This window comes from Paraclostridium tenue (assembly GCF_039521565.1).
Taxonomy (GTDB): domain Bacteria; phylum Bacillota; class Clostridia; order Peptostreptococcales; family Peptostreptococcaceae; genus Paraclostridium; species Paraclostridium tenue.
In genome coordinates this window covers 1-55,607 of sequence record NZ_BAAACP010000016.1, presented here as the reverse complement: position 1 = coordinate 55,607, position 55,607 = coordinate 1, and the positions used below count along the sequence as shown (strand labels likewise).

General features: G+C 25.8%; 55 protein-coding genes and 1 riboswitch. Of the genes, 14 read left to right on the top strand and 41 right to left on the bottom strand.

Features of this window, described 5'->3' with window-relative positions:
• The first annotated feature begins 190 nt into the window (after window positions 1–190).
• Window positions 191–1,492 carry a VTT domain-containing protein gene (locus tag ABFX13_RS11995; protein WP_346046319.1) on the top strand — a complete coding sequence of 434 codons (1,302 nt, stop codon included), beginning with the start codon at window positions 191–193 and terminating at the stop codon, window positions 1,490–1,492.
• Between the two features lie 125 nt (window positions 1,493–1,617).
• On the opposite strand, the gene ABFX13_RS11990 is transcribed toward ABFX13_RS11995, so the two are convergent.
• Window positions 1,618–2,355, bottom strand: a complete 738-nt coding sequence (locus ABFX13_RS11990; protein WP_346046317.1) for an NAD-dependent protein deacylase — start codon at window positions 2,353–2,355, stop codon at window positions 1,618–1,620.
• 203 nt (window positions 2,356–2,558) lie between these two features.
• Window positions 2,559–3,146, bottom strand: coding sequence for a histidine phosphatase family protein (locus tag ABFX13_RS11985; RefSeq protein ID WP_346046315.1), 588 nt, complete (start codon window positions 3,144–3,146; stop codon window positions 2,559–2,561).
• A gap of 271 nt (window positions 3,147–3,417) precedes the next feature.
• Here ABFX13_RS11985 and ABFX13_RS11980 point away from each other — a divergent pair, with 271 nt between their 5' ends.
• Complete coding sequence (locus ABFX13_RS11980) at window positions 3,418–4,368, top strand: hypothetical protein (RefSeq protein WP_346046313.1); 951 nt, start codon at window positions 3,418–3,420, stop codon at window positions 4,366–4,368.
• 185 nt (window positions 4,369–4,553) lie between these two features.
• Here the strand turns inward: ABFX13_RS11980 and ABFX13_RS11975 are convergent, their stop codons facing one another.
• Genes ABFX13_RS11975 through ABFX13_RS11945 form a run of 7 tightly spaced genes read right to left on the bottom strand, consistent with a single transcriptional unit; the run spans window position 4,554 to window position 10,975 of the window.
• Window positions 4,554–5,015, bottom strand: coding sequence for a HugZ family pyridoxamine 5'-phosphate oxidase (locus tag ABFX13_RS11975; RefSeq protein WP_346046311.1), 462 nt, complete (start codon window positions 5,013–5,015; stop codon window positions 4,554–4,556).
• 10 nt (window positions 5,016–5,025) lie between these two features.
• Window positions 5,026–6,237, bottom strand: a complete 1,212-nt coding sequence (locus tag ABFX13_RS11970) for a nitrogenase component 1 (RefSeq protein ID WP_346046309.1) — start codon at window positions 6,235–6,237, stop codon at window positions 5,026–5,028.
• Window positions 6,224–7,513, bottom strand: coding sequence for a nitrogenase component 1 (locus ABFX13_RS11965; RefSeq protein WP_346046307.1), 1,290 nt, complete (start codon window positions 7,511–7,513; stop codon window positions 6,224–6,226). The genes ABFX13_RS11970 and ABFX13_RS11965 overlap by 14 nt, the downstream gene beginning before the upstream one ends.
• A 13-nt stretch (window positions 7,514–7,526) precedes the next feature.
• The gene (locus ABFX13_RS11960) at window positions 7,527–8,312 is read right to left on the bottom strand and encodes an ABC transporter ATP-binding protein (protein ID WP_187005897.1); all 786 of its coding nucleotides are present in this window, start codon (window positions 8,310–8,312) and stop codon (window positions 7,527–7,529) included.
• A complete protein-coding gene (locus ABFX13_RS11955; protein ID WP_346046302.1) occupies window positions 8,312–9,295 on the bottom strand; it encodes a FecCD family ABC transporter permease in 984 nt (327 codons plus the stop codon). The genes ABFX13_RS11960 and ABFX13_RS11955 overlap by 1 nt, the downstream gene beginning before the upstream one ends.
• A 2-nt stretch (window positions 9,296–9,297) precedes the next feature.
• Window positions 9,298–10,188, bottom strand: a complete 891-nt coding sequence (locus tag ABFX13_RS11950; protein WP_346046301.1) for an ABC transporter substrate-binding protein — start codon at window positions 10,186–10,188, stop codon at window positions 9,298–9,300.
• A 43-nt stretch (window positions 10,189–10,231) separates the two neighbouring features.
• A complete protein-coding gene (locus ABFX13_RS11945; protein ID WP_346046300.1) occupies window positions 10,232–10,975 on the bottom strand; it encodes a nucleotide-binding protein in 744 nt (247 codons plus the stop codon).
• A gap of 156 nt (window positions 10,976–11,131) precedes the next feature.
• On the opposite strand from ABFX13_RS11945, the gene ABFX13_RS11940 reads away from it, so the two are divergent.
• Window positions 11,132–11,833, top strand: a complete 702-nt coding sequence (locus ABFX13_RS11940) for a helix-turn-helix transcriptional regulator (RefSeq protein WP_346046298.1) — start codon at window positions 11,132–11,134, stop codon at window positions 11,831–11,833.
• Between the two features lie 76 nt (window positions 11,834–11,909).
• Here ABFX13_RS11940 and ABFX13_RS11935 read toward each other — a convergent pair whose 3' ends face one another.
• The 4 genes from ABFX13_RS11935 to ABFX13_RS11920 form a co-directional block, all read right to left on the bottom strand.
• Entirely contained in the window at window positions 11,910–12,482 is a 573-nt protein-coding gene (locus ABFX13_RS11935; protein WP_346046296.1) for a GNAT family N-acetyltransferase, read from the bottom strand.
• A 41-nt stretch (window positions 12,483–12,523) separates the two neighbouring features.
• On the bottom strand, window positions 12,524–13,090 hold the full coding sequence (locus tag ABFX13_RS11930; RefSeq protein WP_346046294.1) for a GNAT family N-acetyltransferase: 567 nt from the start codon (window positions 13,088–13,090) through the stop codon (window positions 12,524–12,526).
• Between the two features lie 91 nt (window positions 13,091–13,181).
• Window positions 13,182–13,661, bottom strand: a complete 480-nt coding sequence (locus tag ABFX13_RS11925) for a DUF6773 family protein (protein WP_346046322.1) — start codon at window positions 13,659–13,661, stop codon at window positions 13,182–13,184.
• Window positions 13,662–13,679: 18 nt separating this feature from the next.
• Entirely contained in the window at window positions 13,680–13,874 is a 195-nt protein-coding gene (locus tag ABFX13_RS11920) for a helix-turn-helix transcriptional regulator (RefSeq protein WP_187005905.1), read from the bottom strand.
• Between the two features lie 222 nt (window positions 13,875–14,096).
• On the opposite strand from ABFX13_RS11920, the gene ABFX13_RS11915 reads away from it, so the two are divergent.
• The 4 genes from ABFX13_RS11915 (at window position 14,097) to ABFX13_RS11900 (ending at window position 18,503) form a co-directional block, all read left to right on the top strand.
• On the top strand, window positions 14,097–15,167 hold the full coding sequence (locus tag ABFX13_RS11915; protein WP_346046292.1) for an acyltransferase family protein: 1,071 nt from the start codon (window positions 14,097–14,099) through the stop codon (window positions 15,165–15,167).
• An 803-nt stretch (window positions 15,168–15,970) separates the two neighbouring features.
• Entirely contained in the window at window positions 15,971–16,423 is a 453-nt protein-coding gene (locus ABFX13_RS11910; RefSeq protein ID WP_346046290.1) for a hypothetical protein, read from the top strand.
• 246 nt (window positions 16,424–16,669) lie between these two features.
• On the top strand, window positions 16,670–17,116 hold the full coding sequence (locus tag ABFX13_RS11905) for a MarR family winged helix-turn-helix transcriptional regulator (RefSeq protein WP_346046288.1): 447 nt from the start codon (window positions 16,670–16,672) through the stop codon (window positions 17,114–17,116).
• A 25-nt stretch (window positions 17,117–17,141) separates the two neighbouring features.
• Entirely contained in the window at window positions 17,142–18,503 is a 1,362-nt protein-coding gene (locus ABFX13_RS11900; RefSeq protein ID WP_346046285.1) for an MATE family efflux transporter, read from the top strand.
• A gap of 100 nt (window positions 18,504–18,603) precedes the next feature.
• Here the strand turns inward: ABFX13_RS11900 and ABFX13_RS11895 are convergent, their stop codons facing one another.
• Together ABFX13_RS11895 and ABFX13_RS11890 are read right to left on the bottom strand one after the other, a co-directional pair.
• The gene (locus ABFX13_RS11895) at window positions 18,604–19,677 is read right to left on the bottom strand and encodes a DUF362 domain-containing protein (protein WP_346046280.1); all 1,074 of its coding nucleotides are present in this window, start codon (window positions 19,675–19,677) and stop codon (window positions 18,604–18,606) included.
• A gap of 98 nt (window positions 19,678–19,775) precedes the next feature.
• Window positions 19,776–20,204 (bottom strand): MarR family transcriptional regulator, encoded by a 429-nt coding sequence (locus ABFX13_RS11890; RefSeq protein WP_346046278.1) that lies wholly within the window; start codon window positions 20,202–20,204, stop codon window positions 19,776–19,778.
• A gap of 167 nt (window positions 20,205–20,371) precedes the next feature.
• On the opposite strand from ABFX13_RS11890, the gene ABFX13_RS11885 reads away from it, so the two are divergent.
• The 3 genes from ABFX13_RS11885 (at window position 20,372) to ABFX13_RS11875 (ending at window position 21,596) form a co-directional block, all read left to right on the top strand.
• Complete coding sequence (locus tag ABFX13_RS11885; RefSeq protein ID WP_346046276.1) at window positions 20,372–20,860, top strand: DUF2798 domain-containing protein; 489 nt, start codon at window positions 20,372–20,374, stop codon at window positions 20,858–20,860.
• Between the two features lie 162 nt (window positions 20,861–21,022).
• Window positions 21,023–21,193 (top strand): hypothetical protein, encoded by a 171-nt coding sequence (locus tag ABFX13_RS11880; protein ID WP_346046274.1) that lies wholly within the window; start codon window positions 21,023–21,025, stop codon window positions 21,191–21,193.
• A 190-nt stretch (window positions 21,194–21,383) separates the two neighbouring features.
• Window positions 21,384–21,596 carry a helix-turn-helix domain-containing protein gene (locus ABFX13_RS11875; protein ID WP_346046272.1) on the top strand — a complete coding sequence of 71 codons (213 nt, stop codon included), beginning with the start codon at window positions 21,384–21,386 and terminating at the stop codon, window positions 21,594–21,596.
• 69 nt (window positions 21,597–21,665) lie between these two features.
• On the opposite strand, the gene ABFX13_RS11870 is transcribed toward ABFX13_RS11875, so the two are convergent.
• The 6 genes from ABFX13_RS11870 to ABFX13_RS11845 all read right to left on the bottom strand — a co-directional run bounded on the left by ABFX13_RS11870 (window position 21,666) and on the right by ABFX13_RS11845 (window position 25,190).
• On the bottom strand, window positions 21,666–21,845 hold the full coding sequence (locus tag ABFX13_RS11870) for a hypothetical protein (protein WP_147543529.1): 180 nt from the start codon (window positions 21,843–21,845) through the stop codon (window positions 21,666–21,668).
• Window positions 21,846–22,061: 216 nt separating this feature from the next.
• Window positions 22,062–22,460, bottom strand: coding sequence for a flavodoxin domain-containing protein (locus tag ABFX13_RS11865; protein WP_346046269.1), 399 nt, complete (start codon window positions 22,458–22,460; stop codon window positions 22,062–22,064).
• A 213-nt stretch (window positions 22,461–22,673) separates the two neighbouring features.
• Window positions 22,674–23,498: an energy-coupling factor ABC transporter ATP-binding protein gene (locus tag ABFX13_RS11860; RefSeq protein ID WP_346046267.1), complete on the bottom strand. Its 825-nt coding sequence runs from the start codon at window positions 23,496–23,498 to the stop codon at window positions 22,674–22,676.
• Between the two features lie 9 nt (window positions 23,499–23,507).
• Window positions 23,508–24,188, bottom strand: a complete 681-nt coding sequence (gene cbiQ, locus ABFX13_RS11855) for a cobalt ECF transporter T component CbiQ (protein WP_346046265.1) — start codon at window positions 24,186–24,188, stop codon at window positions 23,508–23,510.
• Window positions 24,182–24,475 (bottom strand): energy-coupling factor ABC transporter substrate-binding protein, encoded by a 294-nt coding sequence (locus ABFX13_RS11850; RefSeq protein ID WP_346046263.1) that lies wholly within the window; start codon window positions 24,473–24,475, stop codon window positions 24,182–24,184. The genes cbiQ and ABFX13_RS11850 overlap by 7 nt, the downstream gene beginning before the upstream one ends.
• Window positions 24,453–25,190 (bottom strand): energy-coupling factor ABC transporter permease, encoded by a 738-nt coding sequence (locus ABFX13_RS11845; RefSeq protein WP_346046261.1) that lies wholly within the window; start codon window positions 25,188–25,190, stop codon window positions 24,453–24,455. Before ABFX13_RS11845 ends, ABFX13_RS11850 begins: the two co-directional genes overlap by 23 nt.
• Window positions 25,191–25,393: 203 nt before the next feature.
• Window positions 25,394–25,576, bottom strand: a riboswitch (cobalamin riboswitch).
• A 317-nt stretch (window positions 25,577–25,893) separates the two neighbouring features.
• Between ABFX13_RS11845 and ABFX13_RS11840 the strand changes: the two genes are divergently transcribed.
• The gene (locus tag ABFX13_RS11840; RefSeq protein ID WP_346046259.1) at window positions 25,894–27,360 is read left to right on the top strand and encodes a collagen-like domain-containing protein; all 1,467 of its coding nucleotides are present in this window, start codon (window positions 25,894–25,896) and stop codon (window positions 27,358–27,360) included.
• A gap of 77 nt (window positions 27,361–27,437) precedes the next feature.
• Here ABFX13_RS11840 and ABFX13_RS11835 read toward each other — a convergent pair whose 3' ends face one another.
• The 5 genes from ABFX13_RS11835 to ABFX13_RS11815 form a co-directional block, all read right to left on the bottom strand.
• Window positions 27,438–28,298 carry an ABC transporter ATP-binding protein gene (locus ABFX13_RS11835; RefSeq protein WP_346046257.1) on the bottom strand — a complete coding sequence of 287 codons (861 nt, stop codon included), beginning with the start codon at window positions 28,296–28,298 and terminating at the stop codon, window positions 27,438–27,440.
• Window positions 28,298–29,380, bottom strand: a complete 1,083-nt coding sequence (locus tag ABFX13_RS11830; protein WP_346046255.1) for a FecCD family ABC transporter permease — start codon at window positions 29,378–29,380, stop codon at window positions 28,298–28,300. The genes ABFX13_RS11835 and ABFX13_RS11830 overlap by 1 nt, the downstream gene beginning before the upstream one ends.
• Window positions 29,380–30,408: an ABC transporter substrate-binding protein gene (locus tag ABFX13_RS11825; RefSeq protein ID WP_346046253.1), complete on the bottom strand. Its 1,029-nt coding sequence runs from the start codon at window positions 30,406–30,408 to the stop codon at window positions 29,380–29,382. The genes ABFX13_RS11830 and ABFX13_RS11825 overlap by 1 nt, the downstream gene beginning before the upstream one ends.
• A 152-nt stretch (window positions 30,409–30,560) precedes the next feature.
• Window positions 30,561–30,809: a hypothetical protein gene (locus ABFX13_RS11820; protein ID WP_346046251.1), complete on the bottom strand. Its 249-nt coding sequence runs from the start codon at window positions 30,807–30,809 to the stop codon at window positions 30,561–30,563.
• A gap of 305 nt (window positions 30,810–31,114) precedes the next feature.
• Entirely contained in the window at window positions 31,115–32,146 is a 1,032-nt protein-coding gene (locus ABFX13_RS11815; protein ID WP_346046249.1) for a hypothetical protein, read from the bottom strand.
• Between the two features lie 175 nt (window positions 32,147–32,321).
• On the opposite strand from ABFX13_RS11815, the gene ABFX13_RS11810 reads away from it, so the two are divergent.
• Together ABFX13_RS11810 and ABFX13_RS11805 are read left to right on the top strand one after the other, a co-directional pair.
• The gene (locus tag ABFX13_RS11810; protein ID WP_346046247.1) at window positions 32,322–33,575 is read left to right on the top strand and encodes a hypothetical protein; all 1,254 of its coding nucleotides are present in this window, start codon (window positions 32,322–32,324) and stop codon (window positions 33,573–33,575) included.
• A gap of 191 nt (window positions 33,576–33,766) precedes the next feature.
• Window positions 33,767–35,377, top strand: a complete 1,611-nt coding sequence (locus ABFX13_RS11805; protein WP_346046245.1) for a hypothetical protein — start codon at window positions 33,767–33,769, stop codon at window positions 35,375–35,377.
• Between the two features lie 38 nt (window positions 35,378–35,415).
• Here the strand turns inward: ABFX13_RS11805 and nagZ are convergent, their stop codons facing one another.
• From nagZ to ABFX13_RS11790, 3 genes are read right to left on the bottom strand one after another with little or no spacing between them, the layout of a single operon-like run.
• On the bottom strand, window positions 35,416–37,185 hold the full coding sequence (gene nagZ / locus ABFX13_RS11800) for a beta-N-acetylhexosaminidase (RefSeq protein WP_346046243.1): 1,770 nt from the start codon (window positions 37,183–37,185) through the stop codon (window positions 35,416–35,418).
• Between the two features lie 26 nt (window positions 37,186–37,211).
• The gene (cspC, locus tag ABFX13_RS11795) at window positions 37,212–38,897 is read right to left on the bottom strand and encodes a bile acid germinant receptor pseudoprotease CspC (RefSeq protein WP_346046240.1); all 1,686 of its coding nucleotides are present in this window, start codon (window positions 38,895–38,897) and stop codon (window positions 37,212–37,214) included.
• A gap of 17 nt (window positions 38,898–38,914) precedes the next feature.
• A complete protein-coding gene (locus ABFX13_RS11790; protein WP_346046238.1) occupies window positions 38,915–41,350 on the bottom strand; it encodes a S8 family serine peptidase in 2,436 nt (811 codons plus the stop codon).
• Between the two features lie 274 nt (window positions 41,351–41,624).
• Between ABFX13_RS11790 and ABFX13_RS11785 the strand changes: the two genes are divergently transcribed.
• A complete protein-coding gene (locus ABFX13_RS11785) occupies window positions 41,625–43,535 on the top strand; it encodes an FUSC family protein (RefSeq protein ID WP_346046237.1) in 1,911 nt (636 codons plus the stop codon).
• Between the two features lie 56 nt (window positions 43,536–43,591).
• Here ABFX13_RS11785 and ABFX13_RS11780 read toward each other — a convergent pair whose 3' ends face one another.
• The 12 genes from ABFX13_RS11780 to ABFX13_RS11725 form a co-directional block, all read right to left on the bottom strand.
• Window positions 43,592–44,464, bottom strand: coding sequence for a uroporphyrinogen decarboxylase family protein (locus tag ABFX13_RS11780; protein ID WP_346046234.1), 873 nt, complete (start codon window positions 44,462–44,464; stop codon window positions 43,592–43,594).
• Between the two features lie 11 nt (window positions 44,465–44,475).
• Entirely contained in the window at window positions 44,476–45,390 is a 915-nt protein-coding gene (locus ABFX13_RS11775) for a CobW family GTP-binding protein (RefSeq protein ID WP_346046232.1), read from the bottom strand.
• An 11-nt stretch (window positions 45,391–45,401) separates the two neighbouring features.
• Window positions 45,402–47,198, bottom strand: a complete 1,797-nt coding sequence (locus ABFX13_RS11770; protein WP_346046230.1) for an ASKHA domain-containing protein — start codon at window positions 47,196–47,198, stop codon at window positions 45,402–45,404.
• An 11-nt stretch (window positions 47,199–47,209) separates the two neighbouring features.
• Window positions 47,210–48,229, bottom strand: a complete 1,020-nt coding sequence (locus ABFX13_RS11765) for a methylcobamide:CoM methyltransferase MtbA (RefSeq protein WP_346046228.1) — start codon at window positions 48,227–48,229, stop codon at window positions 47,210–47,212.
• Between the two features lies 1 nt (window position 48,230).
• Window positions 48,231–48,908, bottom strand: a complete 678-nt coding sequence (locus tag ABFX13_RS11760; protein WP_346046226.1) for a corrinoid protein — start codon at window positions 48,906–48,908, stop codon at window positions 48,231–48,233.
• A gap of 13 nt (window positions 48,909–48,921) precedes the next feature.
• Window positions 48,922–49,995 carry a uroporphyrinogen decarboxylase family protein gene (locus tag ABFX13_RS11755; protein WP_346046224.1) on the bottom strand — a complete coding sequence of 358 codons (1,074 nt, stop codon included), beginning with the start codon at window positions 49,993–49,995 and terminating at the stop codon, window positions 48,922–48,924.
• 360 nt (window positions 49,996–50,355) lie between these two features.
• Window positions 50,356–51,039 (bottom strand): hypothetical protein, encoded by a 684-nt coding sequence (locus tag ABFX13_RS11750; protein ID WP_346046222.1) that lies wholly within the window; start codon window positions 51,037–51,039, stop codon window positions 50,356–50,358.
• 118 nt (window positions 51,040–51,157) lie between these two features.
• A complete protein-coding gene (locus ABFX13_RS11745; RefSeq protein ID WP_346046220.1) occupies window positions 51,158–51,526 on the bottom strand; it encodes a VOC family protein in 369 nt (122 codons plus the stop codon).
• A gap of 99 nt (window positions 51,527–51,625) precedes the next feature.
• A complete protein-coding gene (locus ABFX13_RS11740) occupies window positions 51,626–52,351 on the bottom strand; it encodes a DUF4184 family protein (RefSeq protein ID WP_346046218.1) in 726 nt (241 codons plus the stop codon).
• 131 nt (window positions 52,352–52,482) lie between these two features.
• Window positions 52,483–53,355, bottom strand: a complete 873-nt coding sequence (locus ABFX13_RS11735) for a cation diffusion facilitator family transporter (RefSeq protein WP_346046216.1) — start codon at window positions 53,353–53,355, stop codon at window positions 52,483–52,485.
• Between the two features lie 173 nt (window positions 53,356–53,528).
• Window positions 53,529–54,692, bottom strand: a complete 1,164-nt coding sequence (locus tag ABFX13_RS11730) for a class I SAM-dependent methyltransferase (RefSeq protein WP_346046213.1) — start codon at window positions 54,690–54,692, stop codon at window positions 53,529–53,531.
• 221 nt (window positions 54,693–54,913) lie between these two features.
• Window positions 54,914–55,607, bottom strand: a 694-nt coding sequence (locus ABFX13_RS11725; protein ID WP_346046207.1) for a SpaA isopeptide-forming pilin-related protein, incomplete at its 5' end; no start/stop codon positions are given.

Sequence of the window (55,607 nt, the reverse complement as noted above, 5' to 3'; positions counted from 1 at the left end):
AATTTAAAAAAGCTAACTCCTGTACAATACAGAAATCAGCTTTTATCAGTTTTTTAATAACTCTCTTTTTCTAGTGTCCTTGACAAAGGGTCCACTTTATTTCACTATACCCTCTTTTATACTTTAATATAAGGGTATAACCTACTATATACGACAAATAACCAAAGATTTATATTAAGGAGTAATAAACATGCATAGCTTAACACAACTATTAAATGATTATGGATATATTATTATTTTTGTAGCATTATACTTAGAATTGATGGCACTCCCTTTGCCAGGTGAATTACTAATGAGTTACTGTGGGTTTTTAGCTTTTCAAGGAAAATTAAATTATCCAACAAGCATATTATTTGCAAGCGTTGGAACAATATGTGGGATTACTACTTCATATTTAATAGGAAAGTTTTTAGATATAGAGCTTGTAACCAAATATGGAAAATACGTTCATATACACTCAAAACATATTAAAAAAGCAACTAATTGGTTTGATAAATATGGCAATAAATTATTAATAATTGCTTTTTTCATACCTGGTCTTAGACACATTACAGGTTATGTATCTGGAATAACAAACTTAAAATATAAAAAATTTGCATTACATGCATATTTAGGAGCTTTAATATGGACTTTAACATTTATATCTCTAGGTAAAGCTTTGGGTCATAACTATAAATTGCTTCATACATATGCATCAAAATATTTAGTTTTAGGAGTAATCATTATAGGGATTATAGCTACTATTGTATATTTATATAAAAAGTACAATATCAATATAAGTGAATTTATCTATAAGAAAATAAGTAGTATTTTCATACTTTATAATTCTCTTGGTAAATTAAAATTGATATTAATTCTTGTAGCAATTGGATATACATACCTTCTTGTAAAAGGATTTGAACTAATAAACAATTTTATGAACCATAAACTAGATTTATTTGATAAAGTTACAACAATAATTATTAAAGCTATTTTTTCAAAAGAGATAATTAAAAATATAGATATATTTAAATTTATTTCTTTTATAGACATAGGTATTTTTACAATAGTATTTTTAATAGTTTGGATATTATTTAAGAGAGAAAATAAATATAAAAATATAGGTTTTGTGCTTATAACTGTATTAGGTGGTACAGTTATAATAGAGTTAATAAATAAAACTTTTGAATTTAATAACTTAAATGTTACAATCCGTGAGTTTATTAAGTATAGTTTCCCTAGTGAAGATATATTTTTTATATCAACATTAGTTGGAACAATATTGTACTTTATAATTAAATACAACAAAAGATTAATTATTAAAAATATATCTGTATTTATTTCTATATTAATTTGTTTAGCTATGGGAATATTTGATATTTCTTTAAACATCCAAAATCCAAGTGGTGTAATAGCTGGTTATTTATTTGCAACACTATGGGTAATATTTAATATAGTTGTTTTACAGCTATCTATTGAAATTCCAAAAATAGAATCTATGAAAAGTATGTGAAAAAGTCAAAAAATTTAGATTTGCTAAAGAGAAGGTATTAAATATTCAGCTAATAAAAAGATGGCTAATTTAGTCATCTTTTTATTGCTATAATAGTGTATAAATTTAACACTATTTAAAATAATTTAGTCTAAGATAGCTTCCTTAAGCACTTCGCCTATTGATTCATTTATTACTAAAGTATTACTTTTATTAATATTTATGTCATCTCTATTTATTACAACAATATTTTTACCTTTAAAGTAATTAATAAATCCAGCAGCAGGATAAACAACTAATGAAGTACCACCGATTATCAATAAATCAGCACTACTTATAGCCGATACAGCCTTCTTAATAACCTTATCATCTAAAGCTTCTTCGTACAAAACTACATCTGGTTTTACAATAGAACCACATTCTTCACAATGAGGTATAGTTCCCTCTAAATTAAGCATACCATCTAAGTCATAAAATTTCCCACAGTTTTCGCAGTAATTTCTATGAACAGATCCATGTAATTCAAAAACATTTTTACTTCCTGCCATTTGATGAAGTCCATCTATGTTTTGAGTAATTGTAGCTTTTAATTTCCCTCTTTTTTCAAGCTCTGCAAGTGCTATATGTGCATTGTTAGGTTTTGCATCTTTGTATATAAGCTTGTCTTTATAAAAACTAAAAAATTCCTCGGGATACTTTACATAAAAAGAATGAGAAACTAATTGTTCAGGTGTAAATTTTTTGTTTATTTTTTCATTGAACAATCCATTAGAACTTCTAAAGTCTGGAATACCTGATTCTGTAGAAGTTCCTGCTCCACCGAAGAAAACAATATTGTTGCTTTCATTAATTATTTTAACTAGTTCTTCTATTTTAGAATTCATGTTATCATCTCCAAAATTATTATTTCTATTTTTATATTATCTCATAAATATACAAAAAATTAAATCTATCTAAAATAGAAGATAATTACGGATTTTTCAAGCAGAAAATTGTTTATATTTAAATTATGAGTTTTCGATTTAATATCTCAAATGAGATATTAAAATAACAATTCTTTATTATTTGTAAATCTAACAGCTTTTTTTCAATTATTACTTAACTCACTTTCATTACTATCTAAAATATACTTTATATTTAAAACTTTATTTCCATCAAACTCCATACATACAACAAATGGCATTATATCCTTAATTTTAGTAAATGATAAGTAATCAAAATTATCATCATAATAATTAATTATGGTGCTTAATGCAGTTCCATGTGTTCCTATAACTATATTTTTATTACTATTTTCATTAAGTATTTTATACAATGCTTTTATATTTCTATCTTGTACCTCTTTTAAACTTTCTCCACCATTTAATTTATATTCAAAATTATCCCACTGATTTTTTGAAAAACTATTAAAATCCTCTATCCAAACATTACTTATTTTTCTTTCTCTAAAATCATTTATTATCTCTATTTCCATATTAAGTGTTTGTGAAAGTTCTTTTATTGTATCTATAGCTCTTTTGTATGGACTTGAATATATTCTATTTATATTTTTTCCCTCTAAAAATTCACAAATCTTTTTACTACTAATAACCCCTTCCTTTGTCAAAGGTCTAGTTAAATCATCATGTACCGAAAAGTCTGGTTTAGCATGTCTAACAAAATATATTCTATTCATTTTATCCCCTCCATTCTTTAAAAATACCATATTAATATTAAATTTTTATAAAAAACACCTCGAAAATAGTTAATTAAAGTTAATTTTTATAAATTTATTAAAAAATAAATTTCAATTAACTTATTCATAATTAAAGGTTTTAAAGTTAATATGAAGAAATATACAAACAACCAATAAATGAATATTTTTAAATAAACTTTATAACATATCAAAAATCATCTCACATTTAAAATGCGATTAAAACAATTAAAAATATATGGAGGCTAAATTAATGAGTTTAAAACTTATAAAAAAAACTACAGGTAAAAAATTAATATGCACAACTATAGGCGTATTAACACTTGGGGCATTATCCCCTTTTATATATCCAAATACTACATCCTATGCACTTACAACTGAAAGTATATCTTTAAATAATTATAAATTAAGTGAATTTCAAAATACTTTTTTTGATTTAATTGAATTTATGGATAATAATATATCTATAGAAAAACTTAGAAGTAAAATTAAAAATTTAGAATTAGTAAAAACTGAAGAATTAGACTTTAATAATATGGTTGATATATATGAGAAAAATAATGAACAGATAAAAGTTTATTACAATAAAATAAATGGAAAAAAATCTTATTATGCTCAAAATATTGAATACAAAATTAATATTAAAAATCCTAATATAAATTCAATTACATTATCTAACTTAAATATTTCCTCTAATAAACAAGCTGTTTCATTAGAAATTACTACTGAGTCAACTAACGATTTAGACAAAATCTCTAAAATACTTAAATTAGACCAATCTAATGGTAATGCATATACAATTTATTTAAATTTACTTAAAACAATTGAATCTAAAGATAACTTTACAATTAATGATTTGGTTAAATTTAATTCAGGTTTTAAAAAATTAGAAAATCCATATGATACGGATAGAGCTACATTTGAAATAAAAATTAATGACTATGAATCTATTACTGTAGTATTTAATAAAGATGAAAAAATAAATAACATTTATCTAAGTGATAGCAAAAATAGAAAAACTGTTCATGACATTATAACTACAAAAACTAAAGATGCAAAAGATACAGGTTGGGATATTCAAGATTATTATAAACAAGAGTACAATTTAACTTATGGTAAAACAGGTCATATCATAAATACAGATAGTGAAAATCTTGAAGATATGAAGAAACTATTTATAGATTTTTTAAATGAATATAATTAAATTTTTCTAAAAAAATCATTATTAATCATAAAGAGGATATCGCATTTCGCGATACCCTCTTTTTTATTCCACCTGGCGAAGGAGTTATAAGTATGATTATAGCAACCTGACGAAACGTTAAAGCCTATGCCTTATCAGGCTTTACAGTGAAGGAAGGTGCTATAATCATACTGCTACCCAAAGCCCTACTTATGACCCATTCCCATAACTTGGTTTAGCTCAAACTCACCATCATTAACTAAAATATCAAAAGCTTGCCCAAAGCCTTTAACAAGTCTTCCTTTTTTTATATCTAACTTAAAAATATCAAAATCTAAATTCTTTAAAACCATCATCATCGAAGATCCATGAACCTTCTCAAACTCTTCAAAAATATTTTCAACATCTTCTTTTAAAATACTTGCTTCGCAATTAAAACTTACTCTTTGTCTTGCAAATACAGTCTTACATTCACTTTCATCTTCTATAACCATAACTGAACAATTCTTGTTATCAATTAAATTATAATAATGATTTGCTGCTTTACTTATATAAATATATATTTCCTTATCCTTCATAACAAAAGGAGCATAACTTATTTCTGGTTGATTATCTTTACTTAATGAACTTATCATTAAACTCTTTTGTGTATTTAATAAATTTTGCATATTATCTCTCCTAAGCTTTTATATTTAAAATCTTTTCCATCATATATAAACATCCTCTAAACCCAACAAAAGGAGTATATGGATATATATTTATCTTTTCTAAATTTGGATTACTAACTTGTAAATCTAGTTTTGAATTATGAACCATATCCAAACTTGGTCCATCACCTAAAAGCATTAACAATTCTTTATCTTTTAAATACTTCATTCTTTCTAATTCTGAAGTACTTATTAAAATATCTTCATCTTCACAATTAGTTTTATAAAGGATTTCTTTTCTATCAATATTAAATCCTAATTCACTTAACATATCACTAATTCCTATAACTGTGTCATAATCACCAAACACAGCACAGTCTTTAGTTTCTTCATAGAAATAAAACTTTCTTTTTATTCCAAACATATTTTTCTTAACAAAATTTATTTCTTCATTGTACTTTTCTTCATTTAATTCATATCCATCAATTTGTTTAACAGCTTCTATAAATTTAATAGTATTTTTTAATCCATATATATTCTTATACACATAAGGAATGTTATATTTTTCTTTCATATACTCAGCAGCTTTTAAAGCTTCTTTTCTAATTACTATATTTAATGATGCTTTTAAAGCTTCTTCAATTTCTTCTATACTTGTATTAGCTGTAAAAGTTGTATTTAATTCTTTATCAAATAAATCTTTCATAATTCTTTCTATCTCTTTTGTATCAGATAAGTAATTATACTTATCAATATTAGATCCTAATATATTATATTTATTTATATCCTTAGAATTTTCCTTTACAATTTCACTAACTAACATCTCTAATGCATACTCTACCCCTACATTGTAATCATCTTTTAATCCACCTGTAGTTATTGGTATTAACTTTGCATTTGTTGAATTTTTTAAAGTTTCACATACACTTATTATGTCAGCTCCAATAATTGATGATATAGATGATGCCATAACAAATATGTATTTAGGTGAAATATTTTCATCAATTTCTAATATTGCTTTTTCAAGTCTTTCATATTTTCCAAAAGTAACATCACTTTGGTTCATATGAGTAGAATAAATTTTTGCTTCATCTTCCCCATTTAAACTTCCTATACCTTCTACTGCATAATGAGTTGTTCCAGCTGGTCCAAACTCTATAACACAAGCATCTTTTATAGAAGATAATGTCCAAATTATACCCATTCTATCATTTGCCACAGGAAAATACTTATAAACTTCCATGCATCATCCCTCCCCTATTGCTGTTTTTCATTTCAAATAATTTTATTAAATCTTTCATCATACCTATTGGTAGCTCATATCCAATTTTTTGTGCATGTGAATCAAGAGTTATTTGCATAAGCCCTTTTTCTTTAAGTAGCATAGGATTTTCATGGCCTATATATAAATCAGCTCCAATAGTATCATATAAATGTCTAAGTGGAGCAATATTAGCTATCCTACTTATATATGGGTTATAACCTTTTTTAATTAAGTTTTCTTTAAAGACTTTATCTTGTTCATATAATTCTCTAACTTGAATAAATAAAGGAATTGTTCCTAAATCACTTAAAAAGTCTACAGTTTCAAAAGCCATCATTGGAGTATTTCCATATATTAGCTTCTTATCTTTTAATATTTCGCTTAAACTTAAGAAAAGTTCATCATACATTTTTCTTTCTTCAGTTAGCTTTTCATTTAAATTTATACCTAATATTTCACCTAGTTTTTCATAGTTTTTAAATATTATTTCTTTGTTCATGTGTTTATCAAAGTATATATAATCTATACCAAATTTTTGTTTCATATACTTAGCCAAATCTAGTGCTATCATATCTGTTACAATATTTAGCTTTGCACTTGAAGCATTTTTTATATCCTCTATATCACACTTAGATGGTATAACAGTATTTATTTTTATATTGTTATCTTTAAGTATTTTTACAAGTTCAGTTTTTTCAACTTCTGCTTGTCTATGACCTAATATGTTTACCCCTTCTTGAGTTTCTGATTTACTCATAGCAATACCTAAAGATTTTAAAGCTCTAGTCATTCCTGGTATATGTGAATTACATTTAAAATGCTCTGTGTTTACTACAAATATTGGTATATCAACTTCTTCACTTAAGCTATATTCAATCGATGAATAATCTTCTCCTATAAGTTCTGGAACACAAGTTGTAACTATCATTATTGCATCTGGATTTTCTATTTCTATGATTTGTTTTATAGCTTTTTCAACTTTTTTCTGAGCTCCAAATACTACATCTTTTTCTTTAAGTGATATTGAATATACACTATCTTTTCCTTTTTGTCTGTGATATGCAAAGTTTTTAGTATAATATGTACACTCGCTAGTTCCAACAACTACTAGTGGCATATTTTTTATATAACTGGCTGTAAGTGCTACCCCAAATAATGGACAATGTGTCCCAGGAAATATCGCATGTGATAAAGACTTTATATCTTTATCATCATTTATTTCATCTAATTTATTTAAAACGTCTAAACTATACATATTTGTTCCTTTCTTAGGCTATCTTTATAGTTTGAATTGGATGTATTCTTGGTTTATTAGAAATTGGATCATTATCTATATCACAATCTATGTTATATACCTTTTTAATAGTTTCTTTATTTATTATCTCTTTTGGACATCCATCAGAGACAATCTCCCCACTTTTCATAATAACTAGCCTATCACTATATTTACTTGCTTGATTTAATTCATGAAGTACCATAACTATTGTTATGTTAAGCTTTTCGTTTATTTCTCTTACTAATTCCATAAGTTCTAATTGATAAGATATATCTAAATAAGTAGTTGGCTCATCTAATAAAAGAACATCTGGTTTTTGACAAAGAGCTTGAGCAATATATGCCCTTTGTCTTTCTCCTCCTGATAATGAACTTATAGGAGTGTTTTTATATCTTGTTAATCCTGTATTTTCTATTGCCCAATTAACTAATTCTTCATCAGATTTACTTTTACTTTCATACCACTTTTTATGAGGTATTCTTCCAAAGTAAACTAATTCTTCAACAGTTAAATCTCCAGGTGCATCATTATGCTGAGATAATAAACACACCTTTTGAGATATAGTTTTACTTTTTAAACTTTTTATATTTTCATTTTGTATATATATATCACCACTTATTGGTTTTATCATCCTAGATAAACTTTTAAGTAGTGTAGATTTTCCACATCCATTAGGTCCTATTATAGACACTACTTCACCTTTTTTAATGCTTAAACTTAAGTTATCAATTATTACTCTTTCTTCATATCCAACTTTTAAATTTTCACAGCTAATCATTAAAAGTTACCTCTCTTTCTTAATAAATATAAAAAGAATGGTCCTCCAACTATAGACATTATTACACCAACTGGTATTTCTACTGCTCCTCCTATAGTTCTTCCTAGAGTATCTGCAACTAAAAGTACCATACTTCCTAAAATAATACTAAAAGATATAGTAAATTTATGGTCACTTCCCATTATCATTCTTGATATGTGTGGTACTATAAGCCCTACAAAGCTTATCACTCCAACTACTGCTGTTGAAGTTGCCGCTAAAAACACTGCAACTACCGATATTAACAGTCTTGTTAAATTGACATTAAATCCTAGGTTTGTAGCTGCATCATCACCTAGTTGCAATACATTTGCACTTCTTATAAGAAGTAGTGATACTATAAGTCCTATTACTGAATATATAAATAACATTTCAACATCTGCCCAAGTTTTAGTAGCCAAACTACCATTTAACCAAAGCATAGCACTTTGGATTCTGTCACTATACATAGTTGATAAATAAGAAATTACCCCACCTAATATAGTGTTTATAGCTACCCCTGCTAGAACTATCCTACCTGGTTTTAATCCATTTTTATAAGCCATTACAAATACCAACATACACGCTATAGCCCCTCCTATGAAAGCTGCTATTGGTAATATGTTTGTAAATTGTGGTGCAACTAGTAATATAATAATTGCTGCAACACTAGCTCCAGTGGAAACCCCAGTTATCCCAGGGTCTGCCAATGGATTTTTCATAACTGACTGAAGTAAAACTCCACTTACAGCTAAATTAGCTCCAACTAATACAGCCAGTATATTTCTTGGTAATCTCATTTTATAAACTATGGTAGTTACCATTTTATTATCATCATTAATAAGTGCACTAATAATCTCACCAAAGCTTAAGTTAACACTCCCAACAGTAGTTAGTAAAACTAAAAGGATAAGTAGCAATATTAATGATATTCCTATTGTTAAATACTTTTTATTAAGTTTCATAATTATTTACCGTAGAATGTTTCTCCAAGAGTTTTTATAGCTTCTTTAATTTGTAAGTTAGCAGATACATTAAATATACTTGGGTCTAAATCTATTACTTTGTTGTTTTTAACAGCATCTAATTCTTTATATGCTGGGTTTTTATCAAAAGCTGTATCAAAAGCTTTTTTAGTTTGTTCTATTTCTCCATGTGCAAATCTTAATATGTAATCAGGGTTTTGTTCTAATATTTGCTCTAAACTAAATTGTATATATGGAGATTTCACATTTGTATCTAAGTTACTAGTTATATTTTTAGCCCCAACAGTCTTAGCTAAATCCCCTAAGTAAGATGTTTCAGTAGCTAACATGAAGTTTTCTCCTCCACCAAATATTATCGCTACTGTAGGAGCTTCTCCTTTTTTATTTTTAACCGCTTCTTTTTCTACATCTTTTAATTCATTTATAAGTTTTGTAGCTTCTTCTGGTTGATTAATTTCAGTTCCCAATTTTTTTATACTATTTACAAAGTTTGTATATGTACTTGTATCAAAGAAGAATGTATTTAAATCATACTTTTTCATACTTTCTTCAACTTTTTCTTTAAACATATTATCCATAACGAACACATCTGGTTCTAATGATGCTACTATTTCTAAATCTGGACTCATTGCTTGCCCAACCTTTGGCAAATCTTTAAACTTTTCAGGTAAATCCATTTTAGTTGTAGGAATGCCTAAAACATTTGCATCTAATCTATCTAAAACTTGAGCCCCAGATACTGTTGCCGAAACAACACTAACTTTTTTATTATCTTTACTACTTTCTTTATCTTGACCTGTACTTGATGCTTGGCATCCCGTTAAAAATAATGCCGATACCATAAAAACTGATGCTAACTTTCTAAATTTCATAATATTTCCCCTCCGTAATTACTTTGTTTTATTTTATTTGCTTTTAACCAACTATCTTTTTAGCTAATTCTAAGTAAACATTTGCCATTTCACAATCTTTGTCTTTTTCTATAACTGTCTTTCCATCATTTTCTGAAATTTGAACCATTTTTTCTCTTGGTACATAATGGAATACTTCACTATCTATTTCATTTGCTAAATTCTCAACTAAATCTATTTCATTTTCAACGTTTTTAGCATTTAATATAAGACCTTTTAAAGATGCATATCCTCTGTTTTTAAATTGATTTACAGCAGTTGAAATGTTGCTTGCTGCATACATAGACATCATTTCTCCAGATGTTACTATATATACTTCTTTAGCGTATCCATTTCTTATAGGCATTGAAAATCCTCCGCATACAACATCTCCAAGTACATCATATATAACTATGTCTGGCTTATAATTTTCAAATGCATTTAATTCTTCTAACTTTTCAAAAGCTGCTATTATTCCTCTACCTGCACATCCAACTCCTGGTGTTGGTCCTCCTGCTTCTACACAAAGCACTCCATTATATCCTTCAAATACTATATCTTCTAACTTAACTTCATCGCCTTTTTTATCCATTACATCTAATACTGTAGGTATAAATTCACCTTTCATTAAGTTTTTAGTAGAATCTGCTTTAGGATCACATCCTATTTGCATTACCTTATATCCTAAATTCGATAAAGCTGCGGATAAATTTGATGTAGTAGTTGATTTTCCTATACCACCTTTTCCGTATATAGCTATTTTTCTCATTGACTTTCCCCTCAATTTCTTTCATAATATTATTATGTTTATTTTATTTGATATTAATTATCATTTACAATTACATTTTATAATCTATTGAAATTTATTTCTTTAACTATATTATTGAATTTTATAAATATATTCGTATTAAAAGGAGATTGATTAATGAAGGGTTTTGAAAATATATTATGTGATTTTTATGCTTGTGTAAAAATACCTATACAGCTTTTAGATAACAATTTGAAAGTAATAAACAGTAAGGGGTACTCTGATAATCTTTATAAACTATGTAAAAACTTAGGTGTATTAAATGATATAAGTCCAAATTTAACATCTAATATTAACCTTAAGTATATAAATAATATTTATTTTATAATAATGCCTATATTAAATAATCCTAATAAAAATGGATATTTTATAGTAGGTCCATTTAAAACTGAAAATGATTTTAAAGAATTTGATATTCCATATAAACCCCATTCATGCTTAGAATATATAACTTCAATGCTAGAGAACATGCTAAAAGATAAGCTTTCTAAAAAATCAAAATTTAGCACATATGTAAAAGATGCAATAGACTTTATACATAGAAACTATTATACAGATATAAAATTAGATACAGTTTGTGAGTATCTTAACTTGAATAAAAGTTATTTTTGCCATGTATTTAAAAAAGAAACTGGTTATACATTTTCTGATTTTTTAAATAGAATTAGAGTTGAAAAAAGTAAGGAGTATTTACTTGAAAATAATGATTCTATTTTAGATGTTGCATTATCAGTAGGTTATAATAATCATACTTATTATTCTTCTATATTTAAAAAGTATAATGGTATGACTCCTAAGGAATACAGGCATGCTATATAAAAGATAAGATTTATTTTTAAATAAAATTTTTATTTTAAAATATATTAAAGGCACATTAATATTAATGTGCCTTTTTCTATGAATTAATTTTATTTTCTAAAATTGATAATACATATGGAGATTTAAATTCTTTAGCTAATATATCCATATATAATTCATCATATTTATTACCACCAATAATTTTAGCTTCTCGTAATTTTCCAGCTTCTTTAAATCCAATTTTTTTATAACATCTTATTGCTTGTGTATTAAACGAATATACTCTAAGATATATGTTATTTAAATTTAGTAAGTTAAACCCAAAATCTAATAACAATTCTAATGCTTCTTTACCATATCCATTTCCCCAGTAATTTTTATCCCCTATAAATATTCCTACTTCTCCAGTACGATTAATATAATCTAATTTTGGAAATCCAACATTTCCAATAACTTCATCATTTTCTTTAAGTATTATAGCAAAATTAAATTGTTCTTTTGCTAATCTCTCTAATGCATTTTTTTCAGATTCTTCATCAATTAACATATTTGCAAAAGTCATCCCCAAACTAACTTCCATATCATTTATCCACTTTGTATACTTTGGATAATCATTTTTATCAATCGGAGATAAATAGGTTTTATTTCCTATTAGTTTTTTTAAATACATACTAACTCCCCCTTTTTATATCTCTTAATATACAATTATAATTAAAAGTCTTCTATAATATAATCTTCAGCAAGTAAGGCATACATAGAATAATCACAAATTCCTTGATTATTTATATCTGCTTTTCTCATTGTACCTTCATATTTCATTTTACATTTTTTCATTACTTTTCCTGAGTTTAAATTAAGGGGGTCATGTCTTGCTTCAATACGATTTGCTTTAACTTCAGTTATAAAATATTTAATTAACGCCTTTAGTGCTTCTGAAGTAATTCCTTGATTCCACCATTTCTTTCCTATACAATAACCAACCTGAACCATTCCTATTTCTTCATCTTGGCGTACAATACTTATACATCCAATAGGGTCATCCCCATTTGATTTTAATGTAATAGCCCATTGGTAAAAATTCTCATTTTCATATTCATCTATCCAGCTTTTTATAACATGCTTTGAAACTTCAATGCTATCAATTGGTTTCCAAGTTAAAAACTTTGTAACCTCTGAATCACTTGCCCAATTTTCATACATAGCCTTTGCATCTGATAATTCAAACTTTCTCAAAATTAAATTTTCAGTTTCTATTCTTTTTGTTCCTTTATGATTCATAGCATCCCCCTTGTATATTTCTTAATTAACAATCTATAAAAATCGCTTCCAATCTCTTATACAAAAGTATAAGCTTATTTTCTTTTCTATATTACACTAATTTTTTTTCATCGTCATCTTCTAGTTGTATTTCAATTTGAATTTGTTTTCTTTTATTTATAACATATAATATCTGAAGAACTACAAATGATACAACAGATGCACATACAAAAGTGACTAATGAAACAACTACTGAATTAACAATATCAGTTGTAAATATTTCTCTAAATTTTATATAGTTAAGAATAGTATTTACAATGGTTATTATAATTCCGCAAATAATGCTATTTATAATAACAACCCTTTGATTTACTTTATTAGAATCAAAAATATCATTTCCTACCATTATATTACGTACTATAACATACAAAGAAACAGTTATAAGTAGAATCATCTCAACTGCATATTGTGAAAATGGTGCATCAAAAATATATTGTTGAACTAAAACTGATAAAAACAAGCCTAAAGAAATTATTTGAAATGCATCATTTCCAATTTTTCTTTTTTGTGATAAAACTCTTTCATCTTGAATTTTCTTTTTTTTTCATTTTTATTCCTCCCAAAATAAATCATTTAATGTTTTTCCAAGTACTTTACATATTGCTATGCAAAGATTAAGTGTAGGATTGTAATCTCCTGATTCAATTAATCCAATAGTTTGCCTTGTCACACCTACAGCTTTTGCTAAATCCACTTGTTTCATATCACACTCAATACGAGCCATTTTCATTTTTTTATTTTTCATATATATCAATGACCTCCTTATATTACATAATGTATTATATACATTTCAAAATGTTAACTATATATTGCATTAATTGAAACTTTAATTTCAAACCTAATATTTTCAAATTCTAAATGCTCAATTTATTTTCAGTATGTATATTCTTCTATTAACAATGTGGAAAATATTAACGAAGTGTAGTATAGTAATAAATTGGAAAATTTAAAATATAGAGGAGAATATATGAGTAAACAAAAATTACCAGAACTACAAGTATTTAGTGGAATAGCTATTTTATGTGTAGTACTTATTCACAGCAATGCTTACTATCTTTCAAATGTTCTAAATTTACAGGCATATACAGATGCAAAATTTATAGTAAGGCTATTAGATAATTTTATACATGGTGGAGTTCAAATGTTTATATTTATAGCAGGATATAAATATGCATTAAACAACATCGATGAACAATATAAAAATTATGCTATAAAAAAATTAGAAAGTGTTATCAAGCCATTTCTAATAATCAGTATTATATTTTTTGTTAGAAATATTATTTTAAATCTAGAATATTTTAATAGTATTAGTATTATAGCTACATTTAAACTTTTAACTAAACAATTTATAAATATATTTATAGGTTACAATGTTGCTTATCATTTATGGTATATCCCAATGTATCTATTTATAGTGTTAACTTATCCAATCATATATAGATTATTTAAAAATGATAAGTTAAGAGTCTTAATTATAATTACGGTTATATATGCTCAAAGAAAGTTAGGTATAAATAATTTTAATTTTTTTAAGCATCCTTTTGATTTTGTATATTTTTATTTATTCTTTGAAATGGGAGTAATTTTTTGTAAATATGATATAAAAGATAAAATTAAAAAATGGAATGTTAAAATAATATGTATTTATATAGTAGCAGCTATTGTGTTAACAATTAATCCAATTCCTAAGTTATATGGATTGATACAAACTTATCTATTATGGCCATTTTGCGCAGTTGCATATTATTTATTAAGTTTAAAATTAGTAAATAATAAATTGCTTAAATATTTAGGTAAATATTCATTTTATATATTTTTACTACACGAGCCAATAATATGTACAAAGATGTCTTCTATATTAAAATCGACAGGAAATTATAATTCAATAATATATGTATTAATAAATGCAGTACTAACTATAATATGCACAATGATAGTATATAAAATAATTGAAAAAACTTTTTTAAAAAATATATTGTTTAATAAAGATAAAAAGTCTGTTCAACTAGCTGAAAAAGAATTTGAAATAAGTATTTAATCAATTGAAGTATAAAAAATAAATTTAAAAAAACATAATGATTATAAAAATGGTGTATCTAATGAACAAAAGTAATTTCAATAGATACACTCTTTTTATTCGTTACTATATATACTGTAAATTTAACTAATTCAATAGCTTTTGTTTAAGCTCTTTTACTTCATTTTTGGTATAAAAACTTACACCATGCAAATGTCATATAGATTAGTGTCGGAAATATTAGTAAGGCGTATACATAAGTTTTTCAGTTTCATTGTCTATAATTCTTGATTCATCTTTTTTATACTGTCGAGTTTTCAATAATTACACCTCTAATTATTTTTATTAATATATCAAAAATCTTGCTATTTAAAAAATATTTAAGGATTTTTAATAATAAATAACTATTTTATTCCCTTTTTAACTAATATTAATCCATATATATTGTATTCAATAAAGTTCTTAATTTAATATAAATATTAAAATTGAAGGAGGTTTTAAAATAAAAATTAACTGCAATAAAACTCCAACATTTGAAAAAATAATTTATCTAATAAGTTATTATAATAATAAAATACAAAAAGGAGATTGAATATGTTTGAAACTTTATATGTAATATCCATACTGTTATTTATTGTAATAGGATTAGGTTGGATCATTTATGATAACTTTAAAGACTTTTATATTGCATCTTATACAATTAAAAATAAATTTATCCGAATTTTTTTCACTATAATAACTGTAATTATTATGCTTTTTATTGTTGGTCTTCCATATAAAATTTAAAAGCAGATTTAAACAATTTATTGTAATAAGGAGAAAAAATGTATATTTATAGAGAGTTAAACACAAAAAACATAGAAATTTTTAGAGTAAATAGTAGTATATATGAAGAAACTATAGCTTATTTTGCAATAGTAGATTTTAGAAGACCAAGTATAATAAAAGATTATCCATATCTTATAGGTATAGAAGATGCAGATGACTTTGGGAGTGAAAACTTTATAAAAACATTAGTTATTTCTAATAATAAAATAAATTCTTCTAAAAAGGAAGAAATATTAAGTATTATAGAAGGTTTAATTGGATCTAAAGGTAGTTGTGATTGGAATTCAAATTTTGAATTGACATCTCTAGATTTAAATACTGTCGGTATAGAAAAAATATTTAAAGAAATAAAGGATATATTTCTAAATAAATTTAGCCACAAATTAGATATAGATAGCATCGAAAATTTAAATTTTAATTACTTGTTACAAGAAAATGATACTAATTAATTAAAATTACAAGCTTCCCTTTTTAGCCCATTAACACCTAATAATTTTTAAAATTTACTCAAATTACTAGGTATCTAATATTCTTATATATGGAATTATAACAGTATATAACAAAAAATTTAATTAATATTTTTTAATAGCAATATTATTGGGTAAAAAAAAGATTAGTTGACAAATCAATTAATCTTTTTTATATTAAAATAGTTGATTTATCAACTATTTTAATATACATTAGGAGTGGAGTCTATGATTAAAAGCAACACTGGTCATATTGGAAAATTTACCTCAAAGATATCTAGAAGATCTAGTATCTATATAAGCAGGTTAACAAATAAATATGGCATTAACAATACACAATTACTGTGTTTAGTAGTTCTATATCGAGGAGATGGAAAGACACAAGACTACTTATCAGAAGAATTAAGCCTAGATAAAGCTGGTGTAACAAGATGTATAAGAAAATTAGAAGAATTAGGCTATATAGTAAAAAGAAAAGTTGAATCTGACAAAAGAGTATATAATCTATTCTTAACAGATAAAGCAAAATCCTTAGAAAAAGAAGCCTTCACACTATTAAGTGAATGGGAAAAAAAACTAACAAAAGGCTTAGATGAATACGAAAAAGAAATAGCTTTAAAAGTATTAAAACAAGTTTCTTTAAATGCAGATGAAGCTTATAAAAACTTAAAGTAACATAAAGACATCAGGAGGTTTAACTATGAATGAAACACAAAATTTATTAGGTAGTGAACCAATTGGTAAACTACTTTTAAAATACTCTATACCTGCAATTATAAGTATGTTAGTAAATGCCTTATACAATGTAATTGATAGAATATTTATCGGAAACATGCCAGGTGCTGGTCCTTTAGCAATAGCTGGTGTAGGTGTAACTATGCCTATAACAACAATTTTATTAGCTTTTGGTATGCTTATAGGTATCGGTTCTACAACAGTTATATCAATTAAATTAGGACAAGGAAAAAAAGATGATGCAGATAAAATTTTAGCAAACTCAATTACTCTATCAGTAATTATAGGTTTAATTTTAACTATAATTGGGATATTATTTGCCAATAAAATCCTTTTAGCCTTTGGTGCTAGTGACAAATCTTTATATTATGCAAAATCATTTTGTAATATAATCTTACTAGGTTCTGTATTTAATATAATGGCATTTTCATTAAACGCAACTATAAGAGGAGATGGAAATCCAAGACTTTCTGCAATGATAATGATTATAGGTTGTATAGTAAATATAGTACTTGATTATATATTTATTTTTGTACTTAAAATTGGAATACAAGGAGCAGCATTAGCAACTGTAATAGCTCAAATTATAACAGCTATATTAGGATTAAATTATTATGTAAAAGGTAAGTCTAATTTAACGTTTAAAAAAGAAAACTTAAAGTTAGATAAAAATATTATAAAAGCAATATTTGGAATTGGGATTTCACCATTTTCTATGCAAATAGCAGCTAGTTTAGTTCAGGTTATAAGCAACAATGCTTTAAAAGTATATGGAGGAGATATAGGTATTGGAGCCATGGCTACTATATCATCAATATCTATGATATTTTTAATGCCTCTATTTGGTATAAACCAAGGTTCACAGCCTATAATAGGTTTTAACTACGGGAAAAAACAATATAATAGAGCTAAAAAGGCTTTTACCTTATCTTTAGCCTTTGGGATAATTTTATTAACTTTCGGATTTATATCTATCTGGATGTACCCACAATTTTACGTTATCCTGTTTAATAGTGATCCCAAATTAGTAGCAGTAACATCTAATGGTTTAAGAAAATACTGCTTAATGCTACCTTTATTACCTATAATAGTTTTAGGTACAAATTATCTACAATCAATTGGAAAAGCAAAACAAGCAATGTTTTTAAGTTTATTAAGACAAGTTTTAGTATTAATTCCAATGATATTAATTTTACCTAAATTTATGCAATTAAATGGAATTTGGTATTCACAAGCTATATCTGATGCAACATCAATTGTAATAGCATTTATAATGCTAATTATAGAGTTTAGATCATATGAAAAATTACCATCAGAAAAAAATTAAATATAAATTATAAAAAATCATAAGCCAAACTATATTTTTGAAATTTAAAACTTAAATATAGTTTGGCTTTAATTATATTATTTTTAAAATAATTTATTAGTTAAAGTTTAATTAATTCATAATCCATATTACCCATTCCCATCTCGTTGGCATACTCTATAACCCTAATTCCATTAACATTAGGATGTGCATGTTTAAACACATCATGCTTCATTTCTTCACAAACTAAATCATAGCAAGCCTTATCAAGAGCAACTGGGTCTTTAGATGCAAGAATACCAATATCATGAGCAATAGGTCTACCTGACCAAGGAACACAATCACAAAGCGGAGTAACATTCATAACAAAAGTAATAAATCCTATCTTATTCTTCTTATTAGCCACTGCTCCATAAGCATACTCAGCCATCTTCTCTACAAAAATATCAGCATCAGTTTCCCACTGTATAGTTACAGCTCTAGTTGGGCAAACTGTTGGACACTCTCCACATCCATAACAAACTTCATGATTTATCTTAGCTTTTTTATTTTCCATATTTATAGCTCCTACTGGACAGGATTTAGCACACTTACTACACCCTATACAAATCTCTTCATCAACCCCAGGTTTTGCATCAGAATGTTGCATTTGCTTACCAGGTGCAGATGCACATCCCATAGCCAAGTTTTTAAGTGCTCCACCAAATCCAGCCATTTCATGACCTTTAAAATGACTCATTACAATCATAGCTGAAGAATTATGTATCTCTCCCCCAATTTTAACGATATCAAAATGTTTTTTATCTATTTTAACATCTACAGAATTTCTACTATATAACCCATCTGCAATAATTATAGGTGCATTTACTACAGCATAAGCAAATCCATTTTCTATTGCTGTAGTTATATGGTCTATAGAATTTGTTCTACTTCCAGAATATAAAGTATTAGTATCAGTTAAAAATGGTTTACCACCGTACTCTTTAATTTTATCTACAATTTGTCTAACAGCTACAGGACTTATATATGTAGTATTTCCTTTTTCTCCAAAATGAAGTTTTATAGCTACCTGGTCATTATCATTTATTAAATCTTTAAATCCTGCTCTTTCAAATAACTTTTTTACACTGTTAGGTAGATTTTTACTTTGAGAATCTGAATATAAATCACAATAATATACTTTTGACTTTTCCATATAGTTACCCCCTAAGTTTTTCTATATATTTATATACTACTTGTACCTACTTAATTCATTCCTCTACTCTTAATTATTTATATATTTTTAAATATAAATTAAAACCATTTCTCCTTTAAACATGATTTTAATACTTTTAAATTTTCATCTCCAATAACTTCTTCAATTGATTTTTCTAATTGATTCTTTAAAACCAAAGTTTCTTCACAAAATTTTTCACCTTTTTCAGTTAACATAAGTGTTTTATCTCTTGAAGAACTATTAATATCTTCTAATTTTATATACCCTTTTAAAATTAAATTTTTAGTACATTTATGTGCCCCTTGCCTAGATATATCAATTATTCTAGCAAGTTGTGAAGCTGTCATGTTTTCTCTTTCAAGCAAAGCTATAATATAAGATTCTGTATCCGTAATATACTCTCCATCATTTTCTTCACTCCATTTATCTCTAACTATTTTACGTAGCTGAGCATGTTTTTCACTTAATAAATCTATTAAATTTAAATTCTCTAAATATACCTTCATCTTTTTCTCCTATATTTTATAAAAATATTATCTCTAATTAAAAATATTATAACTTATAAATTTAAAATTAACATTATGATTGTAAACTTAATTGACATTTTAATTAAAAAAACTTATAATAATTTTGTCAACTAAGTTTACAAAACTATTATAAGGAGATGAATGATTTGGGAAAAAATAAAGTAGAACATTTTATATTTATTTTAATGATATGTACATCAATGGTATTTATAATGAGTTGTTATAATATTGCATTAATGGAAGGTATATCTTTTAACGTTCTTAAACATGCTGTATTAGGATTTATACCTGCTTTTTTATTTGCATTAGTTGGAGATCTTTTTATAGTTGATCAAATTGTAAAGAAAATAGCTCCGAAAGTAATTAAACCTAATGATTCTATTAAAAAGAAAGCTATTTGTATGACCTTCTTTATGGGATGCGGTATGGTATTATGGATGTCATTTTATGGAACTGTTGTAAACGTAGGATTTAATAAATATTTACTTTCAGCTTACGGTGTAAATATAGTTAAAAATTTCATATTTGCAATACCTTTAAACTTATTAATCGTTTCACCATCTGTAAGAGCAATATTTTTAAAATTATTCCCACCAGAGAATTTAAATACAGAATCAAATAGTCTTAAAATTTAAATGCATTTTATAACAAAAAGAGTTAATTTGAACCATGTATTTATATTAAATTAACTCTTTTTCTTTCATATAAATATATTAAATCATTATAAAACTCATCAATTCATAAAAAAAGTTGTATAATATTTATATAGTCTAAATTTGCAATTTGGTGGTGATAAGATGATTAATCTTAGTAAAAACTTCAAAAAATATCTAATTATAATACCAATATATTTTATATATATTACAGTATTTGAGTTAATTATAGGTTGTAGCTTTGGGGATATATGGGATGATCTTTTACAAAAATTTGGTATATGCAAAGCAAATAATAAACATAAGTTAGTTTAATTTTACTTGTAAAATTAAACTAACTTATGTTTATCGTAAAACAATAAATAATTATTGACTTTTGACAATAAAAATTATATTCTATAATAGTCAAATATAAATGAAAAATCTAGTTTATAAATATTAGAAAGTAATATTCCTAAACTTATTCCAATAAATATATACACATTAGCTATACAAGGAGGTCAATATGGCTATTATAGTTAACCTAGATGTAGTTATGGCAAAGAGAAAGATGAGTTCAACTGAACTGTCTGAAAAACTTGGAATTACCATGGCCAATCTTTCAATTTTAAAGAAGAATAAAGCAAAAGCTGTTAGATTTACTACGTTAAATAGCTTATGTAAAATTTTAGAGTGCCAGCCAGGTGACATTTTAGAATACGTAGAAGACACAGAGTAATTAAATATATAAATTAAATTTTAAAATTATAATAAAAAACATGAGTTAAATTTTAACTCATGTTTTTTATTATAATGACCACTCACCATCTTTTATATATATTCTCTTTGTAACACAATTTCTATCCATTACAAGTAAACTTTCATCTTCTATACTATTACTTAAAAGCATAAGGTCATTATCTCTACAAAAATTTCTTGCAAGTTCAAGTGCATCTGATTCCATATTTAATTCTAATAATCTTCCCATATTTATGTCTCCTTATTATATCCCGTTAATATTAAATAAAAATCTATTTTTACTCTATTTATATAATAATATATTGAAAGTATTATATCTACAATTTAACTACTTATATAATACCCATTTTTAAAATTAAAAATCACTAACCATAATTATGGCTAGTGATTCATTAGAATATATATTTTATATAAGACATTATAGGCATTTATTAATATCTACAAGTTATGCTAATTTTTGATTTAATGTTTCTACAAAAGAATTCATTTCCTCAAAATATTCTTTACTAAAATGACCTTCAAAGCCTATTAAATTTTTAAACTCTTTAGGTAAACTTGTATCTATTTTATTTATTTGGTTATTATCTTTATTTATAGTGAAAAATCCTAATTTTTTAAATTGAAAATCTTCTATATTATTTTCTATAAATTTTTTAATTTCATTAGATATTTCTCCATTAACTAAGTTTATACCTATTAAGATATTATCATATTTATCTAAATAAAAAGATGAATTATATTTTGTATTTCTAACATCAACCTCTGAATCTAATTTTTCTGATAAAGACATTGCTAAATTTTTAGTTATTCCATTATTACTTCCATATGCTATTAAAGTGCACATTAACATTACCTCCATCATTATTTAGTGTGTATTATTTATTCAATTTCTTCCTTATATGTTATACTATATACTTTTTTTCTTTTTTATGCAACTGTTTTTATAAAAAAATCATATTTTTTAATAATATTCAGCATTTAGTATATACTATATATTAATTTTGTATAAAACAAAAAAAATTCTTAGAAAAAATCTAAGAATTTTTTAATCAAAATATTAAACATTTGCAGAACTATCATTTTTTAAGCTATTAAAATATTTATAAAGTTCTTCTTCTTTTTTAAATAAAGGTAAATTCATATTTTTATGAACTTTTACAAGCCAAGGAAGATTTAATCCAGCATTTACTATAGCTTTATCTTCTTTAAATACAGTTTTACAATCTCCTTCTATTACTACATTTCCTTTATTAAGCACATATATGTAATCACAAATTTCATATATCAAATCCATATCATGACTTGATATAGCTATTTTAATTCCTTTATTACATAAATCTTTTAATATTTTTACTATGGCCTTTGTACTTTCAGGATCAAGTCCTGCTGTTGGTTCATCTAAAAGAACTACTTTATTTTCCATAGCTATTACAGATGCTATTGCTATTCTCTTTTTCTGACCATAACTTAAAAAATGTACTGGCTTATTTATTAAAGCTAGGGCATTAACAAGCTCTAATGCTCTATGTACTTTTTTATCTACTTCTTTTTCATCCAAACCAATGTTTCTTAAAGAAAAAGCAACATCATCATATACTCTTGAATAAAATATTTGCTTATCAGGGTCTTGAAATACTATACCTACTTCTTTTCTTAAGTTATATAAATCTTTTTTCTTATAACTTAATTCTTTATTATTATAAAATATCTTTCCATCAGATGGCTTTAAAATACCCATTAAATTCATAAACAAAGTGGATTTTCCAGAACCATTTGCTCCAATTATTCCAATCATATTACCATTTGAGAAATCTAAACTTATATTATCTATTGCTTTATTTGATTTATCGTACTTGTATGCTAAATTACTTACCTTAAACATAGTTCTCTCCTATATATGAAATTTCCCATCATACAACTTTATATCTAAAGTCATACTCATCTCCTCGTATCTTTTCATCATTCTAAAAAACAAGACTTTTATAAGTAGTGCTGTTGAATTATACGAGTTTTTTAAATTTGTATACCCAAATTTTAATTGCTGTGATTTATATATATTTTTTACTTCTTCTAAGAAGATAAATATAAATCTATACATTAAAACCATAAGTTCTAATAATGTATCTGGAATATGTAACTTTTTAAATATAATTATTAACTGATTAAATGGAGTAGTAAGTATTAAAAAATAAATAGATATAACCGAGCTCATAGCTCTTAGTAATATATGTATAGAATTCTCAATTGCAAATTTAGTTGTCCCTATATAAAAACTAAATATTTTTATATTAAATATAAAATCTTTATCTTCAAAAGATATATTAACTAAATTAAGCAAGGTTCCTATAACTAAAAAATATATAGGTATCTTTAAACACTTTATGTACAATTTAATATCAACTCTTGCTAAAAACACAATTAACATGCTTATAAATAACATTATTAATAAATGTAGACTAATACTATTAGTAATTAAAGAAATTACCATAAAAATAAAAGTAACACCTACTTTAATCATTGGATCAACATTTGTTAGATTACTATTATAAGCACATTTATCAATTTCTAGCATTTACTTTTTTTGCCTTTTCTTGAACCTAAATAATATCCTATAAATCCAGCTCCTATTGCTGCTTGTGTAGAAAATAATAAACTTTCTATTTCTCCACTAGGTGGTTCGTATAAACTACTAAACCATGGTTTATAATCTGGGTTTATTTCAGAAATTAAACCTTCTGCTTCTCCATCAGCTCCCCCATACTCAGCTTTAGAATTTAACAGTAGAGGAGTTATTATAAGTATTATTGTTAAAGCAAGTAACATAAAGTTTTTAGTTTTAGTTTTCGAATTTGCACTCATCATCTTCAACTCCTTCTTCATTATTTTGTGTTATTAAATTATATACTAAAGTAGTTAATAATCCTTCTGCTATAGCTATAGGTATTTGAGTAGTGAAAAATACTCCTAAGAACTTAACTGCAGATCCAAATACTCCTCCTGCAGGATCAGGAAATGCTAGTGCTAATTGTATTGCTGTAACAGTATATGTAGCTAAATCACCTAATGCTGCTGCTAAAAATACACTCACACCAATACTTAAATTTCTTTTTCTACAAAACTTAAATATTAAATATGAAACTATAGGTCCAACTATTGCCATTGAAAAAGCATTAGCTCCTAATGTAGTAAGCCCACCATGTGCAAGCAATATTGCTTGGAATAATAATGCTATTGTTCCTATTACAGCCATAACCGCTGGTCCAAATAATATTGCTCCTAGTCCTACTCCAGTAGGGTGTGAACAACTACCTGTTAATGATGGTATTTTTAGTGCTGATAATACAAATACAAAAGCTCCTGCTAGTGCTAATAATACCTTTTTCTTTGGATCTTTTTTAACTATTTCATTAATTGCCTTTAATCCATATACGAAAAATGGAATAAATACTATTGTCCAAAGTATTGACCATTTTACTGGTAAAAATCCTTCCATAATATGCATAGCTCTTGCTGTAGTAGGGTTTAAGAGTACAATTAAAACACCTGCTACTAAAGATAGTGTTAAATAATTCATTTTAGTACCTCACTTTTTATTATAAATAATATAAATTTTTGTGATAAATTAATTTATAAATTTAAATATAGTTTTTAAGTTTATCAGGTACAAAAAAAATCCTAATTTTTGGATTAGGATTTAAATAACATCATAAATAATACCCAAGCCTATAAAAAGCTAAGATATTAATTTTTTAATTATTTTCCTTCATCCCGAAGAAACTAATTTAATTACTGTAGGCAGGTCTCCTGGCTTGGCTTCATTTTACTACTTTCCCTTCCCATAATATATATTACAGTGGTATTTGAAAGTTTCATCAACCTTACAGTAGCGGGGACTGCAGAGGATTTTAACCTCTTTCCCTTTTAATTTTATTTCTAAAAACCTACAATAGACATATTTAATTTATCACATATTTATTAATTCTATAAATATCTTTATATTCCTCTAATTTTTTTAATTTATAAAATTAACTAATACTACTTTATCATCTTATTAACAATTTTGCCAACAAAATTTTTTATTATATTAATTTGTATATTTCTAAAAATGTTTAACTTGTTAATTTATCAATATTTTTCCAATAAATTTTATAAATATAAAATATTAATTTATATTTCCTTATATTTATACAGCCTATGTAAAAATTAATCACATATTATTTTAGAAATTCATATATTAAAACTGTAACAAATATTAAATCATAAAAAGGTGAGATTTTATGGAGAAAAATACATTATCCAGAGGACCAACTGATAACAGATATAAAGAAAATTATTATAGTAATGAAAATTATAAATACAATTATTACGACAACCCAAAATATTATAATAACGGCTATAAATCAAAGGATTATGATAATTATTACAGCTCCGCATACGACAATGATTATTACCAATACAAACAAAATAATGATTACTATAACTATGATAATTACTATAGTAATTCATCTAAGTCTAATTATTATGGTAATAATTTACAAGGTCCTCAGGGTCCTCAAGGTATTACCGGTCCTACTGGACCTCAGGGTGAACAAGGCATTCCTGGCCCTACTGGTCCTCAAGGAGAACAGGGTATTCAAGGCCCTATAGGTGTTACTGGACCTCAAGGTGAACAAGGCATTCAAGGTATTCCTGGACCTCAAGGTCCTACTGGGTCTCAAGGTCCTCAAGGCATTCAAGGTATTCCTGGGTCTATTGGCCCTACTGGTCCTCAAGGTGAGCAAGGTATTCAAGGCGTTCCTGGCCCTATTGGTCCTACTGGTCCTCAAGGTTTACAAGGTGCTACTGGTCCCGAAGGCGCTACTGGACCTCAAGGTGAACAAGGTATTCAAGGCGTTCCTGGTCCTACTGGTCCTCAGGGTGAACAAGGTATTCAAGGTGTTACTGGCCCTATTGGCCCTACTGGTCCTCAAGGTGAACAAGGTATTCAAGGTGTTACCGGCCCTATTGGTGCTACTGGTCCTATAGGCGAGCAAGGCATTCAAGGTATTCAAGGTATTCCTGGCCCCCAAGGCATTCCTGGTCCTACTGGTCCTCAAGGTGAACAAGGCCCTATAGGCCCTCAGGGTATTACTGGCCCTCAAGGTATTCCTGGTCCTACTGGCCCTCAAGGTCCTCAAGGCTTGCAAGGTATTACTGGTCCTACTGGTCCTGCAATTGATATTAATACATTAACAGCAACATTAAATTCTAATCTTACTGATAGCATATTATATGCATTACAATCGATACAAGCTTCATCTTCTACTCAAAATGTATCTGTGTCTTCATTTAATACAACTAAATCAGGTACTATAAATAGTTTTATAGATGATGATGTAGTTTTACTAAGTTCAACAAATCCTGTAAATACAAATTATGTATCTTTATGTAAGATTTCACTTATAACATTTGATGTTGCACCAAATACTTCATCGTCTTTAATAAATTATAATTGTACATCACCAGATTATTGTTGTAATGCAGGTATTGTAAAAGCTTTAAGAACCATTATAGATTCAAGTACATTCCCAGTAAATAAAAATTTACGAATAGATATTGTAAATAGTACAAATTCATCCCTTAATATAGATACAGTATATGGAATATGCCGTGGAATAATTTGGGTTAAGTTCCAAACTGATGTAGAACAACATCGTTATGGAGCTATCCCATTAAATGCTATATTTTCGGTTAATCTTAGATAGTAACTAAAATTAAAAAATCTAGTTCATTAAATATAGTTAGTGAACTAGATTTTTTTAATTTATTTATATTTTTATTATCAAACTTGATATGAATGTTGATGAAAATGCTCATGCTCACCAGTAAATCCGTCTTCATGAACATGGTCATGTCCCACTCCATTTATATGGTAATGACTATGCATAAAAGATACTTGTAATTTATTATTTATAGGATTTACTCCAACATATGCATTAACCCCAAATATTTCTTTCAGCATATCTTCTGTTATAACTTCTTCAACTTTTCCACATTTTCTTATTTTTCCATCTTTCATAACTATTAAATAATCACAATACATAGATGCTATATTCATATCATGAATTGCTGATAAAGTCGTTATATTAAGACTTTTAACTAAATCCATAAGTTGTATCTGATAACCAATATCTAAGTGATTTGTTGGTTCATCTAATATTAAAAAATCCGTATCTTGAACTAACGCTCTTGCAATTAAAGTTCTTTGTTTTTCTCCCCCTGATAACTTTGAAAAACTTCTATCACTATAATCATCAAGGCCTACTCTTTTTAGCATATTATTAACCATATCTATATCCTTTTTAGAATAATCTTCAAAAACCGATTTATATGGATAACGCCCCATTTTAACTATTTGCTCTACTGTAAAGTCAAATTGTGAATTACTTTCTTGTGCTAATACTGCTATTTCTTTAGCACACTCTTTATCTTTCATAGTAGATAAATCTTTATTATCAAGTATTAACTTTCCACTATCTGGCTTATATAGTCTATATATATTTTTAAGTATAGTAGACTTCCCTGAACCATTAGGACCTATAATTCCAACAAATGAACCTTTTGGTATATCAAATGATATATCTTTTAATATATCTTTTTTATCTATACTAAACTTTAAATTTTTAACTTGTAATTTAAGCATTAATCTCTTCCTCCAAATGAGTAATTTTTCTTAGAAATTAAATATAAGAAGAATGGCCCACCTGCTAGTGCTGTTATTATTCCTATTGGTATTTCTATTGGAGGGAAAAGTCCCCTTGCTAAAACATCTGATAATATTAAAAATATAGCTCCTATTAGTGATGAAAGAACTATAAGTTTTTTATGATCGCTCCCAGCTATTGTTCTACAAATATGAGGAACTACTAATCCTATAAACCCTATAGCTCCAGTTATTGTAACCAATGTAGCTGTTAAAAGAGTAGAAAAAATTAAAATAATTGACTTTATAAGTTTTACATTTATTCCAAGGATTATAGCACTATCATCTCCAAGAAGTAGTATATCTAATGATTTTGACATTACGAAAGATACAATTATAACTAAAATTAAAACTATAAATGGAATTAATAAAACATCCCACTTAGCTCCACCCAAACTCCCTATAGTCCAAAACAATGCATTTTTTGCTTGATTTGAATTTTTTGCTGAATATATAAGCAAATTAGTAAGTGCTGAAAATATTGTTGATATCGCCATACCAGTAAGTACTAATCTTGTTGTAGATGTGGTTTTTCCCATTTGTGTACCTATCGCAAAAACTAATACTCCAGATACCATAGAACCAACAAATGCACCAGTAGTTATACTGTTTATTCCAAGACTTGCTACTCCACCTAAAACAATAGTAGCAACAGCACCACATGATGCACCTGATGAAATTCCAAGTATATACGGCTCTGCTATTGGATTTTTAGTTACACATTGCATAAGAACACCACATATAGCAAGTCCTGAACCACATATAGCTCCTAATAATACTCTTGGAAATCTTATTTCCCATATTATATTTTGGGTCATAACTTCACCTACACCACTAAACAATGCTCCATTTGTTAATTTATTTAAAAGAACTTTATAAACTTCTCCAGGCTCTATATATGTACTCCCTATAGCTATTGCTCCAACTACTGTACCTGCTAATAGTATAGTTAAAGCTATAACCCAAAATAAGAAACCTTTCTTTTTAGAAAGGCTTCTTGTCTTATTTACAGAAACTTCCACTATTTCTTATCTCCATAAAAATAGTTATGCATTTCTTCTATAACCATAGGGTTTCTAACTCCTGGAGATAAATCAGCTAGTTTAACCACATATATTTTATTATTTTTTATTGCAGGTACATCTTTAAGTGCTGGATGTGATTTTAAGAAATCAATTTTTTCCTTAACTGGACTTCCAGCTAAATAATCAGTTACTAATATAACTTCAGGATTTTTTGCTACTATACTTTCAAATGAAACATTTATGTATGGCTTGTCAGCTTCTTTTCCAAATACATTGTTCCCACCAGCTATATCAATTAAATTATTAGCAAGTCCAGATCCTACTACCATAGCATCCTTTTCCCCTGAATCATAAACCATCATTTTTACTTTATCTTCTTCTTTCATATCTCCAACTTTATCTTGTACAACTTTTATATCATTTTTCATTTTATCTACTACTTCTTTAGCTTTATCTTCTACTCCAAATATTTTCCCAAGTAAATTAAAATCTTCATAAACAGTTTCTACTGTTGCATCTGGTGCATAAGATTTAGCCATAAATGGTGCAACCCCATTTTTTACAAGTTCCTCTGGCGAACCTGTAGTTTGTTCATTTATAGATGAATCCCATCCACTAACAAAATCAGCTCCAGTAGCTACAAATGCTTCTTTAGATATAGAGTGACCTTCTCCTACTTTAAGTTCTGGTATTTTTTTGTAAGCTTCTTCATATTGAGGAAGTATTGGGTTGTCTAAAAGAGCTGTTCCAACCATTCTATCTCCTAAGTCAAGCGCTAATAGCATTTCAGTCATAAACTGAGATAATGTAACTGCTTTTTGCTTTGGAGCATCAACCTTTACATTTACATCCTTAGCCCCATCTGAGTAAACGTATTCCAAAGTTTCAAAATTACTTGACTCAACCTTTGCCTTTGCTTCTTTTCCTTCTTCTTTTTTATTATTTGAACACCCAACAACACTAAGTGTTAACCCTGCTATAGCCATTAATGCTACGAACTTTTTTAAACTTTTACTTTTTATCATTTTTATTCCCCCATATTTTTCCTATTTTTAGTTTACTATAATCTAAAAAAAAATTAAAGCCATGAAGTTATTTAAATAAAGATACAACAAAATATACCCTATAATTTAAAACCTTCATGGCTTTTATTTTCATTAATTATTTATTTTAATTTTTATTCGTGGCTATGTTCATGCTCTCCATTGTGATCATGCCCATGTTCATGAGTGTGATCATGTTCATGTGAATGAATGCCAGTAAACCCATCTTCATGATTGTGGTCATGACCTATTCCATTTACATGTTCATGCTCGTGCCCATGAGTGTGAGTATGCTCATGAGAACCACAACAGTTTTCTCCTTTACCACAACATCCATTAGTGTGTGGATTATGATGTAATCTAAAGTTTCTTTGTAAAAACATATCATTTCCCCCTGATAGTTCTATTAATTTTTCTATATTTCAAATATTTTCTCCCCCTACATACTTTTACTATATTCGATTTTTCTTTAGTAGTAAATATATCGTTAAATTTTCTGAAAATTTAGTTTTATACATAATTTTACACATTCTTTCATATTGTTTAATTTTTAGATTATATTTTATCTTTTATAAGTTTTTTCACATTCTTATTAATATCTTAAAATTATTAAATTTAATATATTAACTTTTAAAATATAAAAAAATAGCTTCTAAAAAATTTTTTAGAAAGCTATTTTTTCTATAATTTATAAACTATCTCTTATTTTATAATCTAACATATCTATATCTTCTTTATCAGTAAATATACTATTTACTATATAATCTCTTTCACCAATATTATTGGATTTATATATATATCTTTTAAAAAATTTATCTACTTGTTGATTATTCATTTTAGGCTTACTCCAAGTTGCACCTAAATCAAATGACTTACAAGTATATAAATTATTATATTCTCCCCATTGAATATAAAGTTCATTTTTATTATTAATCAAATGAGGAAATAAGCACATTAATTCTGTTTTTATAAGTGTTAATTCTAATATCTCAAATTTATTATAATCTAAAAATCCCTTTATATATTGACAATGGTATTTGCCTTCATTTTCTTCAGCAAAAACTATATTATAATATCCTCTCACATCTTTTATAACGGATAAGTATATTTTTCTTTTTTTAGAATTTGTAATTTGAAAAGGTTTAGACCATTCGTTAAAATTCTTATTAAATATTGACACAAATAATTCTTCAACCTCATCTACATTTTTAAAGTAAAATAAAATAGGTATATCTTTATCCCAAATCACTTCAAAGTTACTAATTATACTCATTGTATTATATGGTATATAATCAACTATATCTTTTTCAAAAAAATTTTCTCCTCTATTTATATGTATCAGATTACTTATAGTTGGATTTTGTTTATTTATTAGATAATAAAATATGTGACTCTCTTTTGAAAATTTCTTAATATATGGAAATTTTATTAAAAAATTTTTACAGTCATATTTAATTAAAGTATCCATATATACATCGTCTTCTATGTTTATATTAAGTAGCTTTCCTTTTTTATCATTTAATATTCCATATACATTATTATCTTTGTCTATATCCATATGAACATCTACAAAAGAATAATCTCCATTTATGATTTCTTTTTTATAAACTTCTTTTGTATCTGATTTAATATCTTCATATATTATATTATCATTTAACTTAAATATATTTAAATCTCCATTTAATTTTTTAATTAATATTTCTGTATCATTAAAAAACATCTTAAAATCCCTCCCTAAAATCCCTTATATTTATATTTATTTTTAATAATTTACTTTATTCACGTTTTAGACAAAATCTATTTATAACAAGTAACATATCTATGAATAAATCATATATTTAATTAAAGAGAAAAACAAAGATTTCTCTTAATAAATACAGGAAAGGATATATAACATGGAAGAAAATAAGACTACTAGAGTAAATAGAACTGTTAATTATTATTCTGATAGACCTGATTATGATCGTCATATGGAAAAACACAATTGCCATTGTGAAAGACCTCATTACGATCATTGCCCAGAAAAACCAGAATATGATCGCTATCCAGAAAGACCTGATTATGATCATTGCCCAGAAAGACCAGAATATGATCATCATCCAGTAAGACCTAATCATGATCATTATCCATCAAAACCAGATTATGATCATCATCCAGTAAGACCTAATTATGATCATTATCCTGTTAAACCAGAATACGATCATCATCCAGTAAGACCTAATTATGATCATTATCCTGTTAAACCAGATTATGATCATCATCCAGTAAGACCTAATCATGATTGTCATGATGAAAAACCTAAGCATGAATGTTGTGAAGATAAACCTAATTGCGACTTTTGTTCAGAAAGACCTAAACCAGGATGTTGTTGTCCTGATTTAAATTTAAAACCAAATGGATGTACAAAGTGCTGTGACCCTATAAAAGTTAAATGTCCAGATATCCATTGTGCAGTATGTACACCTATATTAGCCGATAGAATATGTGCATTTGCATGCACTGACCAAGCAATAACTAGCTTATTCGATGGTTTGCTATTTACGATAGATAATCCACCTATGGGCGGTTTCCCAGAAGGGGCAAGTGTATGTATAGAAAAAATTGCTGTACAATACACTTGTGCTGGATTCACTAATGCGGCACTACCTATAACTATATGTTCATTTACTGGAACAATTGGAAATAGAGGACCATTAGGATGCTCAACTACTGCTACTCCATTATTCAATAGTTATGAGGGTTCAATAACACCTAGATTCCTTTGTCATGATAATGGTACAAAAGCTACTTTTGGTCATACTGCATTAAATGCTAGCATTAATGGAATTCAATATATAGTTCAAGGTTTTATAGGCTGTACACCTTTCACAGCTAGAACTGATATATTAGTACCACGTCTTTATGCAGATATTAATTTATTTGGTAATATTTGCTTATCTAACATTAACAATGAATTAACTTTAAGAGCAAATTTTGATATTGATTTATTAGTTAAACAAATTATCCCAAGTACAGACGGTATACTAGCAGGTGGGCTTACATTCACAGCTCAAATACTTGATGTATTAAGAATTAATGAAAGACTTTTTGCTTTAACTCCAGATGAGTTAGTTGTATATTCATCACCGGATGGACTTAGCTTTAATTAAAAATAAGTTAAGTTTCTAGAATACTAAAGACTTTTAATTATGTCTGGTTATAAGAATGGGTTCATTTTAAAATAAATGAACCCTTTCTATTTTATACTCTTATAATTATCTATATTACTGATTGTAATAATCTATTCTTAATAAACATAAATATAAATATAATAATTATTTATTCTAGGAGGTTTATATATATGGATACTATACAACCTAATCCTACATCAATAATTGAAATCTTTAGTGTAGTAGAAGAATTAGTTTATGATGTATCAAATAAAAATGATGTTTTTATACCTATATCAATTACAACAGAAGATGGATTAAGTAATACAGTAGTAATTTCAAATTCAAATGAAAATAATTTTTCAATAAATAAAAATATTATACGTTATAAAAATAAAGCAATAAATTTAAATAAAATAGTAAAAATAAAAATACTTACAGAAAATATAAACTTTAAAAAATTTAAGGACTTATTATCAAAAAGATTAAGAAATTTTAATTCTTATAATTACAATGATCAAAATTCTTTTTCTAGAAAAAGAAAAGTACAAAACTTTAATACTTTTAATACTAACGATTTTAATAGAAATGATAATCTTCAAGATTATATAATGAAAAATATGGAAAATATTAAAACTATAAGTTATAATACATCTTCAGATAAATACATATCACAGTCTATATCAAAAGAAAATCTTTTAAACCCAAATACAAATTTATATATAAAAAGAAAAGAAACTTTAAATGATGTTAATTTAGACACAGATAAATTAGATGTTGTAAGTTCTATTGAAAAAAATACTCAAAATATATTAACTGAAATTGAAACAGAAGAAAAATTAGTACTTACTAATAATTCTGAAGAAGTAAAAGTTTCAAAACCTATAAATACTGAAGATATAAGTGTATTAACAGATTTAGAAATAAAAGATTTTAATATTTTAGCAAAACAAACACCTACACAAGCAATAAATAATATAAATCAAAATAAAGTAGATGCTATCACTAATATAACTCCTAACTATTTAGAAAACACAATATCAGGTATAGATATTCAAAGACAAATTATACCTCCTACAACTGTAGAAGTACTAGATTTAGCTCCTGTAAATAGATTTGTAAATAAACATGAATTAGAAGGAAAACTACTTAGACTTGATCCTACCGGTGAAAATTATATAGGTGTTTTTTTAGATGATGGAACTTTCGAGCCTTTAAAATTAACATTTAAAACATTTAATGTAATTCCTGAGGATACAATTAACGTAGTTGGAAATATATACAGATCAAATCTAAAAAAATCTTTAACACATATGGATATATCTAAAGATCCACTAATAGAATCTTTAGATGTAAGTTATAACAACAATCTAGTAAAATATCAATCAGAAAGCATGACACCTTTAAATGAACTTATAACTCAGCATAAATCTACAATTAAAAATATAACTAATGAAGTTGAAACTGCATCTGTAGTTTCCAAAAGTTCTTATGAAACTATTAACAGTATAAAAAATGTAGAACATAGTACTATAGAAAACATTAGTGATATAAAAATGAGTTCTGTTATTAATTCTACTGAACTTATAAAAAGTAATCACCAAGTTATAGAAGATGTTGATTTAAATAAAAATACTTCTAGTGTAGTTAAAGATATTAACTTAGATAATAATGATATAAACTCATTAATATCAGAAGATATTAATGGAGTTGTTGAATTTACTGGCAATGGAATAATGATTGTAAATGATGATTCAGATATATTAATTTACTCTATACCAAAAATAAACTCTGTTAATTAAATTTAAATCAATTAAATAAGGACCATATTAGATGGCCCTTATTTGTCTTTTTTGTTAAAATATTTTTCTTTTAAAGTTAATATTCTATATACACTTTCATCAATTCTATCTTCTGTTATCTTATTATTTTTTACAGCTAATTTTATTTCTTCTATAACAGATTTAGTAGTAGTTATATCGCTTCCAATTAATATGATATCACTTCCAGCATTAATAGATTTAACACTAGCTTCTTCTATAGATAAATTATTACTTATAGCCTTCATATGCATATCATCAGTTATAACTACTCCTTTAAAGTTCATTTTCTCTCTAAGTAATTTATTTATAATATTTTTAGATAAAGTAGCTGGATTTTTACTATCTATTTTCTCAACCAATATATGAGATACCATAATTACATCACAACCTTTACTTATTGCTTTTTTAAAAGGAATCAATTCAAGATTTTCAAGTTCTTTTAAACTTTTTCCCACAATTGGAAGATCATAGTGTGAATCTATATCCGTATCTCCATGTCCTGGGAAATGTTTAACTACAGGTATTACTCCTTCTTTTTTTAATCCATTCATGGTAGCTATTCCCATAGCTGAAACTATCTTTTCATTTGTTCCAAAAGCTCTATCCCCTATAACAGTATTTTTAGGATTGCTATATATATCAATTACAGGTGCAAAATCCATATTTATATTATGTTCTTTTAAAGTTTTCCCTAAATTCATACCGTTTTTATATGCATAATTAGTATCACCTTTATCCCCTATATCTTTTGCACTTTCAAACTTAGTTGTATCATTTGGAAGGCGACTTACTCTTCCACCTTCTTCATCTATTGATATAAATAAAGGTATTTTTTTATCTATATTATTTATATCTTTAGTTAATTTTTTCAATTGATTTGAATTTTCTATATTACGAGAAAAAAGTATAATTCCTCCTATATTTAAATCATTTACCAATATATTAATTTCTTCATTTAAAAATTTCCCATTAAAGCCTGCTATTATCATTTGACCTATTTTTTCTTCAAGACTCATTTTACTTATCTTATCTTTTATATTTGATACTACTCCTATTACTAAACTATTTTCTTTCATTTCAATAATCACTCTTTTTTCATCTTTTATTAAAGTGTATAAATCTTTATTAAAAAAATGCTTAGTGTCAATAACTTTCCATCCATCACTTTCTAACTTTTCTATATATAAAATAGTTTTTTTATAACTTTTATTTATATTTTTTATTCTATAACCAATACTAGCTTTAATATTATCATTGTTTAACTTATAATTTCGTTTTTCTGCATTAATTGGAACTTGTAATTCTTTTATTATACTACAAGATTTATATCCTTTATCTAATTTATATAAATTTGAAAAACCTAAATAATCTTGTATTATAGTTATAAATATAATTATTATTGAAAAAATTATTATAAAATATGAAATATAATTTTTGATATATTTAGTACTTAACTTTTTCTTATACAGTATAAAAATTAATATACAACTTATCATAGTTAATATAGGTGTAAATATATTACTTTCATTTTTAATTATAAAAAATACACTTCCCAATATAAACATATTTACCGATCTATCAAACAAATTTATATTCTTCTTTTTATTTTCTTTTGTAGTTAAAATTATTAAAACAGCTATTATACTCATAATTACCATTAGTAAATTTATTATATCTATATTTAAAAAATAAACTAATGCTGGTCTAATTATACCTATAAGTAGAAACATACAAATCCCAAATATAGTATTTATAGTATAAGATTTTTTCCCCTTTATGTAATTCACACAACCAATCCTTAATTTTTATTTTGTTACCTTAAATTTTTTGCAATCTGTTGCATAGTACTTCTAAAATTTAAAAGCCCATATCCCATATTCACATTAGGATATGTATATATATCTTTTTTGTCTGCCCCAATCATTAGATAGGTTTTTATAACTTCTGTAAATAATAAGTTTCTACTATAATAACTTTGAGTCCTTAAATATTCCATTAAAATAGCTGCAACCCCGCTAACAATAGAACTACTTATTCCAGTACCACTTGCCTTTATATACTCATTATTTTTATAAGGACCTATTATATCTACACCTGGTGCTACTATGTCTGGTTTTATAGGATTTTGATTTATAGTCCCTCTTGAAGATCGAATCCACATACTATCAATTTTATTATTATATCCACCTACCCCTATTACACTATCTGTTGCAGCAAACCAAGTAGTTGTAGAAAAGGAATTAGAATTTATAAATCTAGTTTCTTCATCTATTAAGTTCTTGTTAGGTAAAAATACATCATACTCACCAGTTATTATAAATTCAGGCGTTAACCTTAATGTCCATATACCAGGTTTTATGTCTGTTAAGTTTATAATTAATTCTTGAGTTCCTGATTTCATCCAAGGATATAAATATCTTATTTCATAATTAGTTCTTTCTATGTTAAATCTCCCTGTATATATCTCTTGATCTGGGGTATAAACAACAGTATAACTTAATTCTCCAGATGGAGATATAATAGACGCATTTATTTTGTCTGGTCCAATACAACTTACTACAATTTCTAAGTTTTTTTGCTCACCAACTTGAATTAATATATCTGAAACAGTATTCATATCATCTATTGTTCCTCTATAATGAGTATCTGTATTTCCTTCATTTCCTAACCCACTTACTATAATAGTACCTGGCCTTACTAATCTATCGAATGCTTCAAGCATACTAGTTAAAACTACAGCTTCACTTTTTCCTCCAATAGTTAAATTTATTACCATTCTTTTTTGAGTTCTTTCTGCAACTTCTATTGCATATTTTATACCTGCTAAAAAATCAGTTAGTTCATAACTAATCCTACCTTCTTTATATACTCCCTCATGTTCTCTTAGCTTTACTATTACAAGATCACTATCTAATGCTATACCTCTATATGAATTATTTAGTCTGCCAGTTCCTGCTACTATACCCGCTGCTATAGTTCCAGTTCCAATTGTATCTTGAGTCAAGCTATCATCATTTTCACTTATGTATCTATTAATTTCTTCACGAGTAAATTCGCTTCCAAATTTTAAATCTTTTGGTGGATTTCCTTTATCAGTTGTTTGATCCCATATAGATAGTATTTTTGTAGTATTATCACCTCTTATAAAGTCTGGGTGTAAATAATTTATTCCAGAATCAAGAATTGCAATAATTGTATCTTTGCCAGTAGGATTAATATATGGATTTTGTTCAATATAATTTACTCCAGAAACACTTCTTGGCCTTTCTCCTCCACTAGTATCTACTCCCATCTCTATAAGTGAACTCATAGGTATAGACCTTATCCAATCAAATACAGAATCCATATTATTAAAAGTAAGTTCATCAAAATTTTCATCTACATAAAGTGATGCTAAATTTTCATTTAATATAATGTAATTTATAAGATTTATCGTAGCTAAGTCAGCTTCTAACTCAGGTACATTACCGTTGTAAATTAATATATATGATTTTTCCATAAAACACCTCCTATAAATTATTTCAACTGGTCAAACATACCCCTTATATCTAATACACCATATCCATACCTTACATTTGGATATTCTATTTGATTGTTTCTAGTTGCTCCTGCTCTTATATATGTCCTTATTTTTTGAATAACAGCTTTATCTTTATAATTTCTATCAACTAACGTATATTGCATCATTAAAGCTACTGCTCCTGTAACAAAAGCTGATGCTACTCCACTTCCTGTAACTGTAGCATATCTATTACCTAAATAAGGTGCTATTATATTAACCCCTGGTGCTATTATATCTGGCTTTTCAAGCCTACCTGTAGCACCTACTATAGGTCCCCTAGATGAGTCTGGCCATAAACTATTTTCTATACTGTTATATGTACCTACACTTATAGTGTCTCTATATGTAGCTGGATAAGTTATTGTATATTCTGGGTTACTATCTCTAAATTTTGTTCCTTCATTTAAAAAATTTTTTATTGGTAAATATACATGATAAGTTCCATTTGTTATATACTCTCCTATAAGTCTAATTGTCCAAATTCCTGGTTTTGCATCTACTAATCTAATTACAGTTTGTTGTTGTCCTGAATACGCAAATGGATATGTAGTCCATATATTGTAGTATGTATTTTCAATATTAAATAACCCTTTAACAAAACTAAAATTTGACACAAGTGATTCTTTACTTTCTTCTCCAGATGGGGATATGACCACTATATTTGCTTTATCAGGCTTATTTATCCATATATCTATTTCTAATTCTTTTTCTTCTTGTGTTATCTCTAACAATACATCTTTAGCATCTCCAATAAATTCAATATTTCCTGTAGCATGCTCGTTTCCTCTTCCTTCATTCCCAGCTGCTATAACTGCGCATATTCCATATTCATAAAATAAGCTATCTACAAGTAAATCAGTTCCTCTGACTATTGAGTTGTTACTACCTAAGTTAACATTTTGTACCACAGGTTTTTCTTCTTGAATGCCTTTTGAATATATATATTTTGTTGCAGCTAATAATGTAGCACTGTTATAAAACCCATCAATTTTTTTTACTTTGACAATTACTAAGTCACTACCTTCTGCTACTCCTTTATATTGATCATTTAAATTCCCTAATCCTGCACATATTCCACTTAATGCAGTTCCTATACCTTCTTCATCAATTGATAAATTTGGATTATTTTCTGCTATAGCTTTATTAATATCTTCTCTAGTGTATTCTGTTCCTATATTAAATCCTTCTGGAGGATTTCCTTCTATTGTTTGATCCCATAAATATAATATTTTTGATGTTCCATCTGGATATATAAAATCTGGGTGTAAATAATCTATCCCAGAATTTGAAATTCCAATTATAACTCCTCTACCATCAATATTTATATTAGGGTTGTTTTTAAAAAAATTGGCTCCTATTTCTTCTAATGCCACATAACCATTTGTTGTATCTCTACTTATTGTTGTTAACTGTGCCATCTTTACATATCTTTGTATCCTAAATATGTTTTCAAGACCATATATCTGACCTAGTTCTTCTATTCTATTTTTATTTATATATAATATGCCAAAATTATCTGCTATTTTATAAAACTTAAATACGCTACCTAATTGTGCTAATTCTTCTTCAAAACCATCAAAGTAATCTATAACAAACAACGGCATAAAGTTTTCTGAATTAACTTCTTGATCTCCAAATTCTCTAGTACTTGTTCTTTTAAAATTTTTTAAGTTTTTTCCAAACATTAATACAGATAAATTTGAATTTTCTATTAGTGTATTTTCTATTGTTTTATCATCTAACTTTAAATATATATCTACATTTCCGTTTTCCACGTTAACTGGCTTAAATAATAATTCCCATTTTCCTAAGTCTATGCAATCATTTGAAGTAAACTTTATATTTATATTATTTTCTTTATTAAAGCAAACTTTAATTTTAGTGTTGTCTATAAAATATTCTTTTTCTATTAAGTTTTGAGATATATTTTGAATTTTTTTATTAGATGGGCTTATTATTTGAAAATCAACATTACCATTTATATTTTTAAATATATTAATTTCTAGAAAATTTTTACGTTCAAAAATTTTTAATTCTACTTTATCTTCACTATTATATTTTTTTAATTTTATACTTTTTTTAAGATACATATTATGTACATATTTATCAAATATAGACATATCCATATTATTTATTTCATCTATTTTATAATTTATATCTATCATTGTTGGTATATTTAAATCTTTAGATTTATCAAATATAAAATCTATATCTTTAATTAAGTTTAAGTCATTAAATTTATTAAAATTTTTATTTATATCTATTTTGATAAATATATTCTTATATTCATTTATTGAATTTTTTTCAAAGTAATTTAAATTTATATCCTTCGTATAATTTTTTATAATTTTTTTATCAGGATATTGCAATTCTACATACCTTTTTATCATATTTAATTCATCATTTGATTTTAAAATTATTATTTTATAATAATACTTTAAAATTTCTATAACTATATCTAGTCTTTGACTTAATACTAAAATATCATTATCATATTTAAAAATAACTTCACAATATATAAATATCCCTCCTTAATTACTCCCTCTAATACAACATTATATGTATATTTTTTTTGCGAATGATAAATTTTTCTATTATAAGTTTTAGTTTCTATATTAAGGGTAAATTTTTTATTATAGTGAACAAATTTGAGGTGGGTAAAAAATGAAAAACATAATATCTAAGACATTAGTTTTTATAGGAGCAATACCAACTGCTATATTTTTTAAATATATGTTTGGAACTGTAAATATGCTAGTTGGTATTACAGGTTTTATGGCAGCATTAACTTTGATGGAAAATGACTATACAGCAAATCCTATAAGAAATACTTTAAGGTTTATTTTTATAGAGTTATTTCTTGGATTGTCAGCTTTTATATCATCTTTTTCTGCTCCTCTAACCTTAATCTTCACATTCATAGTTGTATTTTTTATAGTATATATATTTACATTTGATACAAGTAAACCAATATATATGCCTTTTATATTCTGTTATTTATTTATGCTTTATATGCCAGTAAAGCAAATTGATATGCCAAATAGAATAGAAGCTTTAATACTTTCAGGTATACTTATAATGTTAGTTCAGATGTTAGTAAATAAAAATAAGTTTTGGAATAAGTCAAAATCCTCTATATGTAAAAATATTAATTTACTAATTGATGAAATAGACCTTTTATTAGAAAAAAAAGATATAAACTTATTAAAAGAAAGTAGCAAAAAATTAAGTAAACAGCTTCAAACTCTTTCTCAGAGCTTATACTCTAGAAAGGAAAAGACCTTTTTAATTTCTGATAAAAGTAGGCTTTATTTATGTATAGTTCAAACTCTTGAAGGTGCTAATATAATTTTAGAAAAGTCTATACAAGATATAGATAATTTAGGTAAGTATGATGATGTTTTAGTAAAATTAAAACTTCAGTTTAATAACATATTAAAATTTATGAATGAAGAAAAAAGTAATAAAGAACTTAAAAATCAACTTAATGAATTTATATATGAAGGAGATGACATTCATTATTCCCACTATATTTCCTATGAACTAAGACAAAATATGACTTTATTAAGAGATATGTTAGATAATTTAGAAAATGGGGGATTATCATATAGTGATAAAAAATATGGGATTAATGAAAAAATAAAAGAAAGAGAAATTATTAAAAGACGTTTTAATAGAAATTCTCTTAGATTTACTTTTGCATTTAGAATTGCCTTACTCGTTAGCTTTGGAGCTTTTATAGTAGATTATTTTGATTTATACAAGGGTAAATGGATGGTATTTACGCTTTCATCTGTTATACAACCTTATATAGAATCTAGTGAAACTAAAATGATAGATAGAATAAAAGGAAGCTTAATAGGTATATTATTATTTGAATTATTATTTCATCTTATACCAAGCATGGAAGTTAAAATGCTTATAGCATTTACTTGTGGATACATAGGTTTTTATTTTAAAGACTACGCTAAAAAAATGATATTTATGACTGTATTTGCACTAAGTATGGGGGCTACTAATAATGATTTTAATATATTATCTTTTGATAGATTAAAATTTATATTAATAGGTTGTATTATTGCATTTATAGCAAACAGAATAATATTCCCTTATAAAATAAAAGATGTAACTAAAAATCTAGTTAAAAAATCAGTCGAATTAAATAATAATTTAGCTACTATTTTAGAAAACTTAAATATAAATAATTTAGATATCCATAATTTAAGAGAAACAATTTTAACTAATAGACTTACAAATGATAAAATTAATATAAATAATAATACAATTTTATCTGATAGTATTGGAAATTTTTTAAATAGCGAGCGTATTATAATGAGTAATTTGCGTGTTTTTAAAAGTAGTATAAAAAATAATAGAATAAGAAATTTGGATATAGGCAATGTATGTAAGGAAATGCAAAAATATGTAAATGGTGATTTAAGTAAAGATTATGTGATAAAAAACTTTGATAACTTATCAGAAAGAGATGATAAACTAATCTTTATGAACATTTATGAAATATTTAGAAATATTGATAATGCAAAAAAATATGCTAATGAAATAGAATCACTTTAAAAAATTAAAAGCTGTAAATAAATTTGTTTACAACAAATTTATCTACAGCCTTTAATTTAGATATTACTTAAGTTGATTGAATAAATAATTGATTCTTTAACTTTACAAGGAGTTTTTTTCATACAATTGTTGCCTATGATTTTAACACCTTTAGTATCTAATAAATTACATATAGCTTGTCCATAAGTAATTTTATTATTATATTTAATTTTATTAAAATCATAAGCCCCAATGTTGTATAATGCAGTAGATGTCTTTCCACATAGGTGTATAATACAATCATCTAGTTTATTTGAAACTCTATTTATTATATTTAAAGTAGTTACACTAACTATATTCTCGTAAACCTTAGGCCCAACTATATTTACATCTCCCACTGGATCACTATAAGATATTATCTTAGCTCCATTTTCATATCCTTTAATTATATAATTAACGATATTGTCTTCTATTAATTTCATAAAATCATTAATTTGATTTTTGTTTTTTCTAATGCCTTTATAAAAATATTTTAAATCTATAAGTAAAGATATAATAGTAATAGGTCCACAAACATTTAAAGCAACTACTTCACCTTCATTGTTTAATATACTTACAGCTTCTAATACTTCGTTTATCCTTCCTTTATTAAAATCAATATTTTTAATATTAAATAATTCATCTAAACTATTATAAGCATAACTTTTTACTCTAGGAGTACTTTTCAAATCTCCTAAATTTATAATTCCTCCAAAAGCTTCTGCTTCGACAGTAGTGCAAAATGGAACTTTACATATACTATCATTTTTATATTTTTTTAAACCTTTAGATATATAAGCTATATCATATTTATTTGTATGAAAATCTGGAAACTTTATATCTAAAGCTTTAATTAAAGCTATGGGTATGTTTTCATTATCATTTTGGTTACAAATAAAATTCATTTCCATTTTAACGTCCTCTACTTAAATATCTTTAATAAGTCTTTCTTTTTTAAATTAGTACCTATTATAGTAAGCTTAGGATTTGTGTTTTTAACTCTTTGTTTTATAGTATATTGCTTATTTACATAGTTAAATTCCAATAAACAATCACCACTGTCTACAAACCCTTTGCATCTTATTATATTCCCAAACGTGTTTTCGCTTAAAATTTTAAATATATCTTCAATTTCCTCTACACTATATGATTTTATAGGGTTTATAGATATTGATTCAATTGATTTCATACTTTCAGTTATGTTTTTTCTATTTTTACAATCTAAGTTATCCGAAATTTCATCACTTAATAAATTTAATACTTCAAATAATTTAAAAAAAGATATATTACTCCAATTTTCATTTATTATATGAGCATTTTTATTAATATTCCTTAAAGATTTAATTATATTATCTAAATTATTTTTATCTATAAATTGACTTTTACTTATAATAATAATTTGAGCATTTTTTATTTGATCTTCAAAAAAATCTCCAAAATTATCTATATATTCAAAGTAATTTACTCCATCAACTACAGTAATTAAAGAATTTAAACTTAAAACTTCATTAAGCTTAGAATCATTTATCATAGTTATTATTTCACTTAATAAACCTACCCCTGTTGGCTCTATTATTATACGAGTAGGATTAAAATTATTTATAACTTCTAATAAAGTGTCTTTAAAATTTAGTTTTATGCTACAGCATATACATCCATTTTGAAGTTCAATTATATCAAATCCATCTTTTTGTATAATTTCTTTGTCAATCCCTATTTGTCCAAATTCATTTTCAATTACAACTACTCTTTCATCATTAATGGATTCTAGAAGATTTTTTATTAAAGTCGTTTTTCCTGAACCTAAAAACCCCGATATTATATCTACTTTTATCATATCATCACCCTTTAGAATTTTAAGCAGTTTGTAAATAATCTTTCGTAACCATCTTTTGTAGATAGTTCAAAATAATCTATATCACTTGCTATGTTATCCATACTCTCTCTAATATCTTTAGATAATAAACTCATTATAGCTCCTGTTTTTGAAGAATTCCCTATATATTTTATTTTTTCCTTTAGTTCTTTTGGTATTATACCAACACCTACTAAACTATCAATACTTAAGTGCTTTCCAAACTGACCAGCTATTATAACTTCATCTAAGTCAGTTATTTTAATACCTACTTTATCTGCTAATGCATAAATACCAGAAAGTATAGCTCCTTTTGCAAGCTGAACTTGTCTTATATCTTCTTGAGTAATAGCTATTTCTTTTGTATTTTTAGTTAATACAAATCTTCTTTTTTTATTTTCATCTATTATACATTCACTTAAATAACCTAGTTTATCATCTTCTAAAATCTTTTCTTTTTTAACTATTCTTCCTGTTTTTCCTATAAGATTTAATCTAACCAATTCACTTATAGCATCAACCATGCCACTTCCACAAATTCCACTTGGAATCTTATCTCCTATAACCTTTAGATTTATAGATTCTTCAATTTTTACATTTTCAATAGCTCCATCTCCAGCTCTCATACCACAACTTATATTCATACCTTCAAGGGCTGGTCCAGCTGCACAAGAACAAGAAACTAACTTTCCTTTTTTAGATAAAACCATCTCTCCATTAGTCCCTATATCTATAAATAATACATTTTTATTCACATTTTTCAAATCACAAACACATACTCCAGCTACAATATCAGCACCAATATAACTTGATACTCCTGGTAATAAATAAACCTTTCCAAAATTTGAAATCTTTATACCTAATGATTTTGCATCAATATTTTTACTTTTTACAAATACTGGCGCATATGGTGATTTTCCTATTGATATAGGATTAATATTTAAAAGTATATGCATCATTGTAGTATTTGCAGCTATTGAAACTTCGTATATATTTTCTCTATTTACGTTATTATTTTCACATAACTTTTCAATTAATTTATTAATGCACTCTATAATACTTTTATGTAGTATATCTAGTCCATTTTCCTTTGTTTTTATAAAGTTTATACGAGATAATACATCTAGACCATATTCCTTTTGTGGATTTATTTCACTTTCCGAGCTTACTTCAAATTGATTTTTTATATCAATTAAAGAGCAAACTACTGTTGTGGTGCCTATATCTACAGCTATTGAATATAATTTATCTTTAGTATCATCACATTCTAAACCTATTAACTTTTCTCCTAAACAAACCTTCGTAAATTTATTTTTTTCAAATAAGTTTGGAATATCTTTTAGTATTTCATAATTATCTTTTAAATCACAATTTATAGTGTTTATTAATATTTCTTCATAAGACAAATTATTTTCTAAAGTCGGTTTTTCTAAACCATATGTACTTTTATTGAGAATTGGATTTTTTTTAAATTCAGGCATATACCCATCTACCAATATTTTGTGATTAACACTTTTAGTATCTAAAAATTCTAAATATAAATCTCCCTTAGGATAAACTAAGCAACTGAGCCTTATATTTTTATCTATTTCTTCTTTAGTTAAAAATTTAAGTTCTTCCTTAGTTAAATCATTTATGTCTCCACTTAATATTTTAATTTTACATTTCCCGCAAAAACCTTTTCCACCACATGGACTTTCCATTCCCAAGTTATGACTTTGTATTATATCTAAAAGATTATTTCCTATTTCAAACTCATAGCTTTTGTCACCCGTGTATAAAAAACTCATAAGTTACCTCTTTATCTATTATAATTTTTTGCACATTCTAATAAAACTTTTATGTTATCAAGCTTAGTTCTAACTCCGATTCCACAAGCTGGAGATAATATATCTACTCCACTGTCTAAACAAGAATTACACATGGTCTCTAAACTAACTTTATCACTATTTTCAAGTGCAAATGTACTTACATTTCCCATAATAGCTTTGTTTGAAACATTTTCTTTAACCTGTTTAACATTTGTTATTGAATCAAAACTAATAGCATTACTATGTAGAGAATTTAATTCTTTATATATACTTTTTAATCTTCCACATATATGTATTATAGTTCCACCTTTAGCATAATTACTTAATTCGTCTATAATTTTATTTAAATAAAAAGCTGCAAACTCATTAAAATTTTTAGCACCTAATATTTCACCTGTTCCACTAGGGTCTGATATAGTTAATATATCTGCTCCAGCTTCAAGTTGAGCCTTACCAAAAGTTATAAGATTATCAGTTACAAAGTTCATTAACTTATGAACATCTTCTGGATTTTTTCTTATTTCTTTATAATAAACCATAGGTTCAAGTAAAGATGATGCTAAGCTAACAGGTCCTGTTAAATTTGCTATTATAGGTACATCTTTATCTTTTTCTTTTAATATTTTAATAGCATCTATAACTACTTTAGTTCTACCTTCATTTATATTTATTTTTTTTAACTTTTTATATTCTTTTGAAGAATTTATTGGATACTTAGTTACTCTGGGTTCTGTATTTTTTGTACCCATATAAACAGTAGCTCCCATGCCTTCAGCTTCTACAGTCATACAAAATGGAACTCCAAAATTTTCAAAAGCTTTATTTTTATACATACCATATGTTAAATCTGCCATCATATTTGGATTTGTATGTGCATCTGGCCATGATACATTTTCTATATCCATAACATCTTCAATTATCATATTCATCATTCCACCAGGACATATACACGGTGGTCTGTCTACTTTCTCCCCTTGTAAAACTTTATATAGTCTTTCTTTTGGATTCATTTTATACCACCTCTTTGTGAATACCTCTTTTTTTGTCTACTAAATCTTTTGCAAGTTTTACTGCTTTTGAAGCTTCATGTGCATATCCATCTGCTCCAATTTTATCTGCAAAACTTTGTGATATAGGCCCTCCACCTACCATTACAACTACATCATCACGCATATTTTCTTTTTTTAATAAATCTATAACTACTTGCATATTATCCATTGTAGTTGTCATAAGTGTAGACATACCTACTACATCAGCATTTACTTCTTTTGCTTTATTTATAAAATCAATTGGTGGTACATCTCTTCCTAAATCAAAAACTTCAAATCCTGATGTTTCTAACATTATTTTAAATAAGTTTTTCCCTATATCGTGTGTATCTCCTTCAACAACTCCCACTACTGCTCTATAGTGTTCTTGTGTTTGATGTTTTTTTAAATGTGGTTTTAATATATTTATTCCTTCATACATGGCATCTGAGCATAATAAAAGTTCTGGTATATAATACTCTTCTTCTTCATACAATTTACCTGCTTCTTCCATTCCTGAAGCTAACCCTTTAGATATCCCTTCATAAACATCAAATTTACCTTTTATATATTCATTTGCTATATCAACAACTTCTTCATCTTCCATTTCTAAAACACATCTTGCCAATTTATCTAATAAAATTTCTTTTGAATTTTCCATAACTAATTCCCCCTTATAAGTTATCTATATTAATTGGATATGACCCGAATATTCTTGCTGCATCCATAAGTGCTATAATATTTTTAGGGTCTGTTCCTATAGGAACATCACAACCAGTACTTAATATAAATCCACGCTTACTATCATGAGCTTTTTTTATACATTTTCTTGCTTCATTATATATATCTTCTATGCTTCCTCTCATTATTGTATCAACTGGATCAACATTCCCTATTAGGCAAACCTTATCTCCATAGGCATCTTTTAACTCTCCTATATCATCTATGTTATCTAAACTTAAATTGGATATCCCAGTATCAACCATATGCCCCCATACTTTTTTAGTTTTTCCACAAATATGAAGAGTAGTCCCACTTCCAGTTCTTTCAATTATCCTATCCATACATCTTTTTAAATATGGTTTTGCAAACTCTACAAAATTTTTCTCACTTATCATAGTAGAAGATGCATTAGGTTCTGCTATACCTGGAGCAAGTCCTATATCACAAGCTGCATCTATATAGTTTATAACACTTTGAGTAGCTATTTCTAAAAGTTCATGAGCCTTATCTTTATTTTTTGTTAAATCTCTTAAAAACTTGTCAGTGCCTCTTAAAAAAGATGCAGTTGTAAAAGGTCCTCCACAAGTAGTTCCAACACTTACCATAGGATTTAACTTGTCTTGAGTTATTTTAAGAGCTTCTAAAAAGTATCTAATTCTTCCATCTTTATATGGATCAATAGGTTTTAACTTAACTATCTCGCTATAGTCATTTATAGCAGGTTTGCTTATGTATGGTGTGTTATTTGTAGGAAAAGTAACTTCACTTCCCATAGCCTCTGGTATACCCTGAAGTCCTGGTCCAAATCCAACACTGTCAGGTCTAAATAAATTAAAACTTCCAACTGCTACATCAACAAGTGCATCAACTGAATGATTGTACTCATATATCGTATGTCCAAATATAGAAGAAACACTTTCACCTAAAAATGGAGAACATAAAATTCTATCCATAGGTTCACCTTTAGCAAAAGCTTCCATTCTTTCTTTTGGTGTCATTTGATCTTTAATTATTTTATACTCCATAACTCCACCTCTTTATTTATTAAATATTACATAATCATCTTACAATATATATAAATTTTCTACAAATCGATAATATCAATACCAAAAAGTTCCAATATTGATTTTATCAATATCTAAATAAAACCAAAGCTCTTAAAATAAGAAAAACTTATTTTTAGCATACTTATTTTTATTAATTATATATATTTATATTTAATATTTAATTTAGTCAATTTTATAGTTTAATTATTTTAATAAATAAAAAATACATTTTGACATTAATATCAAAATGTATTTTAATAATTTTATTCATTTAATTAAATATAAATTCTATACAGTTAAACATATCATTACATATATACTTATTAATAGTAATTTTATTTAATTTTTATTTAATATATAATTTAAATCTATTATCATATTTATTTTTAAGTTATTAGGATCTAAAGATATTCCCTCTAATGATACATCTTTAAAATTACTTTTATCTATTAATACATTTCCATCTTCAAATTTTACAGATATATCACTATCTTTAGAAAACCAATCTTTTATAAAACTATTTAATGCCATATCAACTATCCATTTATATAGTTTTAAATCTAATAATTTCACTTCTTTAACATTTAAAACTAAATCTTTATTTTTATTTAATGATGGAACGACTTCAACTTCTATAGGCGTAGTAATATTCTTAGTTACTTTATAATTTACTTTTGCTTTTAGTACATCCTTATTTATACTTATATTTACCTTGCTTATTTTATCATTCTTAGTTTCCTTTAAAAAATAATTTACTCCATTTAATATAGATTTTTGTGGAACTAAAAATTCACCTTTAACACCAACTGGATTATTTATTAACTCGATATTATTTGCTTTTATACCTGATACTGATTTTAAAAACTTTATTGTTTTATTTTCATTAATTTGACTTTCTTCTATTTTATTTATATTAGTATTTTGATTTTCAATATCTTTAGGCTTATTATTTATAAATCCTAAAAAGAAAAACAAAACTCCTATTATAATTAATGCTATTATAATTATTTTCTTTTTATTCATATATATTCTCCCTTAAACTATTAATTTTACTGTATTATAAATTTAATACCCTTTATAAATAAAAAATAAACTGCTTAAAGGTTTAACTTTAAACAGCTTATTTTTAGTCATATTCAATTTATCTTGGAGGTAATATTTCTATCCAATAATTATCAGGATCAGCTATAAAGTATATTCCCATATCTTTATTTTCAAAACATATACATCCCATTTCTTTATGTAAATTATATGCTCTATCAAAATCATCAACTCTTAAAGCTAAATGGAATTCATTATCTCCTAAATTATATGGTCTATCCCAATCTCTAAGCCAAGTTAATTCTAAAGTATGAGTAGTTACTCCATCTCCTAAATAAACTAATATAAAGCTTCCATCTTCTGCTTCATGTCTTCTTACTTCTTTAAGTCCTAATGCTTTTTCATAGAAATTTAAGCTTTTTTCTAAATCTAATACATTAAAGTTATTATGACAAAATGTGAATTTCATATCAATTCTCCTTATTTACAAATTATTATATTCTTAATTATATTAATAATAGATTATATCAATTGTATAATCAAGCGTTTACAAAAAGTTAGTATTATATTATTTAAAACTATATTTGTAAATTATAGATGATATTAAATATCCTATAAACAATCCATTTATAAAAGTAACTACGATTCTACCTATTCCAAAACTATTAAAAATCATATAACTAAAAATAATAGTTAAGATTTGAAAAATTATAGCTATTATATGATACCTAAATTTATTATTTATTTTATTTAAATTTTTATTACTTAATTTTCTTATGCTATATAAATATAAAATAAGTATAAAAAAACCTATAACTGTACTACTATGCTGAATTATTTTAAATATATGAATTTGTAACCCTAATATATCTATTTTATTTCTTAAAAAGTTTATATGTATTACAAAGTATCCTGTTTTATGGGTACATGCGTCCCATATTACATGAGTTAACATTCCTATTATACAGGAATAAGTAAAAACTATAGCTTCTTTAAAACTTTTTATATCGTTTGTGTAATTTAATAAATAAATATAATATTTTGATATAAATGTTGGCAAATTAATTATAAAAGCATCTTTTACAAATTTAAATATTAAGTAATTAAGTAAAAAGCATATAGGTAAATTTAATATTATAAAACCTATAAATGTATGACCTAAGTTACTACTTGGGTTAAATAATAAAAAATATATAAAATCTGGTGCCATTGATCCTAATATCAATCCAAATAAGTTTAAATATCTATTTTTAATAAATACCACTGCTGATGGGTGTGCTAATGTAAATGGCATAATTTTCTCCTTTAAGTTAAATTTCATACTTTCTAATTATACAATAATAATACATATAATTACTTACAAAAGTGTAATATAGAATTTTTTAAATAACCATAAGTTGCTTAAATCAACTTATGGTTATTATTTTAATTTTTATAAAATGGTTCTATATGAACTATAACTTGAATATTTTTATTGATATTTTCTCTTAATAAGTTTTCTATCCTATGTGCTAAGTCATGAGCTACATCAACAGTAATAGACGGATCTACCATTACATGCATATCCAAATATATATTATTTTTACTTCCTCTACTTCTTACATTATGAATGTCTTTTATTTCTTCTTCATTTTTAAGAATTTCTCTAATAATATCTACATCTATAACTGCACTATCAACTAAAACTTCAATTGAAGATTTAAATATTTCATAAGCTGAATGAAATATACAAATAGATACTCCAATAGAAACTATAGGATCTATAATAATAGGAACTCCAAACTTTATACCAACTAAAGCAAATATCACTCCAATAGAAACAAATATATCACTTCTTGTGTGAAGAGAATCTGAAATTAATATATAGCTATTTAATTTTTTTCCCTTCTTATACTCGTATGTTGATACAAATATATTTAAAATTAGTGTAATTAATAAAACTATTAAACTTTCATTAGTTATAACTAAAGTAACCGGATTTATAAATCTATTAGTAGCATTAAATACTATCTTTACACCCATAAATAAAAGCATTACTCCAATAAACATACCAGTTATAATCTCAAACTTATGATGTCCATAAGGATGTTTTTTATCAACAGGTTTAGATGCCAGTCTAACCCCAACTAAACCAACTACATTAGATGAAGCATCTGAAACAGAATGAAAACCATCAGCAATAATACTTGCACTATTTATAAAAAATCCAACAATAACTTTAAGAAAAGCTACTATTAAATTTGCAGATAAAATAACCCATAAGACTTTTTTTACTTCTTTATAATTGTCTTTTCTCATATTGACCTCCTAAATTAAAGCTATTAAGTCTATAAAAAAATCCATGAGAAAGTATAAAACTATCCCATGGATTAATCCACTGCTTATTAAAAGCCCAGTACATATAGTACCTGATAAATTTGTATATAATTTACTTTTACAATAATTTATATGCAAATTTTTCTAAATTGTTACTATATTAAATTATCATTTTTTAATAACTTAAGTAAAGTCGGCTCTAAGTTAAACTCATTTATAATATTATTAACTTCTTTAAGAGATTTTTCTCTTTTATCTTTAGAAACATTTCCTTTAGAAGCTCTTATTAAGATATTTTTAGGAGAATGGGCTATATCTATAAACTCAAGTAATTGAGTTTTGTATCCTATAGCTTCTAATAAATTTCCTCTAACTGCATCAGTCATAAGAGCTGAAACTCTTTCCTTTATAATCCCATATTTAGTAATTAATGAGAAATCTGAACTTTTTATTTGATTATTAAACTCATGTTGACAACAAGGCACAGAAAAAATCATTTTAGCATTCCACTTAATAGCATTATAAAGTGCATAATCAGTTGCAGTATCACATGCATGTAATGTTATAACCATATCTACCTTGTCAGTATATTTATATCCATTTATATCTCCAAGTTCAAAACTTAAGTTCTCATAGTTATATTTTTTAGCTATATCATTACATTTTTTAATAACATCTGCTTTTAAATCTAATCCTATCATTTTAACATTTATTTTCTTTATTTCAACAAAGTAATAATATAGTACAAACGTTAAGTAAGATTTACCACAACCAAAATCTAATATAGTAAGTTCTTTATAATCATTTTTCTTTATTTCATCATCTATGATTTCTATAAATCTATTAATTTGCTTATATTTATCATATTTAGAATTCACTATTTTACCTTCTTTTGTAAATACGCCCAAATCTATTAAAGGTTGTATTAACATGCCTTCTTTTAGTATATAATTTTTTTCTCTATTATGACTTTTATTTACTACATTTTTATTGTCACTTTTTTTCTTAGCTAAAAATATTTTTCCTTTTTTAGATATTTTTAAATCATAAGTATTGGTTTCAGACCAAGCACCTACTTGTTTATAATTACCATTTATAAATTCTAACATCTTTTCATTTAACATATTTTTTTCTATGTTTTCATGAAAAACTTGTTTATCTGTATATTTTTCTATTTGATAATATTCTTTTTTATTTTTTTCTTTTAAATATATATTTACTTTATTATATTCAACTTCTTTATTTAGTTTATTACTTATAACTACTTTAACAATGTTATCATTAGTTATTTCATTAATACTTTTCTTTAGTTCTTCCATAATGTCACACCTTATCATTTCTTTTTTAAGTTTCGTATATAACTATTACTATTATATATTACTATTCTTATAAGTTAAACTATTTTATATATATTTAATATTGCCAAATATATTAAGTGGTATTAGCTTGCTTTGTGTATTATTTTTATAAATAAATAGAGTATCAAAACTAGTTTGATACTCTATTTTCTTACTATTAATAAATGTTAATTTAATATTATTTACTTTCTTTTTCTTCTAATAGTATTTACTGCTAATCCTATTGATGAAGCTGCAAATAATCCTATGTATGGCAGCATACTACTGTCTGATGTTTTAGGATTGTTAGAATTATCAGTTTCATCTGAATTAATTTTATCACTTGATTCATTTTGATTAGTGTTTTCAATCTTCTCTGATTCACTTAACCCCTTTAAATCATCTTTGTCAGGCTTTTCTGTATTATCTAATTCACCTGGATCTTTCGGATCATCTTGACTAGGTTTTTTGGCCTTATCTGGTTCACTTGGATCAGTAATTTTATCTGGTTTTGTTTTTTCATTTTCACTAGTTTGTTTATAGATTTCTTCATTAGTTACAGTTTTTTCTATCACTTGATTATTTTTAGCTATTTCAAATGGATACATCTTGTTATCTATTGTGTATCCCTCTGGCGCTTTTGTTTCTTGATAATAGTAATTTCCATATGTTAAGTTATTGAATACTACTTTACCATCTTTACCTGTTACTGCCTTTGCTACTTCTTTTTTATTTGAATCAAATATTGTAAATTCTGTTCCTTCTAATACTTTCTTAGCATCCTTTGAATCTACCTTCGTTATTTCTATACTTCCAACTATCTTATCATTAGCTGAGGTTTTTTCTATTACTTGATTGTTTGTAGCTATTTCAAATGGATACATCTTGTTATCTATT

Excerpts from the sequence above, each read along its gene's own strand:
- ABFX13_RS11765 (WP_346046228.1), bottom strand. The coding sequence starts at position 48,229 with ATGAATCCAAAAGAAAGACTATATAAAGTTTTACAAGGGGAGAAAGTA.
- ABFX13_RS11965 (WP_346046307.1), bottom strand. The coding sequence starts at position 7,513 with ATGTATAGTTTAGACGTTTTAAATAAATTAGATGAAATAAATGATGAT.
- ABFX13_RS11875 (WP_346046272.1), top strand. The coding sequence starts at position 21,384 with ATGGCTATTATAGTTAACCTAGATGTAGTTATGGCAAAGAGAAAGATG.
- ABFX13_RS11940 (WP_346046298.1), top strand. The coding sequence starts at position 11,132 with ATGAAGGGTTTTGAAAATATATTATGTGATTTTTATGCTTGTGTAAAA.
- ABFX13_RS11945 (WP_346046300.1), bottom strand. The coding sequence starts at position 10,975 with ATGAGAAAAATAGCTATATACGGAAAAGGTGGTATAGGAAAATCAACT.
- ABFX13_RS11980 (WP_346046313.1), top strand. The coding sequence starts at position 3,418 with ATGAGTTTAAAACTTATAAAAAAAACTACAGGTAAAAAATTAATATGC.
- ABFX13_RS11770 (WP_346046230.1), bottom strand. The coding sequence starts at position 47,198 with ATGAGTTTTTTATACACGGGTGACAAAAGCTATGAGTTTGAAATAGGA.
- ABFX13_RS11985 (WP_346046315.1), bottom strand. The coding sequence starts at position 3,146 with ATGAATAGAATATATTTTGTTAGACATGCTAAACCAGACTTTTCGGTA.
- ABFX13_RS11820 (WP_346046251.1), bottom strand. The coding sequence starts at position 30,809 with ATGTTTTTACAAAGAAACTTTAGATTACATCATAATCCACACACTAAT.
- ABFX13_RS11835 (WP_346046257.1), bottom strand. The coding sequence starts at position 28,298 with ATGCTTAAATTACAAGTTAAAAATTTAAAGTTTAGTATAGATAAAAAA.
- ABFX13_RS11840 (WP_346046259.1), top strand. The coding sequence starts at position 25,894 with ATGGAGAAAAATACATTATCCAGAGGACCAACTGATAACAGATATAAA.
- ABFX13_RS11760 (WP_346046226.1), bottom strand. The coding sequence starts at position 48,908 with ATGGAAAATTCAAAAGAAATTTTATTAGATAAATTGGCAAGATGTGTT.
- ABFX13_RS11845 (WP_346046261.1), bottom strand. The coding sequence starts at position 25,190 with ATGAATTATTTAACACTATCTTTAGTAGCAGGTGTTTTAATTGTACTC.
- ABFX13_RS11750 (WP_346046222.1), bottom strand. The coding sequence starts at position 51,039 with ATGAATAAAAAGAAAATAATTATAATAGCATTAATTATAATAGGAGTT.
- ABFX13_RS11915 (WP_346046292.1), top strand. The coding sequence starts at position 14,097 with ATGAGTAAACAAAAATTACCAGAACTACAAGTATTTAGTGGAATAGCT.
- cspC (WP_346046240.1), bottom strand. The coding sequence starts at position 38,897 with ATGGAAAAATCATATATATTAATTTACAACGGTAATGTACCTGAGTTA.
- ABFX13_RS11860 (WP_346046267.1), bottom strand. The coding sequence starts at position 23,498 with ATGTTTAAGGTAAGTAATTTAGCATACAAGTACGATAAATCAAATAAA.
- ABFX13_RS11790 (WP_346046238.1), bottom strand. The coding sequence starts at position 41,350 with ATGATAAAAAGGTATGTAGAATTGCAATATCCTGATAAAAAAATTATA.
- cbiQ (WP_346046265.1), bottom strand. The coding sequence starts at position 24,188 with ATGCTAGAAATTGATAAATGTGCTTATAATAGTAATCTAACAAATGTT.
- ABFX13_RS11780 (WP_346046234.1), bottom strand. The coding sequence starts at position 44,464 with ATGGAAATGAATTTTATTTGTAACCAAAATGATAATGAAAACATACCC.
- ABFX13_RS11975 (WP_346046311.1), bottom strand. The coding sequence starts at position 5,015 with ATGCAAAATTTATTAAATACACAAAAGAGTTTAATGATAAGTTCATTA.
- ABFX13_RS11735 (WP_346046216.1), bottom strand. The coding sequence starts at position 53,355 with ATGAGAAAAGACAATTATAAAGAAGTAAAAAAAGTCTTATGGGTTATT.
- ABFX13_RS11935 (WP_346046296.1), bottom strand. The coding sequence starts at position 12,482 with ATGTATTTAAAAAAACTAATAGGAAATAAAACCTATTTATCTCCGATT.
- ABFX13_RS11810 (WP_346046247.1), top strand. The coding sequence starts at position 32,322 with ATGGAAGAAAATAAGACTACTAGAGTAAATAGAACTGTTAATTATTAT.
- ABFX13_RS11870 (WP_147543529.1), bottom strand. The coding sequence starts at position 21,845 with ATGGGAAGATTATTAGAATTAAATATGGAATCAGATGCACTTGAACTT.
- ABFX13_RS11785 (WP_346046237.1), top strand. The coding sequence starts at position 41,625 with ATGAAAAACATAATATCTAAGACATTAGTTTTTATAGGAGCAATACCA.
- ABFX13_RS11850 (WP_346046263.1), bottom strand. The coding sequence starts at position 24,475 with ATGAGTGCAAATTCGAAAACTAAAACTAAAAACTTTATGTTACTTGCT.
- ABFX13_RS11755 (WP_346046224.1), bottom strand. The coding sequence starts at position 49,995 with ATGGAGTATAAAATAATTAAAGATCAAATGACACCAAAAGAAAGAATG.
- ABFX13_RS11950 (WP_346046301.1), bottom strand. The coding sequence starts at position 10,188 with ATGAAATTTAGAAAGTTAGCATCAGTTTTTATGGTATCGGCATTATTT.
- ABFX13_RS11970 (WP_346046309.1), bottom strand. The coding sequence starts at position 6,237 with ATGGAAGTTTATAAGTATTTTCCTGTGGCAAATGATAGAATGGGTATA.
- ABFX13_RS11910 (WP_346046290.1), top strand. The coding sequence starts at position 15,971 with ATGTATATTTATAGAGAGTTAAACACAAAAAACATAGAAATTTTTAGA.
- ABFX13_RS11920 (WP_187005905.1), bottom strand. The coding sequence starts at position 13,874 with ATGAAAAATAAAAAAATGAAAATGGCTCGTATTGAGTGTGATATGAAA.
- ABFX13_RS11880 (WP_346046274.1), top strand. The coding sequence starts at position 21,023 with ATGATTAATCTTAGTAAAAACTTCAAAAAATATCTAATTATAATACCA.
- ABFX13_RS11895 (WP_346046280.1), bottom strand. The coding sequence starts at position 19,677 with ATGGAAAAGTCAAAAGTATATTATTGTGATTTATATTCAGATTCTCAA.
- ABFX13_RS11825 (WP_346046253.1), bottom strand. The coding sequence starts at position 30,408 with ATGATAAAAAGTAAAAGTTTAAAAAAGTTCGTAGCATTAATGGCTATA.
- ABFX13_RS11730 (WP_346046213.1), bottom strand. The coding sequence starts at position 54,692 with ATGGAAGAACTAAAGAAAAGTATTAATGAAATAACTAATGATAACATT.
- ABFX13_RS11930 (WP_346046294.1), bottom strand. The coding sequence starts at position 13,090 with ATGAATCATAAAGGAACAAAAAGAATAGAAACTGAAAATTTAATTTTG.
- ABFX13_RS11775 (WP_346046232.1), bottom strand. The coding sequence starts at position 45,390 with ATGATAAAAGTAGATATAATATCGGGGTTTTTAGGTTCAGGAAAAACG.
- ABFX13_RS11995 (WP_346046319.1), top strand. The coding sequence starts at position 191 with ATGCATAGCTTAACACAACTATTAAATGATTATGGATATATTATTATT.
- ABFX13_RS11805 (WP_346046245.1), top strand. The coding sequence starts at position 33,767 with ATGGATACTATACAACCTAATCCTACATCAATAATTGAAATCTTTAGT.
- ABFX13_RS11815 (WP_346046249.1), bottom strand. The coding sequence starts at position 32,146 with ATGTTTTTTAATGATACAGAAATATTAATTAAAAAATTAAATGGAGAT.
- ABFX13_RS11745 (WP_346046220.1), bottom strand. The coding sequence starts at position 51,526 with ATGAAATTCACATTTTGTCATAATAACTTTAATGTATTAGATTTAGAA.
- ABFX13_RS11740 (WP_346046218.1), bottom strand. The coding sequence starts at position 52,351 with ATGCCATTTACATTAGCACACCCATCAGCAGTGGTATTTATTAAAAAT.
- ABFX13_RS11900 (WP_346046285.1), top strand. The coding sequence starts at position 17,142 with ATGAATGAAACACAAAATTTATTAGGTAGTGAACCAATTGGTAAACTA.
- ABFX13_RS11960 (WP_187005897.1), bottom strand. The coding sequence starts at position 8,312 with ATGATTAGCTGTGAAAATTTAAAAGTTGGATATGAAGAAAGAGTAATA.
- ABFX13_RS11890 (WP_346046278.1), bottom strand. The coding sequence starts at position 20,204 with ATGAAGGTATATTTAGAGAATTTAAATTTAATAGATTTATTAAGTGAA.
- ABFX13_RS11955 (WP_346046302.1), bottom strand. The coding sequence starts at position 9,295 with ATGAAACTTAATAAAAAGTATTTAACAATAGGAATATCATTAATATTG.
- ABFX13_RS11990 (WP_346046317.1), bottom strand. The coding sequence starts at position 2,355 with ATGAATTCTAAAATAGAAGAACTAGTTAAAATAATTAATGAAAGCAAC.
- ABFX13_RS11865 (WP_346046269.1), bottom strand. The coding sequence starts at position 22,460 with ATGTGCACTTTAATAGCATATGGAAGTAATAATGGAATAACTAAAAAT.
- ABFX13_RS11905 (WP_346046288.1), top strand. The coding sequence starts at position 16,670 with ATGATTAAAAGCAACACTGGTCATATTGGAAAATTTACCTCAAAGATA.